Origin of the sequence: Fundicoccus ignavus (assembly GCF_009659375.1) — a bacterium.
Taxonomy (GTDB): domain Bacteria; phylum Bacillota; class Bacilli; order Lactobacillales; family Aerococcaceae; genus Fundicoccus; species Fundicoccus ignavus.
Genome location: NZ_WJQT01000020.1, coordinates 1 through 45,890 on the forward strand (window position 1 = coordinate 1; position 45,890 = coordinate 45,890).

General features: G+C 36.0%; 39 protein-coding genes, 2 pseudogenes and 2 other annotated features. Of the genes and pseudogenes, 30 read left to right on the plus strand and 11 right to left on the minus strand.

The genetic code is table 11. From position 1 onward, the window contains the following. Positions 1-132: 132 nt before the first annotated feature. Positions 133-1,776 (plus strand): DUF1002 domain-containing protein, encoded by a 1,644-nt coding sequence (locus tag GF867_RS10950; protein WP_172974016.1) that lies wholly within the window; start codon positions 133-135, stop codon positions 1,774-1,776. A 131-nt stretch (positions 1,777-1,907) separates the two neighbouring features. Here GF867_RS10950 and GF867_RS10955 read toward each other — a convergent pair whose 3' ends face one another. Then, positions 1,908-2,684 carry an HpcH/HpaI aldolase family protein gene (locus GF867_RS10955; RefSeq protein ID WP_153833153.1) on the minus strand — a complete coding sequence of 259 codons (777 nt, stop codon included), beginning with the start codon at positions 2,682-2,684 and terminating at the stop codon, positions 1,908-1,910. Positions 2,685-2,810: 126 nt separating this feature from the next. Between GF867_RS10955 and GF867_RS10960 the strand changes: the two genes are divergently transcribed. The 5 genes from GF867_RS10960 (at position 2,811) to GF867_RS10980 (ending at position 9,042) form a co-directional block, all read left to right on the plus strand. After that, entirely contained in the window at positions 2,811-3,794 is a 984-nt protein-coding gene (locus GF867_RS10960) for an aldo/keto reductase (protein ID WP_153833154.1), read from the plus strand. Between the two features lie 384 nt (positions 3,795-4,178). Next, positions 4,179-5,210 (plus strand): branched-chain amino acid aminotransferase, encoded by a 1,032-nt coding sequence (locus GF867_RS10965; protein WP_153833155.1) that lies wholly within the window; start codon positions 4,179-4,181, stop codon positions 5,208-5,210. 47 nt (positions 5,211-5,257) lie between these two features. Then, positions 5,258-6,007, plus strand: coding sequence for a 2-keto-4-pentenoate hydratase (locus tag GF867_RS10970; protein ID WP_153833156.1), 750 nt, complete (start codon positions 5,258-5,260; stop codon positions 6,005-6,007). Between the two features lie 21 nt (positions 6,008-6,028). Continuing rightward, positions 6,029-7,201 carry an ABC transporter substrate-binding protein gene (locus GF867_RS10975; RefSeq protein WP_153833157.1) on the plus strand — a complete coding sequence of 391 codons (1,173 nt, stop codon included), beginning with the start codon at positions 6,029-6,031 and terminating at the stop codon, positions 7,199-7,201. Between the two features lie 104 nt (positions 7,202-7,305). After that, positions 7,306-9,042 carry a M3 family oligoendopeptidase gene (locus tag GF867_RS10980; RefSeq protein ID WP_153833158.1) on the plus strand — a complete coding sequence of 579 codons (1,737 nt, stop codon included), beginning with the start codon at positions 7,306-7,308 and terminating at the stop codon, positions 9,040-9,042. 135 nt (positions 9,043-9,177) lie between these two features. Here the strand turns inward: GF867_RS10980 and GF867_RS10985 are convergent, their stop codons facing one another. After that, positions 9,178-10,356, minus strand: a complete 1,179-nt coding sequence (locus GF867_RS10985; protein ID WP_153833159.1) for a uroporphyrinogen decarboxylase/cobalamine-independent methonine synthase family protein — start codon at positions 10,354-10,356, stop codon at positions 9,178-9,180. Positions 10,357-10,506: 150 nt separating this feature from the next. Between GF867_RS10985 and GF867_RS10990 the strand changes: the two genes are divergently transcribed. The 8 genes and pseudogenes from GF867_RS10990 to GF867_RS13850 all read left to right on the plus strand — a co-directional run. Beyond that, positions 10,507-11,430, plus strand: coding sequence for a LysR family transcriptional regulator (locus GF867_RS10990; RefSeq protein ID WP_153833160.1), 924 nt, complete (start codon positions 10,507-10,509; stop codon positions 11,428-11,430). A 35-nt stretch (positions 11,431-11,465) separates the two neighbouring features. Continuing rightward, entirely contained in the window at positions 11,466-11,825 is a 360-nt protein-coding gene (locus GF867_RS10995; protein ID WP_153833161.1) for an ArsC/Spx/MgsR family protein, read from the plus strand. A gap of 389 nt (positions 11,826-12,214) precedes the next feature. Beyond that, positions 12,215-12,907, plus strand: coding sequence for a C39 family peptidase (locus GF867_RS11000; RefSeq protein ID WP_172974017.1), 693 nt, complete (start codon positions 12,215-12,217; stop codon positions 12,905-12,907). Positions 12,908-12,932: 25 nt separating this feature from the next. Next, complete coding sequence (locus tag GF867_RS11005; protein ID WP_153833163.1) at positions 12,933-13,640, plus strand: DUF4097 family beta strand repeat-containing protein; 708 nt, start codon at positions 12,933-12,935, stop codon at positions 13,638-13,640. 157 nt (positions 13,641-13,797) lie between these two features. Next, positions 13,798-14,799, plus strand: a complete 1,002-nt coding sequence (locus GF867_RS11010) for an MBL fold metallo-hydrolase (protein ID WP_216650292.1) — start codon at positions 13,798-13,800, stop codon at positions 14,797-14,799. 208 nt (positions 14,800-15,007) lie between these two features. After that, positions 15,008-15,856, plus strand: coding sequence for a C39 family peptidase (locus GF867_RS11015; RefSeq protein WP_153833165.1), 849 nt, complete (start codon positions 15,008-15,010; stop codon positions 15,854-15,856). A gap of 52 nt (positions 15,857-15,908) precedes the next feature. After that, complete coding sequence (locus GF867_RS13845) at positions 15,909-16,604, plus strand: MFS transporter (protein ID WP_216650293.1); 696 nt, start codon at positions 15,909-15,911, stop codon at positions 16,602-16,604. Between the two features lie 39 nt (positions 16,605-16,643). Further along, positions 16,644-17,132: pseudogene (locus tag GF867_RS13850) on the plus strand (MFS transporter); the annotation flags it as partial. Between the two features lie 435 nt (positions 17,133-17,567). Here the strand turns inward: GF867_RS13850 and GF867_RS11025 are convergent. The 3 genes from GF867_RS11025 to GF867_RS11035 form a co-directional block, all read right to left on the minus strand. After that, positions 17,568-18,281: an alpha/beta fold hydrolase gene (locus GF867_RS11025; protein WP_153833166.1), complete on the minus strand. Its 714-nt coding sequence runs from the start codon at positions 18,279-18,281 to the stop codon at positions 17,568-17,570. Between the two features lie 92 nt (positions 18,282-18,373). Continuing rightward, positions 18,374-19,555, minus strand: coding sequence for an amidohydrolase (locus GF867_RS11030; protein ID WP_153833167.1), 1,182 nt, complete (start codon positions 19,553-19,555; stop codon positions 18,374-18,376). Between the two features lie 26 nt (positions 19,556-19,581). Further along, the gene (locus tag GF867_RS11035) at positions 19,582-20,763 is read right to left on the minus strand and encodes an amidohydrolase (protein ID WP_153833168.1); all 1,182 of its coding nucleotides are present in this window, start codon (positions 20,761-20,763) and stop codon (positions 19,582-19,584) included. Between the two features lie 668 nt (positions 20,764-21,431). After that, positions 21,432-21,647 (plus strand) — a binding site (T-box leader). A 230-nt stretch (positions 21,648-21,877) separates the two neighbouring features. Next, positions 21,878-22,082, plus strand: a binding site (T-box leader). Positions 22,083-22,349: 267 nt separating this feature from the next. On the opposite strand from GF867_RS11035, the gene argB reads away from it, so the two are divergent. The 4 genes from argB to GF867_RS11055 are packed head-to-tail and all read left to right on the plus strand — an operon-like array spanning position 22,350 to position 26,732. Continuing rightward, positions 22,350-23,210, plus strand: coding sequence for an acetylglutamate kinase (argB, locus tag GF867_RS11040; protein WP_153833169.1), 861 nt, complete (start codon positions 22,350-22,352; stop codon positions 23,208-23,210). A 13-nt stretch (positions 23,211-23,223) separates the two neighbouring features. Then, positions 23,224-24,264, plus strand: a complete 1,041-nt coding sequence (gene argC, locus GF867_RS11045) for an N-acetyl-gamma-glutamyl-phosphate reductase (protein WP_153833170.1) — start codon at positions 23,224-23,226, stop codon at positions 24,262-24,264. 44 nt (positions 24,265-24,308) lie between these two features. Then, complete coding sequence (argJ, locus tag GF867_RS11050; RefSeq protein WP_153833171.1) at positions 24,309-25,517, plus strand: bifunctional glutamate N-acetyltransferase/amino-acid acetyltransferase ArgJ; 1,209 nt, start codon at positions 24,309-24,311, stop codon at positions 25,515-25,517. 18 nt (positions 25,518-25,535) lie between these two features. Then, the gene (locus tag GF867_RS11055; RefSeq protein WP_153833172.1) at positions 25,536-26,732 is read left to right on the plus strand and encodes an aspartate aminotransferase family protein; all 1,197 of its coding nucleotides are present in this window, start codon (positions 25,536-25,538) and stop codon (positions 26,730-26,732) included. 60 nt (positions 26,733-26,792) lie between these two features. Here GF867_RS11055 and GF867_RS11060 read toward each other — a convergent pair whose 3' ends face one another. From GF867_RS11060 to GF867_RS11085, 5 genes and pseudogenes are all read right to left on the minus strand, one after another. Then, positions 26,793-27,332, minus strand: a complete 540-nt coding sequence (locus GF867_RS11060) for a phosphoribosyltransferase family protein (RefSeq protein WP_138404466.1) — start codon at positions 27,330-27,332, stop codon at positions 26,793-26,795. Further along, on the minus strand, positions 27,333-28,409 hold the full coding sequence (locus tag GF867_RS11065; protein ID WP_153833173.1) for an NCS2 family permease: 1,077 nt from the start codon (positions 28,407-28,409) through the stop codon (positions 27,333-27,335). A 907-nt stretch (positions 28,410-29,316) separates the two neighbouring features. Further along, a pseudogene (locus GF867_RS13745) lies at positions 29,317-31,059 on the minus strand (ABC transporter permease/substrate binding protein). Continuing rightward, positions 31,052-32,278, minus strand: coding sequence for a quaternary amine ABC transporter ATP-binding protein (locus GF867_RS11080; RefSeq protein ID WP_366927821.1), 1,227 nt, complete (start codon positions 32,276-32,278; stop codon positions 31,052-31,054). The pseudogene GF867_RS13745 and the gene GF867_RS11080 overlap by 8 nt, the downstream one beginning before the upstream one ends. A 329-nt stretch (positions 32,279-32,607) precedes the next feature. Next, positions 32,608-33,075, minus strand: coding sequence for a PepSY domain-containing protein (locus GF867_RS11085; RefSeq protein WP_153833176.1), 468 nt, complete (start codon positions 33,073-33,075; stop codon positions 32,608-32,610). A 199-nt stretch (positions 33,076-33,274) separates the two neighbouring features. Here GF867_RS11085 and GF867_RS11090 point away from each other — a divergent pair, with 199 nt between their 5' ends. The 12 genes from GF867_RS11090 to GF867_RS11140 all read left to right on the plus strand — a co-directional run bounded on the left by GF867_RS11090 (position 33,275) and on the right by GF867_RS11140 (position 45,185). Then, positions 33,275-34,732, plus strand: a complete 1,458-nt coding sequence (locus GF867_RS11090; RefSeq protein WP_153833177.1) for a DEAD/DEAH box helicase — start codon at positions 33,275-33,277, stop codon at positions 34,730-34,732. Between the two features lie 142 nt (positions 34,733-34,874). Further along, positions 34,875-35,957 carry an alpha/beta hydrolase family protein gene (locus GF867_RS11095; protein ID WP_153833178.1) on the plus strand — a complete coding sequence of 361 codons (1,083 nt, stop codon included), beginning with the start codon at positions 34,875-34,877 and terminating at the stop codon, positions 35,955-35,957. 53 nt (positions 35,958-36,010) lie between these two features. Further along, entirely contained in the window at positions 36,011-37,126 is a 1,116-nt protein-coding gene (locus GF867_RS11100) for a plasmid pRiA4b ORF-3 family protein (protein WP_153833179.1), read from the plus strand. A 681-nt stretch (positions 37,127-37,807) separates the two neighbouring features. After that, complete coding sequence (locus GF867_RS14095) at positions 37,808-38,323, plus strand: beta-L-arabinofuranosidase domain-containing protein (protein ID WP_253940810.1); 516 nt, start codon at positions 37,808-37,810, stop codon at positions 38,321-38,323. 28 nt (positions 38,324-38,351) lie between these two features. Further along, positions 38,352-38,546, plus strand: coding sequence for a hypothetical protein (locus GF867_RS14100; protein ID WP_253940811.1), 195 nt, complete (start codon positions 38,352-38,354; stop codon positions 38,544-38,546). Then, a complete protein-coding gene (locus GF867_RS11110; RefSeq protein WP_153833180.1) occupies positions 38,518-39,198 on the plus strand; it encodes a hypothetical protein in 681 nt (226 codons plus the stop codon). The genes GF867_RS14100 and GF867_RS11110 overlap by 29 nt, the downstream gene beginning before the upstream one ends. 442 nt (positions 39,199-39,640) lie before the next feature. Then, entirely contained in the window at positions 39,641-40,366 is a 726-nt protein-coding gene (locus GF867_RS11115) for a 16S rRNA pseudouridine(516) synthase (protein WP_153833181.1), read from the plus strand. Positions 40,367-40,629: 263 nt separating this feature from the next. Further along, on the plus strand, positions 40,630-41,028 hold the full coding sequence (locus tag GF867_RS11120; RefSeq protein WP_153833182.1) for a universal stress protein: 399 nt from the start codon (positions 40,630-40,632) through the stop codon (positions 41,026-41,028). A gap of 253 nt (positions 41,029-41,281) precedes the next feature. Next, a complete protein-coding gene (gene codB, locus GF867_RS11125) occupies positions 41,282-42,553 on the plus strand; it encodes a cytosine permease (protein WP_366927822.1) in 1,272 nt (423 codons plus the stop codon). After that, the gene (gene codA, locus GF867_RS11130; protein ID WP_153833184.1) at positions 42,547-43,782 is read left to right on the plus strand and encodes a cytosine deaminase; all 1,236 of its coding nucleotides are present in this window, start codon (positions 42,547-42,549) and stop codon (positions 43,780-43,782) included. The genes codB and codA overlap by 7 nt, the downstream gene beginning before the upstream one ends. A 291-nt stretch (positions 43,783-44,073) precedes the next feature. Then, positions 44,074-44,256: a hypothetical protein gene (locus GF867_RS11135; protein ID WP_153833185.1), complete on the plus strand. Its 183-nt coding sequence runs from the start codon at positions 44,074-44,076 to the stop codon at positions 44,254-44,256. Next, positions 44,253-45,185 carry a hypothetical protein gene (locus GF867_RS11140; RefSeq protein WP_153833186.1) on the plus strand — a complete coding sequence of 311 codons (933 nt, stop codon included), beginning with the start codon at positions 44,253-44,255 and terminating at the stop codon, positions 45,183-45,185. Before GF867_RS11135 ends, GF867_RS11140 begins: the two co-directional genes overlap by 4 nt. A gap of 280 nt (positions 45,186-45,465) precedes the next feature. Here GF867_RS11140 and GF867_RS11145 read toward each other — a convergent pair. Then, the coding region (locus GF867_RS11145) for an IS30 family transposase (RefSeq protein WP_153833187.1) at positions 45,466-45,890 on the minus strand (425 nt) is incomplete at its 5' end.

Below are 45,890 nucleotides of genomic sequence, written 5' to 3' on the forward strand. Positions count from 1 at the left end.
GCTAGCCTCTCAATCCAATAAACTAATTATCTCATATCTTAGGAGATGAGGTAATCGAAAAGAGGTTCATAGGGTTATCCAGTAAAAACCGGAAGGTTAAAACCCTAAATATAATATACAAGGATGATTAAAATGACCAGACAGAAATGGCAAAATATTCTGTTAGCGACGGCATTAGCCTCTAGTCCGCTACTAGCAATTGAGCCTTTAGGTGGATTGATTTACGCTCAAGAAGTTCAAGTTGATGATGTATTAACGCAAAGTAAAGTAGCCTTGGGTGCATCGCTCAATGAAGAACAGAAACAACAGACATTGAATTTATTGCGTGCTACTGACGTAGATAATCAACAAATTATATCAGTAGATGGTAAAATGATTGAGCAGTTTCTAGCTGACGGATCTAACGAAGAAACCTTAGTTTATTCAAGTGCAATCATTGAGCCACGTGAAGCAGGCTATGGGGTTCAAGTACAGATTGTGACACCTAATAACATTACACTAGTTGCACCTCAAACTTATCAGAATGCAGCGATTACTGCTGGGGCAAAAGATGTATTAATTAAAATCGCGGCTGTCGAGCCAGTAACAGGGGAGGGAGCTTTGACGGGCGTATATGCGATTTATGAAGCGCTAGGTTATGCATTAGATCCACAAGATATTGAGGTAGCTCAAAAAGAGATAGTATTAGTCAAGAATATACAAGAAAGTTCTGAATTAACCGTCGAACAAACTAACCAATTACAAGCGCAAATTAAGTTAGCGATTAATCAAGTTTTGCAAGCAAATGGTGAGTTAACTACTGAAGATTTGAATGATTTAGTGTTATCTACAATTGAACATTATTTAGCGGAGATTGATAAAGATAAGGCGATGACCGAGGAGGTTATTGCTGAATATGTTTCTTTTGCTGAAGCATATGTACACACGCAAAGTGCTCAAAGCGAAACAACTAATGAGCAACTTAATGCATCATTCAATTTAACATGGACACTAGAAGAAGCGATTGATTTTTGGGAAGCTAGCTTTTTGTCAGGGAATGCTGATGAATTCTACATAAACGTTGAAGAATATGACCGCGAATTATGGACAGAATTCAGTGAAAATCAATCTGATTCTGAAGAATCTGCAACTGCTATCAATACAATTCGATTGAACTATGATGAAAACTTAACCATACAATTTGAAAAGACAGAAACAGAAGTCATCCTAACCTTGTATACAGAAGTAAGTCATTACCCTTATGAACCTAGTGCAACTTATTCAATCGATCGTCAAACATTTGAAGTGTTGGACCGTAATGATTTATCAGAAGCAACTGAAGCGGCAGATAATGAAGTCGTTAATTTATGGAACGATGATAAAGCTAATCAATTAGCTAGTTTTATGGCTACATGGGGAGAAGGCATGGGACAAACTTATCAAAGCTTTACGCCAGAAGCGCCCGGTGATATGTACGGTGTAAGTTTTCCTAATGATGTGCTAACTGCTTTATCCGTTAATGAAACACCTGTGAATGCATCATGGTCAACCACTGGTGAAGCAGCAGTAGAAGGAGAATATGTCATTGTAGCTGCATTTAATGATGTTGAACATTTTTTTGAAGTGAATCCGACAGCACCAGCAGGGGCACATTTTTACTTGTTTACTATCTTAGATGGTATTCCGGTAGTGCTACATAGTCAACAAAATCAAGGAACACCAGATGGCCGATACTATTTCACACCTTCAGAGAATATGGAATTACAAGCTGGTTTTGAAAATATAGTTAACCAATAATTTATAGATAAAATAAACAGACTGCTAAATCAATATGGAAGAGCAGTCTGTTTGCTTATGTATAGTTTAAGTGCTATGTATTTATATTAACATAATCTAAAGGTAACCTTAAAAGGCATGCTGAGCGTCAATTAATCAGCTTTAACCGTCTCTAACATTGCTTTAAACGCTTGAATCATCAATGTAGCATCCATACTACACGTAATCGCATCAAAACCATATTCACGATAACGTCGTGCTTGCTCAGTATCAGCACCAAAAATAAGTGTAAATTTATTGTTATCTCGACAAGCTTTATAAATGCGCGCTAAAGCCTCAGTATAAGTAGGATGATCAAATTTTGCTGGGATACCAAGGGCGATCGTCAAATCGTAAGGACCAACAAAGATGCCGTCAACTCCTTCTAAAGCACAAATTTCTTCAATCACATTCAAACATTCAACCGTTTCACATTGTGGAATAATAAGAGATTCTCGGTTACGACTTTCAAAGAATTGATCCAAATCATTCACATTATCACTAAAACCAAAATCAGTTACACGTGAATAAAAGAAACCTCTCTCGCCAATAGGTGTATATTTCCCCCATTTAATGACTTGTTTAACTTCCTCTACTGATTGAACATTGGGGATAATTAAACCTTGTACACCTACATCAAGCGGACGTAAAACATTTGAACGACTAATTTCTTTAATACGCATTAAAGTTGACATATCTCTTAGTTCGGCTGTATGAACAATTTCTAGCAATGATTCTGCTGTAAAAGTACTATGTTCGAAATCGACAATGAAAAAGTCTAAACCTGCTATTCCTAAACATTCAACAATCGACGTTCCAATCGTTTCAAAGAAAGTACCAACCACTTGTTGTCCATCTTTCATTTTCTTTAAAATCATATTTTCTTTCATTGCTCACACTCCTATTAATTAATACCTTAAGCATATCACATCAATGTTGTAAACGCATTCTCGATCATGTAAACTAAAATAAGTTGTTCCGCTATATGCAATAATAGAATAATACGAGGTGAAAAAATGAACTATTGTAAATTAGGTAAAACAGGATTAGATGTCTCACCGATTTGTTTGGGCACAATGGGCTTTGGTAATGATCAGAGTGCTTGGATGAAGCAATGGGGTTTAGATGAATTTGCAGCAAAGGAAGTTGTTCAGGCAAGCTTGGACTTAGGAATAAATTTCTTCGATACCGCTAATGTATATAATCAAGGAAACAGTGAACGAGTATTGGGCAAGGCTTTAAAAGAACTGAGTAATCGTGATGAAATAGTACTTGCTACCAAAGTTTTTAACCCAGTGTCAGATAAACCTAATCGTGCTGGTTTATCACGCAAAGCAATTTTTACTGAAATTGATAATAGTTTAGAAAGACTGCAAACAGACTATATTGACTTATATATAATTCACCGTTGGGATTACCATACGCCTATCGAGGAGACGATGCGTGCTTTAGATGATTTAATTAGAAGTGGTAAAGTCCGCTATATAGGAGCATCTGCGATGTATGCTTGGCAGTTTCAACAAGCGAATTTTGTCGCACAACAAAACGGATGGACACAATTTGTTTCAATGCAGAATCATTACAATTTATTGTATCGTGAAGAAGAAAGGGAAATGTTACCTTATTGCGAGCATGCTGGTATCGCTGTCACACCTTATAGCCCATTGGCAGCAGGACGATTAACCAGACCTTTAAATGTAGAAACACCACGTTCGAAATCTGACTTCATTGCACAAGCTAAATACGATACGACGTTAGAAACAGATTCAGAAATTATTCAACGCCTAAATCAAGTTGCGACAGAATTAAATACTAAGCCTGCAAGTTTAGCATTAGCTTGGCTATTGTCTAAACCATCAGTTGTCGCTCCAGTCGTTGGGGCTACGAAACTCACTTACTTAGAAGATGCGGTAGCAGCTTTAGATTTAACTTTAACGCCAGAAATTATCGACTATTTAGAGGCACCATATGTGCCACATAAGATAATGGGTGCTCAATAAATCATTAACAAACTATCACTTTAATTAGAAAGATGAAAAAAAGGTTAGAGAATTATATTGACTTTTAATAATTGACTTGTTAAGATACATATATCAAAGATATTTGGAGCGATTAAGATGACAAAATTACATTCAAACACAGTTAAATTTGCAACTATTATTAGCATTATTAGATAGTGTTTGTATCAGCAACATGGATACAAACACGGAAAACTTTTCAGTTTGTATCTATGCGTGCTAACAATTTGTGTTGCTCGTATAGACTAATAATCTAAACGGGCAGTGAGAAGCTCTCATTTATATACGGTTTTTTAAAGAAGCCTGTTTAGATTATTTGTTTAATCTAAATAGGCTTTTTTATATTGAAATGGAGGAAATAGAAAAATGACAGAACAATTGACACCCGCAGATTTAGATTGGAATAACTTAGGTTTTGATTACATTGAAACAGGTGTTGCATTTCGTGCTCATTATAAAAATGGTGAGTGGGGGCCAGGAGAATTAACGACAGAGAATACAGTGACCATCAGCCATGCTTCTCCAGCTTTACACTTAGGACAACAATGTTTCGAAGGTTTAAAGGCTTATCGTACGAAAGATGGTACTATTCAACTATTCCGCCCAGATCAAAATGGTCAAAGAATGATGCGCTCTGCAGAACAAGTGATGTTACCACCTTATCCTGTTGAAGATTTTATCGAAGCTGCTAAGGCTGTAGTAAGTGCTAATGAAGCCTGGGTGCCTCCTTACGGAACTGGAGCAACCTTATACTTGCGTCCTTTCTTATTTGGAGCTGGGCCAGTAGTGGGGGTAGCACCAGGACCCGAAGCTATTTTCGGCATTTATGTAACACCAGTTGGTCCGTATTTTAAAGGAGGTTTACAGCCAGCAGCCTTTATGGTCAGTGAGTATGACCGTGCAGCACCACGTGGTACAGGCGCTGCTAAAGTAGGTGGAAATTATGCCTCAAGTTTCCAAGCAGGTAACGAAGCGAAGTCTAAACAATTTGCGGATGCCATTTTCCTAGACCCTGCTACTCATACGAAAATCGAAGAAGTTGGTTCAGCTAATTTCTTTGGGATTACACATGATAATGTTTTCGTAACGCCGAAATCACCATCAATTCTACCAAGTATTACTAAATATTCACTCTTACAACTAGCTCAAGATCGTTTAGGCATGAAAGCTATAGAGGGAGATGTTTACTTGAAAGATTTAGATCAATTTAAGGAAGCAGGCGCAATGGGAACAGCAGCAGTCATCACTCCAGTAGGTAGTATTACAAATGGCGAGAAGAAGCATGTCTTCTACTCAGAAACCGAGACTGGACCACTGACGAAAGCGTTGTATGAAGAACTAGTGGGTATCCAATTTGGTGATAAACCCGCACCAGAAGGCTGGGTATATAAAATTTAAACCCTACACACTGACAAAATATGACTAAAAATCGAAAGGAAGATTTCATGACAAACCAAGCAGAACAATTATTTAAAGCCTATCAAACTAACCAACCACTAGCCAAAGGAGTATTAGAATTCTCAAGTCGTAAGGATGCTTATCAAGTTCAAGATGAAGTGTTGGCCTTCAAAGAAGCTAACGGTGAAAAACACGCCGGCTATAAAATCAGTTTAACAAGCCAAGAAACACAGGACTTATTTAAAAGCGACTCACCTTTATATGGTCAAATGACAGATGTTACCGTCAAGAATGAATTATCCCTAAGTGACTATAATGAACCTTTAGTTGAAGTTGAATTAGTGTTTTTAGTAGACGAGGATGTTAACGGTAGTGATTCAGTTGAACAAATCATGAATAAATGTCGAGTGGCTCCAGGATTAGAAGTACCAGACGGACGTTATGAAGATTGGTTCCCTAAAACAACTTTCTATGAAGTAATTGCGGATGGGGCTGTAAACGGTGCGGTTGTCATGGGTGAAGCAGCTAAATATACTTATGAAGACTTAGCAGATGTCGAAGGTGTGTTGTATTTGGATGGCGAAGAAGTGAAAAGAGGGCATTCAACAGAAGTATTAGGTCATCCCGTAAATTCAGTTAAATGGCTAGCTGAAGCATTAGAGAGTAAAGGCAAGCAATTAACTGCTGGTAGTTTTGTTTCGTCGGGTACATTTGTTTTACCAGAAAAACTTACCACAGGTACCTATACTGCAAAATATTCGAATATCGGTGAAGTTACTTTAGTCGTAAAAGCTTAATAGAACTTAGGAGGAACAATCATGAAAAAATTTAAAAACGTATTATTAACTGGATTAGTCGTTGCAGGGAGCGTTTTAGCGCCAATGTCAGTATCAGCTCAAGAGGCGACAGGAGAACCTTTAGTCTTAGGGGTTAACTTAGAATTAACAGGTCCTGCAGCACCGTACAGTGTTCCTGCTGTCGAAGCATTTGAATTGTATGTAGAACAAGTTAATGCCGCTGGTGGCGTTCTCGATGGGCGTCCGCTTGAATTAGTTGTCTTAGATAACAAGACGGATACAACTGAAGGGGTATCTCTACAAACGCGTTTAAATGACGATTCAGAAGTAGTGGCAACTTTAGGACCTAATGCTTCAGGAGTAGTCAACGCAGCTAAACCTGTCATTGAATCGTCAACAAAACCGACTGTCTTACCTGCCACTACTGGAGATGGGTTAACTTTAGCAGCTAACGGCGAAGCTGTTGCAAATCTTTTTAGAACTGCTTATGAAGATTCTTATCAAGGAACTGCAGGTGCAGTTTATGTTTACGATACACTGGGTGCACAGAATACATTATTAATTGTTGACAATGCCTTAGATTACTCTCAAGGATTAGCGGATGCATTTGTGACGAAATATGAAGAATTAGGGGGAACCGTTGTTGCAACGGAAGCTTATTCTTCAGGTGATACAGATTTTACAGCTTTAGCCACTAAGCTATTGGGTTATGAATTTGATGCAATTTATATGCCAGGTTACTACACTGAGACAGGTCTACTTGTTAAAGCGTTTCGTGAATTAGGCTTAACTCAACCAGTCGTAGGTGCTGACGGTTATGCCAGTGATACGTTTGTTGAATTAGCTGGCGCAGAGAATACGTATGACGTTCATTATACGACGCATTATGATGCGTCTTTAGAGAGTGAAGCATCGGTAGCATTCGGTGAGGCTTATACTGAAAAGTTTGGCAAAGCACCTGATACGTTTGCGGCTCTAGGTTATGATGCAATTTCATTTTTAGTAGATGGAATTGAAAGAGCAGGTTCTACAGATCCAGAAGCAATTAGTCAAGCATTAGCTGAAACTGTTGATTTTGAAGGTGTAACAGGTACGTTCTCGATTAATGATGAACATAATCCAGTGAAACCAGCAGTTATGGTAACGTTAGATAATGGAAATGTGGTAAATGCCCAGGAAGTAGTTGTCGATTAGTTATAATATTGGGGTAAACACATCTCTCTTGTGAGGGGTGTGTTTTGTATTTTATTAATTTCAAGCTTATAATAGAATTTATACTATAAAGAGGAGCGGATTAAATGTACGAATGGCAATTAAATGATTTATATGAAAGTTATGAGAGCGAAGCATTTCAGCAAGATTTGGCTTCTTTAGAAGCTTTTAAGATTGAAATGGAGTCTTTATCATTTGAGGATACAATTGAAGCAATTAAAGCTGTAATTGACGTAAAAGAAAGACTTTACATTACAGTGCGTCGTTTATCTGCATATATTTCTTTGAGCTTATCAACAAATGCGACTGATGAATTAAGCACAAACTATCAGAATGTACTGGGTAATAAACTGAATCAACTAACGAAATATCAAGCCAAAATGGATCGATTTATAGGTGAGACGCAAGTTGATATTTCAAAAGATGCTGAATTAGCAGAATATGCATTCTATTTCAAAGAAATGAAAGAGTCAGCTAACTATTTATTAAGTGATGAGGTTGAAGCAACAATTTCTAAATTAGGACGTTCAGCTGGTCATGCTTGGTCAAGTTTACAAGGATATTTGACATCGCAAGCTGAAATTGAGTTTCAAGGTGAAGCAAAAACTTTAAGTGAACTTAGAAACTTAGCATATGATGCTAATGCTGAAACGCGTAAAGCTGCTTTCGAAGCGGAAATTGCTTTATACGATCAAGTTAAAGATGCGGTAGCATTCTCATTGAATAACATCAAGTCACAAGTACTGGATGTCAGTGAGATGCGTGGATATGAGAGTCCTTTAGAGGAAACACTTATTAAATCTAGAATGAGTCAAGCAACGTTAGATGCCTTATTAACAGCTATCCAAGAATTTTTACCCACATTTCGTCGCTATTTAAAACATAAAGCAAGTGTTTTAGGCCATGAAAATGGGTTACCGTTTTACGACTTATTTGCACCAATGGGAGATGCCAATCAAACTTTCACGGTTGAAGAAACAAAAACATATTTGGTAGATAAATTTTCACAATTTGCCCCTGATTTAGCTGAAATGACCGCTACATTCTACGAAAAAGATTATATGGACTTTTACCCTCGAAAAGGTAAACGCGGGGGAGCATTCTGTTCAAATCTACCATTTATTCAACAGTCGCGTATCATGTTAAACTTCGATGGTAGTTTAAACAATGTACTGACAATTGCGCATGAATTAGGCCATGCTTATCATGGTACGAAGATTCAATCACATCGTCCTTTAAATTGGAGCTACTCAATGCCGGTAGCAGAAACAGCATCGACCTTTAATGAGGCCATTGTGATGAACCACTTGTTAGAAGAAGCAGCATCAAACGATGAAAAAGTGGCAGTGATTGAACAATATTTGCAAGATGTAACGCAAATTATTGTAGATATCTATTCACGTTATTTATTTGAAACAGAAGTTTTTGAAAACCGTAAAAGTAGCTTTATGTTCGCACCTCAATTGGCAGAAATTATGTTAAATGCGCAGAAAAAAGCTTACGGTGATGGTCTTGATGAAGAGAGTTTACACCCATTCATGTGGATCAATAAATCACATTATTATTCAACAGGCTTAAGTTTCTACAATTTCCCATATGCATTCGGAGGTTTATTCTCACGTGGTCTATATGAGCAATATTTAGCTAAACCAGATGGTTTCGTTGAAAAATATAGTAAATTATTAGAAACTACGACTGTTGCCTCAGTTGAAGATACTGCTAAAGTTATGGGATTAGATGTTTCTCAGGTTGACTTCTGGCGCACAGCATTAAGCGGTATTGAAACTTACGTAGATGAATTTATTGAATTAACCAGTAAGTAAAGTACAGAATGGCTGAAAAGCCAAAGCCTTTTGAGTGATTAGCTTTTCGGTTAAACTAGCTGTTTCTCTCTCTTAATAAATGGTAAAAAGACACTCCTTGTTTACATAAATGAGGAGTGTCTTTTTTATTAAGAATTATTCTTGCCAGAAATCGAACGCAATTTTCTGTCCTTGTTCAATTTTTGCCCACTGTTCAGCAACTGTTAATTCATTTCCACCATCGCATGATGCGAATCCACATTGATGCGATAAGTATAGTTTATCTTTAGGAATATATTTGCTAGCTTCTTCTAATTGGGCTTTAATTTTTTCTTCGTCTTCTAAAGTATTCTTTTTACTTGATAATAAACCTACAACTACTTCGACCTCAGGTTTATTCTTAAACGCTGAAAGAGCACTTAAATCACCAGCACGCTCGTCGTCCCATTCTAAATAAAAACGATCATAATTTTGTTTTTCTAAGAATAAGTCGGCAATTTGGCTATAACTGCCAGCACCCATGTTACGAGAAGAATAATTTCCACGGCAATTGTGGGTATATACTTTTAAGCCTAAATCATGTCCATAAGCAATGACTTCATTATTAATATCGATAAAAATTTGAGCAGAGTTTAAAATTTCCTCACGATTAATTTCATTACCACTAAAAGGACTGTTTGGATTATCTTCAGCGAATAACTCCCATAAACAATCATCAAATTGAATGATTTTACCACCAGCAGCCACGAACTCATCTAAGAAATCTTTATAAGCTTGAATTAAGTCTTGTTTAAATTCTGATTCTGAAGCATAGACTTTGCCACCAATAATATTATCTTTCATACTTAGCTCACCATAAATGTGTGAAGGCGACGGAATACATTGTTTTAATTGTGCATCAACAGGAGCATTTTCCTTAAGGCTTACAAAATGATCGATAAAGACATGATGATGTCCATGTAGGTGGTCAGTGATTTCAATGCCGATATCTTTACGTGTTTCAAAATGATTATGATCATCATGGTCTAAGAAAAAGTAGCCGTTGTCTGCAATGTATCGACGTACACCATTTAAACCCCATACAAAATCCAGATGCCAAAGTGATTTGGAGAATTCGCCATCTGTAATTTCCGGAAAATCACGATTTACTTGTTCGGCAATAACGTCTTTCACTGCATTGGTTTCAGTCTCTTTATAGCCTTCAAAATCACTATAGAATGGGTACTGAATATCATCACGGTTTTCAATTTCTGTTTTGTAATTTAATAAATCTTGTGGTCTCAATAGGGAACCTACTGTTAAAAAGCGTTTCGTTTTAGTCTTAATTTCTGTCATTTTTTATTAACCCCTTTTTAAATTGCTTCTCATAGTGTAAGATATAACTTAAGATATTGATAATACCTATTTTATGTCGACTTTCATAGTTATTATCTATGGAGTGTTTGGGGAAGAGTTTTTATTTAATTTAAAAATGGAGGTAGACGGTTGAGAATCAAGCAATTAGAATACTTAGTAAAAGTTGCAGAATCACCATCCATAACACAAGCAGCTAATGAACTTTATATCTCGCAACCATCATTGTCTCATGCGATAAAAGAACTTGAAGAAGAAATGAATGTGGTACTATTAAATCGAAGTCAAAAGGGCGTCGCCTTAACTTCTCAAGGTGAAGAGTTTCTTTCTTATGCACGCCAAATTTTGGAACAAATTGATTTATTAAATCGTCGTTTTAAAGAAGATGAAACACCACATCAAATCTTTAGTGTAGCTGGACAACATTACGCCTTTGTGGTGGATGCTTTTGTGCGCTTATTAAAGCGGTTTGAACATATGGACTATCAGGCTTCACTAAAGGAATTGAGAACCTATGAAGTTATTGAAGACGTTGCTAACTTAAAAAGCGAGATTGGTGTCATTTATCGAAGCAATTATAATCGACAGGTCATTAACACTGAACTAAAAAAACATCAATTAACGTTTACTTCGCTAATTAAGGTAAGGCCGCATGTTTTTATTTATAAAGAGCATCCTTTAGCAAGCTATGATAAGATATCGTTACAAGATTTAATCCCATATCCTAAATTAAGTTACGAACAAGGTCACCACAATTCATTTTACTTTTGGGAAGAGGTGCTAGCCGATCATGCATCCCCTAAGACGATTACAGTGAGTGACCGTGCAACGTTATTTAACTTAGCGATAGGATTAAATGGCTATACCATCAGTTCTGGAATTATAAACGCTGATTTAAATGGCGAGACGATTATTGCGAGGCCATTAGTTTCAAATGAAGTAATCGAATTAGGCTATATTACAAGCAATCTACATCGTTTAAGACCCATTGCAGAAGAATATTTAATTTTATTGAAAGAACGATTAGATGTTGCGTTAGCTGATAGTATAGACTAGAAATTTATTAATGAAATAAGGAGATTAGACATCAAATGTTAACGGTTTATGGTTTAAAGCAATGTTCAACAACACAGAAAGCAATTAAATTTCTGGAGTCAGGCGGGAGACAAGTCAAAGAATTAATCGATATTAGAGATACTCCACCTTCTAAAGAGACAATTAAACTGGCTTTGCTTGCGAATGATAATAAAGTAAGCAAAATAATGAATACTTCAGGTGGACTTTATCGTGAAATGGAATTGAAAGATAAATTGCCAAATATGACTTTAGAAGAAGTGATTGATTTAGTTAATAAAAATGGAATGTTAATTAAAAGACCTTTAGTGACTGACTTCAAACACGCAACTGTTAGTGCTAAAGAGGATTTATTGGCAAAAAAATGGCTATCATAATATAAATTACGTTTAAAACAGGGGAAACCCTGTTTTTTGTATTGTGTAAGGTTTAGAAGTTTTAGGTTGATTTACCAAGCATTGTACTTCGTTAAGTTAATTGTTTTCAAATGCGATGAGTACTTTCAAAATCTCACTGATTTTTCAATACAGTCGGCAAGGCTTTAGAAAAGAATTTGCTCCGCTAAAAATAAGAATAAGCTGATTGGATTTCGTTTTATGTGACTCTGAAAAGCTAGTATAATCATTCATTATAGATGATCAAGTAAGAAATCTAAAAAAATATAGAGTTTTCTAATTTAAGACCTAAGGTGGAGTTGTATAAATCAATTAAGTGTTAAAATAAAATTATAAAAAAAAGTAAGCTTGAGGCTAGAAGGGAAGGGATGATGATACAAAAAAGAAGTATAAAAAAATTTATGATATACTTGTTTGTTCTCATGTCTTTAACTGTATTCTGGCTAATTAATCATAATGGAAGCAATAATGTTTCTCCTTTAACTTGGCTAAGAACACATCAAGAAGTTGTTGCAACTGACTTTGCAAATCAGGCGAATGACTATTTGATAGAAAAAGAATTTCATATGCCATTAATTTTACAAACGGATGAGCGTTGGTACTATGAACCATATGGTGATGAAATTAAAGATAATTTTATGGGAATTAATGGTTGTGCCATTGCAAGCTTAGCTATGGTTGGTTCCTACTGGCAAAACCGATATATCGAACCAGTGGAAATTGCGAGATGGGCAGATAAAAATTATTACTTACGCGAACAAGGTACCACTTGGGATATCTTTTCAGAATATGCAAATGCAATTGGAATGCAAGCGCATGATTTGGCTAATAACTTTGAAGCAGTGAAATACTATTTGAATTTAGGGTATCCTGTTATTATTTCAGTAAAACCCGGATTTTTCACAGAAGTAGGGCATATTATGGTTCTAGCTCAATCTTTAGAGGGAGATATCGTCGTTTATGATCCAAATGATTCACCAGAGAAATTTCATTATCGTGAAATATTTTCAGAAGAGTTATTTCAGCAAGAAAGTCTAAATTATTGGGTATTTAAATATTCATAAAATAACATGAGAAAAGAGTGAGATTATGAAAATATTAACAAGAATATGGCTAGTCCTATGTCTATTTACGCTTAATTTACCAGTTGTCTCAGCAGAAAGTATAAACAATGAACTTAGTGAAGAATTACCGGCTAATTTAGTTTATCAAACCGATGAACTTGAAAGTTTTACTAAGCTGCGTTTAGATCTCGTATCTTCATATATAGAAATTCGTGAAGGAGAGGACTTTCAATTTGAAGTCTATGTTTCGAAAGATGATGTCCAATTTGAGGACGTTTTTAATTACTCTAATAAAAACGATCAATTAACAATTGATGAAAAAGATTGGCAGAACAATTTAAAATCATTCTTAACTTCTTTGACTTCTCGAATTGTTATTACAGTGCCTGATACATCAAAATTAACGACTCAAATTGATTTAGTAAATGGTGAATTTTTGGTGAAAGGGACTTTAGCTGAACTTAAATTTGATGGTGTTAATGCCTCACTAACTTTAATAGGTGATGAAACTTACCCTATTAAGATAGACATTGTAAATGGAGATACTAACTTAAGTTTTAAGCAATATAATGCAGAACTGAATTTTTCTTTTGTTAATGGAAATTTTGAAATTCTTGGTGATAAAGTTTCGGCTACTTTTTCTGAATTTGAACGCACTTTAGGTAAAGGTCGAGATGCGATTCACATTGAAGCTGTTAATGGGTCAATCGTGTTAGAAGCGTTAGGAAATTAATTAAAATGGCAACTAAGTGATTGTGCTTGGTTGCTTTTTGTTTTTGTATAAGTGTGTCTAATAGACTAAGATAGAATTTATAATGTCGCTTTGGTTTACTTTAAAGAAAAAATTCCTTAGAATTAATTGAAAGCGTATACTAATGGGAGTGAAAATATTGATACAAGAAGTTGCAAAGAATATCTATTCATTTGGTGTTACTTTACCAAATAGTCCTTTAAAATTAATCAATGCTTATGTGGTAAAAGGTGAAAATCGGACTGTTTTATTTGATACTGGTTTTAACAATCCACAATCTGAAGCAGAGCTTTTAGCTGGTCTTCAGGAATTAGGAATAGAAATAAAAAACCTTGAAGTAGTATTGACTCACCTTCATGCAGACCATACAGGATTAATTCACTTGTTTAAACATGCAGGCTGTAAAATATATATGAGTCAGATAGATGGAGAACATGCAAATGGTATGATTACGGGTAAATACTGGCATCAATTAGATGAATTACTAGCATTATTTGGCTTACAAGAAGATCAAATTGATAACAATGATAATCCTGGTTTTATCAACCAACCGTCTGAAGCATTTGATTTTATTGAATTAGTACCAGGTGAGAAGTTTGTCATTGGTGATTATGATTTTGATGTATTGAATTTAATCGGTCACACACCTGGACATATTGGATTTTTTGACGAAAAGTCTGGCGTATTAATTAGTGCAGATACTGTATTAGATCCAATCACACCGAATATTACATTCTGGGGCTTTGAATACATCGACATGCTGGGGAGTTATGTGAACACTTTAAAAGAGTTAATGCGTCTACCAATTAAAGTGATATTACCAACTCATCGCAAGATAATATATAATCCGAATGAGCGTATGGCAGAGTTAATTATGCATCATAACGAACGATTACAAGAAATTCTTGATGTGATGGAAGATGATAAAGTTTATACAGTTCGTGATATTTCAGCATCAATCAGTTGGCGCATCAAAGCAGATAGCTGGGAAGTATTCCCTAAACAGCAGAAGATTTTTGCGGCTGGTGAAACAATGGCGCACCTGGATCATTTAATTCATACAAATTGTGTTACCATGACGAAAGATGAACAAGGTATCCTACATTTTACCAAAATAGCACCTCAAATTAAGCCGTTTTAAACTTGAGACTCCTTCATTTAATGCTGAAGGAGTTATTTTTTTAATTATCAAAAGTAATTGTTTGTAATAGTTTTCTTTGTTAAGATGCTAAAGGATTAATATGTTAACTTTGTATTTTACTTTTCTAAAATGAATTGCTATTTACCAAGTATCGTTATAAAATTATCAGAATAATGCATATTTCATTTTATAAAATTAGGAGAAAAACATGGCGAAAAAGAAAAGCAATAAAATGCTAAGTTCAATCATGGTAGTTGCTTTACTACTAGTGGTTATCGTAGCATTCTGGCAATTAGTTTCGAAAGAATCCAATTCCAATATAGTGAAAGAAGAAGGTGCTTCTGATTTATTTACAAGTGAAGTAGTGAATCAAGATGAAGAGGCATTAGTTGAGACCGAAATAATTGTGAGCCAATTAAACAATTTACCTACTTACGAACCGATAAATAATCTTGAGTTTTCTCGAGGCGTCAATCAATATAAACAAACAGGCTTTATTCCGTTGTTTATCTATGATATGAAACCTTATCGTAATCAAAAAATTGCGAACGTTCAACAAATCGAGGTGCCGTTACTTAATCAACAAGATTACCGTTGGGCTTTTGATACATACGGTGATGATAGTGGTAGAATTATCGCAGCCAATGGATGTGGTATTGTATCGCTTGCCATGATTGATAGTTATTTTAAAGGATCAATCACAGACCCGGGTGAAATTGCAGCATGGGCTGGCTTAGACCATTATGTCACTTATCAAGGTTCGGCTTTCACATTGTATCCAGCTTTTGCAGAAGCATATAATTATGAAGTTAAAGAATTATATGACTTTTACGAAGCAATGGAAGAAGTACAAGCGGGTAACCCAGTTGTCGTTGCTATCAATCCTGGTTATTTTTCTTCAGTTGGCCATGTCATGGTCATTCGCGCTTATGAAGATGGTTTAGTATATATTAACGATCCAAATGATGATGGAAGTAGCTTTGCAAGTTCAATTGGTCATGATGAAGCTCTTATGATCGATGAAGGTATTGCTTATTGGGCTTTTTCAGAGCAATAAGTATAGTAGCCTAGTTGTAAATTAGAATAATTGTGTAGGAAGTAGGTAGGGTGTGGCGACATTTTTATTGATTATCATTTATATAGCATTTATTAGTTTGGGATTACCGGATGCAATTTTAGGAGCAGCATGGCCAATTATGCAAGTAGAACTTTCAGCACCTTTAGAAGCTGCTGGGCTACTTTATGGCATGGTTTGTGTTGGAACTGTTTTATCAAGCTTAATGAGCGGACCATTATTAAAGAGATTTGGAACAGGCAAAGTAACGGCTGTTAGTGTGATGTTAACTGCGATTGGTTTATTTGGTTTTAATGCTGCTGAGTCAGTCTATTGGTTACTATTATTTACACTCCCTTTAGGTTTAGGTGCTGGAGCGGTTGATGCTGGTTTGAATGATTATGTTGCTTTACACTACAAAGCACATCATATGAACTGGCTTCATGCTTTCTGGGGTATTGGTGCTACCATGGGACCTTTGGTATTAGGACGCTTTTTAACTGTCGATAAGACTTGGCGAGATGCGTATTTTACGATTGCAATTTGCCAGATTGTTTTAGTAATCGTTATTTTCGTGACTTTACCTTTATGGACTAAGGTAGCCAATAATCAGGCTAAATTTGAAGAAAATACCGAAGAAGGGGAAACTGTCGAACTATACAACGGCAATATTTTTAAGATGCCTGGTGTGAAATGGGCATTACTAACATTTATTTTCTATGTAGGCATTGAGCAAACAGTCAGCCTATAGGGGAGTAGCTTCCTTGTTAGTAGCAAACAACTAGATCCAGCACGAGCAGCTGATTGGTTATCTTTCTATTTTCTAGGAATTACCATCGGGCGATTTCTATCAGGCTTTGTTTCATTTAAATTTACAAACAAGCAATTATTAAGAATCGGGCAAATCATCATCTTATCTGGAGCAGTTATATTGTTAGTGCCATTGCCAACTATTTTCAGTTTAATTGGCTTATTAATGATTGGTTTTGGTTGTGCGCCGGTTTATCCGAGTATGTTACATGAAACCCCAGCGCGCTTTGGCACCAAACATTCACAAACAATTATGGGCTTACAGCTAGCTGCTGGGAATACTGGTGCATTGTTGTTACCACCTGTTTTTGGTTTTATCGCAGCTCATCTAAGTGTTAATTTACTACCATTATTCTTAGTTGCTTATGCTAGCTTTATGCTGTTTAGTACAGAACGCGTCAACTTATTAACGACAAAAATCAAAGGATTCGTAAAAAGGGAAGCTGCTTCAATCACAGTGAAAGATTAATATCTATTCAAACCGTCTAGGAAGGTAAAACTTTGATAGACGGTTTTTTTATATTGGAAGGTTGTATAAGTTTTATGTTGATAGATTAAACTTTGTATTACGCTCAGCTGATTGTTTTCCAAGGCGGAGGTCGCTTGCAAAGCCTCACTTACGTTCGTGCTTTTCCAGCTCAATCGGCTAGGCTCTGTCTACTTCGCTATGCTCAAAGGCAGAGCCAATTGCCCATCATATGTACTAGAACTGCCTTAGAAATCCGCGATCTGAGCGACACATAGAAGTTCAACTAATTTATGGAATCTAATCAAGATTTATCAAGAGGTGTAATAATATGTAAATGAGAAAGATCGTAAATATAAAAAGGCCTCGGAAAAATGCCCGAGGTCTCAGTAAGTTGTTTAAAGAACTAGAAAAGATTCTGTTAACTATTCTAAATGTTTATTCTGACCAAACACTTTGAATAGCTGAAATAACTTGTGCACGCTGGTCTTCGTTTGTCAAAGTAGCTTCTCCGTCGCCAGATTGAAATCCGTAATCACCAAAGCCACTGTGATTTCCTCCAAGAATTTCAACGAAACTAGTATGCGGAGGCAAGAGTGCTTTTGCACTGGCAAAGGCTTCCCAATTTAACACTTTATCATTTGAAGCAGTGATTGAAAGGACAAGGAATTGGGCATCGGCTAAATTAATACTTACATCTGGATAACTCGCTAGTAGAATTAATCCAGCGATTTCTGTGTCTTCAGATAGAGTAGCAGCATTTCGTGCAGCTATGACACCACCAAGTGAATGGCCCATAAAGATAACGTGTGTTAAATCATTTTCTTTAATGATATCTAAACCGCGATTTGTGGCAAGAACCGCTAAATTCAGTGGGGTATCTATTAAATAAACTGTAAACCCCTCATTAGCTAATGCTGAAGCAAGTGGCGCATAAGCTTCACTTTCGACAAAGCCACCCTGATAGAAAATGATGTTTTTTCCGTTAGCATTCTGTGGATGGAATATTAAGGTATCTTCTTGTAATTCAGCGACAGTGGCACTTTCTAGAGCAGTTTCACTAGCAGAATATGTTAATGACCGAATGGCAACAACACAGATAATTGTAAAAGTTCCTAATATTGTTAATAATACTTTTAACCATTTTTTCACACAGTATGCCCCCTATAATCTTATGATAATAGATTATAACATAATAAAAAGCTCACTTAATCTTTTTTACAGCGATTAAGTGAGCTTTATTTTTAGAATTCGTCTTGATTTAGGTAAGCAAGTGCGTATTGTGCATATAGTTCAGCACCGACTTTCAGGCTTTCCTCATCAACATTAAAGCGCGCATGATGGTGAGGGAAGTCAGAACCTTTGGCTTCGTTACGCGTACCAACGGTCGCGAAAGCACCTGGAATATAATTATTATATTCGCCAAAATCTTCGCCACCCATAGTAGGAGGTAAGTGGCCAACAGAAGTTTCGCCAAAAGCGGCTTTTGAAATACTTTGAACTAATTCAGCGCTACATTTTTCGTTAATGACTGGATCTAACAGACGCTCATACTCAAAGTTGACCTTTCCACCATACATTGCTGCTGTTCTTTCAGCATAACGTTTCATTTCTGTCTCAACGATATCACGTGTTGCTGCATCAAATGTTCGAACTGTTCCTTCAATTTTAGCGTTCTCAGCAATAATATTGAAACGGTCACCAGCATCAACTTTTCCGATGGTTAAAACTGCTGCTTCCATTGGATCAGTGGCGCGCGAAATAATAGTTTGAACATGTGCAATGTATTGAGAAACCATTACGACTGCATCTTTTGTCATGTGTGGTTGAGCTGCGTGACCACCTGAACCTTGGAAATGGACTTGGAAACGGTCGGTAGCAGCAAAACTTGGCCCAGGTTCGCAATTGACTAAACCGGCTTCATCAACCGCCCAAATATGGATACCAAAAGCATTATCTACACCTTCAAGTACGCCTTGTTGAACCATTAATTTAGCACCTTTTGCAATTTCTTCTGCAGGTTGGAATATAAAGCGAACGGTTCCTCTAATTTGGTCTTTTTCTGCTAATAAAGCACGTAGAGCCATCATTAACATTGAAACGTGCGCGTCGTGACCGCAAGCATGCATCTTACCTTCTATAGTCGATTTATACTCTAAATGATCATTTAACTCATTGATGGATAAGGCATCCATATCCGCACGCAATAAGACTGTTTTTCCAGGTTGAGGACCTTTAATTTCAGTCATTACGCCTGTAGGATCCATTAGTCGATACTCTAAACCTAACTCATCTAATTTGCTTGCAATATAGCGCGTGGTTTCAAATTCTTCTAAGGATAATTCGGGGTGTTGATGAAGATAACGACGCATTTCAATCATTTCAGCTTCGTGTTCTTCAATAAATTGTTTAATTGTCTGATTCATAGTTGTATCCTTTCTAAGGTAATTGATTAAAATTTATCTTGTTCTAGATAGCTAAGGGCATACTGTGCATATAATTCTGCTCCGTATTTCAAAGCTTCTTCGTCAACATTAAAGCGATCGTGATGATGGGGGAAATCGGTTTCCTTAACAGTATTACGACAGCCAACAGTGGCAAAGGCACCCGGAATATCTTTCATATAATAACCGAAATCTTCTGCGCCCATTGTAGGAGCATCATGGTAAATAAACTCTTTACCAAAAGCTTTTTCAGTCACTTCTTGTACAAGTTTAGCACTACCTTCGTGATTATCTACGGCTTCAGTCATATAAATATACTCAAAATCAACAGTACCATGATACATTGCAGCAACTTGTTCCGCAAAATGTTTCATTTGTTTCTCAACTATAGAACGAGTTTCGTTATTAAATGTCCGTACAGTTCCTTCTAAGAATGCATTCTCAGCAATAATGTTAAAACGGTCACCTGACTCAAATTTTCCAATTGTTAATACGGCAGGTGAAAGAGGATCAACTGATCGGGATACAATCGATTGGACATTATTAACATATTCGGCAGCCATCACGACAGAATCATGTGTCATATGCGGTTGGGCAGCGTGTCCACCTTTGCCTTTAAAGTGAACTTTAAAGATGTCAGCACTTGCGAATGAAGGACCTGGATCACAAGCGACTAAACCAGTCTCATTTACCGTCCAAATATGAATACCAAACACATTATCTACGCCTTCTAAGATGCCTTGTTCAACCATTTTTTTAGCGCCAGATGCGATTTCTTCGGCTGGTTGGAAGATAAAACGTACGGTCCCTTTGATTTGTTCTTGAACACTTAATAATGCTTTTAAAGCTGTTAAAAGCATGGATGTATGTGCATCATGTCCGCAAGCATGCATTTTACCGGAATTAATTGAACAGTAATCTAGATGGTCGTTTAATTCTTCAATCGATAAGGCGTCCATATCTGCTCTCAATAAAACTGTTTTACCAGGTTTAGCTCCCACAATTTCAGCGAGTACGCCAGTAGGTTCCATTAAACGATAGTTAACGTCAAGTTTATCTAACTGATCGGCGATATATTTGGTTGTTTCAAATTCTTCAAATGATAACTCAGGATGTTGATGGAAATAACGACGCGTTTCGATTAGATCATTTTCATGTTCCAAAATATAATTTTTAATCAATGTATTCATAAAATCCTCCTTATGATAGAAAAAACTTATCAATAATTTAAAAAAATGACTTAATGATAAGACTAATAGTAGTATAAATGAAAATTATATGAAAAAAAACAAACTGTATGATAAAATAATTAGAAATAAGAGTATGATGACAGATCTTTATACTTTTGCTATCGTCATATTTGCCTTTACTTTTGCGAATTTGTTAGAGCTTAACTCTAAAAGTGTTATTTCAATGTTGTTTCGGAATCAGTCATCTATTTAATAGCTTTTGGTTAGGTTTACCGTTTGCTATCTTTGGAGATTTAACTTTATTAGCTATGGACGGTATGTTTATTCCTATTCTTATTGCCCATGGCGGTACAATGCTAAATATTAAGGAATTAATTCAACAAAGGCACACTATTGTGATTGTTTTATCGGCATAACCCATTTAAATCGTTAATAAAGGAGAGTTTGTTAATTATGGTAATGGGCTGTTAGTTTAATTTATTAATTTTAAATTGCTTAGCATAGCTTTATTAGGTTATTTGTTAGCTAATCAGAGTGTTTTTAAGACGGTAGTGAATTTACAGAATTCAAAGAAGGAACTCTCATAAAAAAGCAATAATTTTAACTATTTTTTAATTTAATTATTGACATTGAATAATCTAGATGTTAAGCTTCTAATTAACTTTATAAGAAAAGCATAGAGTAAGAGAGTAAAAGTTTAGAAATGTTACAGCGAGGTAGGGATGATGGAAGCCTACTACAAAGCAAACTTTGAACCGCACTTACGAGTAAATTAGTGAAAGACAATAGCTAATTTCGCTGAACAAGCAGCGTTAACAAATTAAAGTGAATCTAGAAACTGGATTAATTTGAGTGGTACCGCGGATATCAAGTCCGTCTCTTATGTTCTTTGAACATGGAGACGGCTTTTTTTGTTATCAGTGGTTATCTCTTTAACCTTTGTTTATTCACATGTGTGCTGCATTTGATTTCAAAATGGATACGCTGTTTGGTTAAATCAGTCATGTCAGTTGCTAATTGAAGTTTAAATCAAAGGAACAATCTATGATAAAACAGAAGAAGCTATACAAATCTTAAACGAATGTCAATTTAGTTATTTATAAATTAAATAGTATAAAAATCTATGAAAAAGCTAGTAAGTTATGGATATCTTTAGCGAGGTAGAGAAGGTGAAAGTCTACTGTTGGAAATAACTGAATCGTACTTTGGAGATGTTTCGACGGAAATCGAAGCCGCTAAATCAGCGTTACGATTGAGAGTGAACGGACTTATTGTCTCGTTAAATAGAGTGGTACCGCGGAAAAAAATCCGTCTCTGTGTTTGTTAAGTCAAGCATAGAGACGGATTTTTTGTAATATAAGGGATTATAAGTTTTATGTTGATTGACCAAGTTTTGTACTTCGTTCCGCTTGGTGATCCCCAATGCATTGGTCACCAGCAAAGTATTCACAATCATTCGGGCAACAATCATAACATTTATTTTCTTTAGTAGTAGTCGCTCGCAGTTTAAGTTAATTTCAGCACTAACGCTTTGACTTTATGTATAAGGTTAGAGGTTAAATAAATTAAAAAAAGGTGGAATCATGATGGTAAACGATATTAAGAAGGCAGAAGTTTTAATTGAAAGTTTAGGTTATATCAAACGATTTCATAATAAAGTCGTTGTGATTAAATACGGTGGTCATGCGATGATTAGCCCCGAACTCAGAGAACAAGTGATCAGTGATATTGTGTGGTTGAAGTATGTTGGAATGAAGCCAGTCATCGTTCATGGTGGTGGACCCGAAATAAATCGCTTATTAGAGATAAAAGGCATTGATACACATTTTATTGACGGTTTACGCGTGACGACACCCGAAATAATGGAAAATATTGAGATGGTACTTACAGGTAGTGTTTCACCAGCATTGGCGACTCTTTTTAATACAAATGACGTCCCTACAGTAAGTGTGAGTGGAAAAGATAATAAGATTATCGAAGCGACGATTCGTTCCGAATCATTAGGTTTAGTAGGACAAGTAACGCAAGTCAACACAGCTTATTTAAAACATGTGATTGAGGGAGGGTTTCTACCAGTTATTTCACCCATTGCTTACGGACCAGATGGACAAAGTTTGAATATTAATTCAGATGAAGCAGCCTGTCATATAGCCCGCGCCTTGGGAGCAGAGAAAATGATTTTATTAACGGATGTTTCGGGCGTTTATCAAGATTTCCATGATCCACACACACTGATTAGCCATTTAACCCCATCCTCTATTAAAGATGCCATAAAAACCGGCTTTATTTCGGGTGGTATGATTCCTAAACTAGAGTGTTGTTTATCAGCCCTAGAGGGAGGCGTAGAGGCTTGCCATATTATTAATGGCACTCAAAAGCATTCCTTAATTTTAGAATTATTCACCAAACATGGAATCGGCACGATGATAACCGAAGAATTACAATAAGAGGAGAAGACATATGATAAAAGTAAGTATATTAGGTGCGACTGGCTATACAGGGAGTGAACTACTACGTTTGCTTATTTTGAGATCAGATATTGAATTCAAATATTTAACTTCAACCCGATTGGTTGGACAAGCAGTTTCGAACTATTACCCTCATTTAAAGAATTTATGTAGCTTGGTTTTTACAGAATATGTAGCTGAGAAAGTTTTAGGAGAAAGTGATGTAGTATTTGTCTGTTTGCCTCATGGACACGCTATGACAATTGCCAAACAAGCCAAACAATACCCGGTAAAAGTGATCGATTTAAGTCCAGACTTCCGCTTAGATGATGTAGCAGTATACGAAGAATACTACGAGGTCAATCAAACAGCAAGTGATCTATTGCCATCAGCAGTTTATGGTCTGACTGAATACAACCGTAAACAGATTCAGTCTGCTGACTTATTAGCGAACCCCGGTTGTTTTGTTACGAGTGCTCTGTTAGGTTTACTGCCTGTAATGGGAAGGTCTTATATCAATCCTAAAAGCATTATCATTGATGCGAAATCAGGTGTGAGTGGGGCCGGAAAAAGTGCAACGGTAGCGAATCTATTTGCAGAGTTACAAGGAAACTTTAAAGCATATAACGTACTGAGGCACCGTCATATTCCTGAGATTGAACAAGAATTACAAAAATTCTCACTTGATCCAGTGCAAGTACAATTCACACCGCATTTATTACCAATCGAAAGAGGCATTTTTACCACAATTTATATTGACTTGAAAGAAGATGTTTCGGAAGCTGAATTACGAGAACTTTTTCAGCAACAATACGTTAATGAAAAATTTGTGCATCTATTAGATAAAGGCCAGTTACCCGAAATGAAAATGATTCGCGGAACAAACAATTGTTTGGTTCAGGTACAAGTCGATAAAAGAACTCATCGCTTAATCATTTTGGTCGTTTTAGATAACTTAATCAAGGGTGCATCTGGTCAAGCTATACAGAATATGAATTTGATGTTTGGCTTGGATGAACAAACAGGATTAAACTTAATGCCTTTAACCCCTTAATAAACAGACAAAATACTTGAAAAATCAAAGAAAGAGGACGTTCAATGAAAAAATTAAACGGTGGCGTTTGCGCTTTAGAAGATGTATTAGCTTCTGGATTACATGCAGGCTTCAAACAACAGAAAAAAGACTTAGGGCTATTGTACTTTCCTAAAGGAGTCAAAGTAGCAGGAGTATTCACTAAGAATGCGATTCAATCACATCATATCAAGTATGATCAAGCCTTGTTAAGACAAAATCATTCCTTCAAAGCGATTCTGACGAATAGTGGGAATGCGAACACATGTAATGGTGTTGTCGGAGATGAAACAGTCCTTCAAATGGTGAATACTTTAGCTAGAACGCTTAAAATTCAAGCAGATGAGGTGCTTGTTTGCTCAACAGGTGTTATTGGAGTACCGATGAATTTGAATGACTTTGATAAGAAATGCGCTCGCTTAGTATGCCAATTAACGAAGGAAGATTCACTATCTGCAGTGGAAGCTATGATGACGACAGATACTTTTGCGAAACAATTAGCGTATGAATTTAAAGTAGGAAATAAAACCGTTAAAATAGCAGGAATGACAAAAGGTGCTGGGATGATTCACCCTAACTTAGGCACTATGTTAGCTTATCTTGTAACGGATGCTGATTTAGAACAAGCTCAATTACACAGTCTATTGAAAGATGTTGTAGGCGACAGTTTTAACTGTTTAACGGTAGATGGCGATACAAGTCCCAATGATACAGTTTTTCTAGCGTCAACCGGTAAAGTGAAGATTACTTGGAATGATGAGACGTTGGCTGATTTTTACAAGGGTTTATTAGAACTCAGCCAAGAGCTGACCCGTTTAATGGCTAAAGATGGAGAAGGTGCAACGAAATTTGTAGAAGTTATCGTTAAATGCGCTCAAACTCATGCTGATGCACTTAAGATTGCGAAGGGAGTTGCAACTTCCAATTTGGTTAAAACGGCGCTATATGGTCAAGATGCTAATTGGGGGCGAATTATTTCCGCAATCGGGCAAAGTCAGCCAGAATACTTACAAGCAGATAAGATTGCGATTGCTTTTGAGTCCGAAGCAGGCTATGTGCAAGTGTGTAAGCATGGTGTAGGTTTACCGTTCGATGAAACACAAGCATTAGCTGTAATGAGTGAACAGAGTGTGACGATTATTATTGATTTAGGTTTAGGAGTTAGCAATAGTAAAGTATGGACCTGTGATATGTCCTTAGATTACATAAAAATAAATGCAGATTATCGTAGTTAAGCGAAAGGAGAGAACAATATGTCAGAGCAATCAGAATGGACAAAGCGAGGGCAGCAAGTTTTGATGAATACTTACCAGCGTGGTGAAAGAGTGTTCACCCACGGTAAAGGTGCTTGGATTACCAACGCTGAGGGGCAAGAATTTTTAGATTTTGTTTCGGGGATTGCAACGAATGTACTAGGACACGCTGATTCAGGATTAGCACAAGCAATTTCTCAGCAAGCACAAACTTTAATTCATACATCGAATTTATATTGGAATCAACCCGCAATTGAGCTAGCAGAAGCACTTGTCAAATTATCAAATTTAGACAAAACTTTCTTTGCTAATTCAGGCACAGAAGCGAATGAAGGCGCGATAAAACTAGCGAGAAAATGGGGACAAGCAACTAAAGGAGAAGCGGCCACAGATATTATTACAATGGAACATTCTTTTCATGGACGAACCTTTGCGGCCTTAACCGCAACAGGACAACCCGAAATGCACCAGAATATTGGCCCGATGTTGAGTGGATTTAAATATGTTCCGTTTAATGATGTGACCGCCCTAAAGTCAACTATTAACCAGAATACTTGTGCTATCTTGGTAGAAATTATCCAAGGAGAAGGTGGTATTAATATCATCGCGCCTGATTTCATTAATGCGCTCATAGAAATCCAACAGAAACACAATGTATTGATTATTATTGATGAAATTCAAACAGGAATGGGCCGCACCGGCACCCTATTTGCTTACCAAAACACGGTCTTAAAACCAGATATCATCACATTAGCTAAAGGTTTAGGCGGTGGATTTCCAATTGGTGCAATCTTAGCCAAAGAAAGTATTGCTCAATATTTTGATATTGGTTCGCATGGAACGACTTTTGGAGGTAATCCTTTAGCAACAGCTGCTGGAAAATATATAGTTGAAGAAATTCAAGAAAAAGATTTACTAGCAAATGTCCAGCAAAAACACGATTATTTAATGCAACAGCTCAAGCTATTACAAACACAAACTAATATCATCAAGGACATTCGAGGTTGGGGGCTTTTGCTTGGACTTGAACTGGATGTGCCTGTAGCCGATGTAATCCAATCAGCTTATACCAATGGCTTGCTAGTCACAAGCTCTAAACACAATGTCCTAAGGCTATTACCCCCTTTAAATGTTAATACGACAGAGATAGATGTATTTATTGAGCGTCTTGCAAAAACATTGAGCCAATTAAATTAATAGGCCAAATATTAACCCCCACAAATTACTCTAAAAAGAGCTTTTGTGGGGGTTAAGCGATTAATCAAACAAAGGTAGTTCTTCTAAAAATTGAATATCTGTTCGTTTAGCTGCATCACCTTCAGCGAGTAGAGCGAGCTGATCTACAACAATGGCACCAGCTTCTTCAGCTAATTGTTTTAAGGCAGCAAGCGAATCGCCAGTGCTGATGACATCATCAATTAAAATAACTTTTTTGCCTTTTAATTCTGCTGCATCTTTACCGTCCAATACTAATTGTTGAGATGCTTGCGTTGTAATACTCAACACTTCGGTAATGAGTGGATTATCCATATAAGCTTTAACTGATTTTCTTGCGACATAAAACTTAGGATGGTTAAATTCTTGGGCAATACATTGAACGAGTGGAATACCTTTTGCTTCTGCGGTTAAAAAGTAATCAAACTCCGTATTAATTTTGTCTGCTAATGCTTCAGCACCTAAAACTGCTAATTCAGTGTCACCTAGTAGCACAAATGATGCGATGGCTAAATTTTCAGACAAGCGAACAATCGGTAGAGAACGCTTTAGACCTGCAATCGTTAAGTCGAATGTTTTCATTTATAAACTCACTCCTAATAATGGTAATAAAAATTTCACGACAACGCCAGCTAACATTCCGAAAAATGGATCAAAGAAATAGCTAACAATCATTGTAATACCGGTTGTCATAGGGTCAATATCTGATCCAGAAGAAAAGTTTGACGGAACCGTTACGATTGCACCTAAAACAAATAAGAAGCCTGCGATTGATTCCATAGGGACGAATTTACCTAATTTAGGTAAAACACCGAAGAATAGTAGTAAAGCCATCAAAGTCATCATCAAGACACCAGAGAACACTGGATTAGGGGCACTACCTGTTGCTGAAATAATCGACTCTAAAGGTGCGCCTCCAAATAAACTTGTAATAAAATCAGCGACTGAACTAACGACAGTCAATACATCCACATCTACAGGGTTTGTATCGGAACCGGTCATGCTCCCAGTAATCATTCCGAAAGAAATATTTGAACCGATATTTAAACATGCTAGCGCTAAAGCGCCACGTAGAATTTTCCAATTAAGTCCAAGCGGTTTAACAAAGCTCAATTTGTTTTCTGCAACATCTCCTACTAAGTCAAATGTTTGCTTTTTATAAAACGAAGAATAGAAGGTTGCTAGCCCAACAGAAGCAACGATTGTATAAACTAAATCATGGGTAAAGATATAGACAATAAGGGCGGTGAAAAACGAAATAATTCCAACATCGCGATTGCTTCGAGCCATATCAATCGCCGCTTTAGCTAAAATAAGCCCCACACCTGCCATCATACCAGAAGTGATTTCTACTCCGATAAAGCCAACAAGTTTATCCATTAAACCGAAAAGACCAATAATAGTCATAATAATTGCTGCATAAAAAATTAAGGAAACTCGTTCTCTTTTATTATCACCCATTGTGCCGGCTACAGTAATTGTTTCGACTTGAAAAGAAACGGGTGCAACCGATCCAGTTACAGCATTTGCAATGGCTGAGAAGGCAAAACCTAAACCAGTTGGAAAAGCTGCAAACCCGAACGATAAGGCAAGGATTCCTTGTGGGATTCCGTTAATAACTACTCCGATTGCTGCCAATATATCTTGAATATAATCCAATGTATCCACTCCAATTTAAAATATTTTATATAAATACTATAAAGTAAAAGAGTGCTATAAACAAAACGGAAAGTAAACATTAATTGTCAATGTTAAGTTAATGTTCGTTTTTTTGTGAGCGTAAAATTTTTATATAGATTTACCAAGCTTTATATTTCGATCTGCTTGCTATTTTACAAGGTGATGATTGCTTTCAAAGCCTCACCTAAGTTCGTGCTTTTCAAGTTTAACCGGATAGACTCTAAGAATGAAATTGCGTTTCTCATAGTCAGATCAAACTATTTTATTAGTAGCGATGGATTGCCTTTTTACTGCTTTGGAAAGCTCTTATAGTTAACTACGTGAGGTAGTTCTACTAAAAGTCATAAGTTGCTTTTAATGTGTCGACTGTTAAATTGAGTTGACACATTAAGTCACCCAATGTGTCGACTCAGATTCTGAGTTAGCATGTTAGAGTCTTATAAATCAATATAATGATAAAAATTACAAATAAAACGATGGACCTGGTTATGAATCTCCAGTTCAGTTTAATTTAGACAAGTGAAATTTGTCCGAAATCTTCCTAAAAGGTGATTTATGTTTGAGGCAGAATAATCAGACTGTGTTCAAAAATGTTTTATATTTATTTAGTGTCCTTACGTTATAATGTGGCATATTTTTCAATTTAACTATAATACGTATCGTACTCGAAAGACTTTTTGAAGAAGGGTAAAGGGCAATTCAACTATGCTAATTGAGCTTACAATGAATTATTGTGAGATTTTGAAAGCTATATTAACCAAATTGCTGAGTGAAGCATTTTAGTTGGTAAATAAGAATGTTAACATGAATTCCCTTGTAATATGAAAAAATCCCCACCAACTTTACTTTGCGTAAAGAAAGAGGGGATTTACATAACTTATTTTGTTTAATTATTTAACCATTCATCTACTTTGTCACGGTTTTGGTCAATCCAATCTTGTGCAGCTTGTTTTTCTGTTATTCCATTCTCCATTGCTAAGGTTACACTCTCCATATCCTCAACTGTCCAATGGAAATTATCAAGAATACGGTAAGCTTCTGGCATTTCCTCAGCTAAACCAAGTCGTGCCAATGTATGAATTTGTTCTGATTCTCCGTAAACATTCTCTGGATCTTCTAAGAACTTTAAATCATAGCGTTGGAACTTCCAATGCGGAGTCCATCCCGTGATGACAATTTCTTCTTCGTTAGTGATTGCCTCATCTAATAAAGCTAACATCGCACCAGTTGAAGGTGTATCAAGTTTCCAATTACTAATATTAGAGTAAACGTCTTGAGCAAGCTCTGTTTGGATTATAATACCTGCACCAGGTTCAATACCGACAATTGTTTGCCCAGCTTGATTAGTTAAATCTTCGATCGAATCGATATCCATATAAGTTGGAACAACAAGACCACTTTTGGCACCCTCTAAATTAGGTCCTAAATCTTCAACCTGATGTTCATATTCACTAAGAATAGAACCATGAGTGATTGGTAACCAGGCTGCCGTCATTGCATCAGACTCACCGGATGCGAGTGATTCATACATAATCGCATTATCTACAGAAACTAGATTGACATTAAAACCAGCTTCTTCTAATACTAAGGAAATAACAGTTGTTGAAGCTACTTCGGTATCCCAAGGATTATGAACTAATTGAACTGTCTCACCTTGATTCGCTTCGGAGAATTCAGTTTGGCTAATGCTATAAATTAATTCACTGACTAAAACCACTATTAGAATAAGAGGCAAAATCATATTTAAATATTTCTTTTTCATAAATACTCCCTCCTACTTGTTAGTGTCTTTATTAACGCTTTGTAAGATACGGTCAATAATAATGGCCATAATTACTAAAGCGAAACCAGAAACAAATCCAGAGCCTACATTACCTCTTTGCAGAGCCGTTAGAACATCTGTACCTAAACCTGGCGCACCAATCATAGAGGCAGTTACAACCATAGATAGGGCAAGTAAAACTGTTTGATTAGTTCCAGCCATAATCGTTGATTTAGCATTAGGCAATTCAACTTTTACCAGTTTTTGCCAACCAGTACTACCAAATGCATCTGCTGCTTCAACTAAATCTTCAGGCACTTGACGGATTCCTAAGTTTGTAAAACGAACGATAGGTGGTAGGGCGAAAATAACAGAAGCAAATACTCCAGGCACCATACCTGTACCGAAAAATGAAACAGCCGGAATTAGGTATACAAAAGCGGGCATCGTTTGCATGAAATCAAGTGCAGGTTGAAGTATTTTTTCAACTAAAGAACTCTTAGCCATTGTTATACCTAATGGAATACCAATTACAATTGAAATAATACTCGCCGCAATAATTAGTGTTAAGGTATTAAGCATATTGTTCCATAAACCTTGGTTATGAATGTACATTAAACCGACACCTGAGAAAAAGGCTAAACCAAATCGTCTGTCAGTTACCCAGTATGCGATTAATACAATTAATATAATGAAGACTAGTGGTGGAATATACTGCAGTAAAGCAGTAGTACCTTCCATTAATTGAGTTCCGAAATTTTTAAGATTATCAAAAATAAAACTTAAGTTAACAGTTAACCACTCAATTAATTGTGACATCCATTGTGAGACTGGTAAGTTGGGTAGAAAATCCAATAGACTACTCATTGTTATCAGACTCCTTTCCATTGTTAGTATCATTGCCATCATAATCACTGGTCATTGCACCAATCACATTGCTTCTTACAATTACCCCTTCGATTTTACCGTCTTTATCAGTAACAGCTACAGGCGTCTCTGATTCGTGAATCACATCGAATAAATCATCGATAAGTACACCCGAAGAAACCTCTGGCACATCACTTTGAATGGCACTTGAAATAGTATCATGGTCATTGTCATGAAGTTTTTCTACCTCTTCATGAGTCACATAACCGACTAACTGTTGTTGGTCATCGACAACTAGAATATTACTCATGCCTTCATCTTCCATCATCTGTAGAGCCACTGAAGGTTTTTCCATAACTTGAGTGACAGCAGTTGGCTCTTCCATAATATGTTCAGCTGTGTATACTTTTGTGCGGTCGATATCCTCAACAAAGCGAGTCACATATTCATTTGCTGGGTTAGATAGGATTTCTTCACCAGTACCAATTTGGACAACTTCTCCATCTTTCATGATAGCGATACGGCCACCTAGTCGGAGCGATTCATTCAAATCATGTGTAATGAAGATAATCGTTTTATTCATCGTTTTCTGCATCTCTAATAGTTCATCCTGCATATCTCGACGAATTAATGGATCAAGCGCAGAGAAAGCCTCATCCATCAATAAGATATCAGGATCGTTAGCAAGTGCTCTTGCTAAACCTACACGTTGTTGCATACCACCTGATAACTGATCAGGATATTGATCCTTATAAGCGATTAAGCCAGCATTCTCTAATGCTTGTTCAGCTTTTGCGCGTCGTTCATTCGGTGTAACTCCTTGTACTTCTAAACCGTACTCTGTATTTTCAAGAATTGTACGATGTGGGAAAAGGGCAAAGTTTTGAAAGACCATACTAATTTTCTTACGTCTAACATCACGTAAAGCTTTTGGTTTCATATCAGTTATATTGACACCATCTATATAAATATCACCACTACTTGGTTCTACTAAACGATTTAACATTCTGACTAATGAAGATTTACCACTTCCTGAAAGACCCATGATAACAAAGATTTCGCCTTCATTCACTTCAAAACTGGCTTGGTTTACACCAATCGTAGAGCCAGTAAGTTCCAATACTTCCTCTTTGCTCTTTCCAGCACTCATTAGCTCTAATGCTTTAGATTCATTTTTTCCATAAATTTTTGTTAATTTTTCGACTTTTAATTTAGTCACGTTTTACCTCATTTCTTGTGATTGACTAACCACAATTTATGTATGCTACCTTAACACACCTAGAAACCACTGTAAAACCAAATATATCTATTTTTCACAAAGTTTTCTATTGTTGACGTTTCCAATCAGCTAGCTAATAAAATTTTAAGAAATTGATAAGAATTTGATTAATGACACTCATAAAATAGTAAAATTGCTTTTTAACTAAAATAATAAGTTTTTTAAAGTGAAAATATTTATTCAATTAGATCGCTATTTTGAAGAGAATATTATGAAATATTTAGTAAAAAAAAACCTCCAACAATCTTTCGAGAGCAGGAGGTTACAGATTAATGTTTCAATTTTAATTGAACTAGAGTGCCTTTGTGTGCATCAAGTTTCACTTCGGTAATTTGGTCGCCTATTTCATTTGCAAGTTCAACTTTCCAGACCGTACGTTCGCGTACTCGATCTAGTTCCCACTGAAAAGGGTGCTGTAGCTCAGAGTGTTGCAAGGCTAGTTGATTGATATCTGTAAGTGGTAAAAGATTCGTAATATTCAATGCTTTTTTATTGAGTTTTTCTGACTCATTTGGTTTTAAAAATTTCTGACGTTCTTTTAGGATAGCGCCATTTGCAGCATTGATTTCAAAGGTATAGCGATTGGTATCATCAAAACCAACAAATTCGTACTTCAAGAAAGGACCTTCAAATTCTAATTGTAATTTTAATAACTGCGAATTAGGATATTTAGTAAAGTATTGATCTAATACTTCGGCTAACGGTAAGATATTACGTTCTTGTTCAAAGGTTAGCATTGGGCTCACTCCTTTCTATCTTATTCTCAAGTATATTATAGCATAATAAGCAAGCATTTACAATGCAAATTGAACAGTAAATATAATGATAAAATGTACTAAATTGGGTAATAATTAATAAATTATTTATAAATAATAGAAGTATTCATCTAAAGCTTCTGATATAATGAATCGGCTTAGAAAAAGAAAGTAGGAAATTATGAATTATATATCATTTGACTCATTTAAGTTGAGTCCAGAAATCAGTCAAGCTTTGACGAGTTTACGTTATTTTAAACCAACTAAGGTTCAGGAAGAAGTTATACCATTAGCTTTAGAAAATCAGGATATTATCGTAGAATCACAAACAGGTAGTGGTAAGACGATTGCTTTTGGTGTGCCATTATGCGAAGCGGTTCAATGGGAAGAAAATAAGCCGCAAGCTTTAATTCTTGTACCTACACGCGAATTAGCCTTGCAAATCAAAACTGAAATTATGAATGTCGGTAGATTAAAAAGAATAAAAGTAACGGCTGTTTTTGGAAAGTCTTCTTTTAAAACTCAAAAATCTGAATTGAAACAGAAAAGTCATATTGTAGTCGGAACGCCTGGTCGTATTCTAGATCATTTAAAAGAGGGAACGCTTGATGTTAGTAAAGTTTCTAGCTTAATTTTAGATGAAGCGGATGAGATGTTAAATATGGGATTTATCGAGCAAGTTGAAGCGATAATTGACGAATTACCTAAAAATCGTCAGACGATGCTATTCTCAGCTACAATGCCTTCTGAAGTAGAACGTTTAGCAACCTTTTATATGAAGTCAGACCGTCACTCTGTTAGAATTGCTCAAACTGCTGCCAACACTCCTAAAATCATGCATTCACATTTAAATGTACGCGATGCAAATAAAGAACAATTATTATTAGATTTATTAACCGTCGAAAATCCTGATGCGTGTATCATTTTCTGTAATACTAAAGATGAAGTGAACAAGATCGACGAGTACTTAGCAAAAGCCGGTCTACCAATAGATAAATTACATGGTGGCATGAATCAAGATGACCGTTTGGCTGTGTTGTCAGATTTCCGTTCGGGCAAAATTCGTTATTTGGTTGCGACTGATGTTGCAGCTCGCGGGATCGATATTGACAATGTGACACATGTGATTAACTATGATGTGCCTTATGAAAAAGAAAACTTTACGCATCGTATTGGCCGTACTGGTAGAGCTGGTAAAACGGGTTTTGCTCTAACTTTAATTAGCGAAAACGATCAAAGACGTTGGAGTGAAGTTCAAGAATATGCTTTTAGTGGAGAAAAAGATACGAATGAAATTTATTCACCAAATGAACGTTCAGTAAAACGCGCAAAAGAAGCTTTTGATAAGAAAAATCAAACGCGCATTGTTCGTAAGAACACTCGTGCTAAAGAATTAGATAAAGATATTACCAAAATATACTTTAATGGCGGCAAGAAGAAAAAATTAAGAGCTGTTGATTTTGTTGGAACACTTACTAATATCCCTAATATTAATGCAGAAGACATTGGAATCATCACAATCCAAGAAAATGTAACTTATGTTGAAGTATTAAATGGTAAAGGAGCCTATATTATCCAACAAATGCAAAACAGAACGATAAAAGGTAAAGCTTTAAAAGTCCATAAAGCCAGAAAATAGTAAATAAACAGACTCCTTATGACGTATCATTAGCTCTGCGTTTTAAGGAGTATTTTGGCATAGGGTAATTGATGACAGATGTAAATAGAACTAATTTTGTTTATCAGTTATAGTTAAGTTAATTACTATTTTGGAGGTAATTATGAGAACATTTATCTTACTGGGTTTACTTTTGATTCTATTTCTACTGCTTATATTCGTGCTAATACGCAAAATACGTCCTTGGTGGAAAAAACTATTGAGTCTCGTAATTCTTTTGATAGGAATATTCTTTACCGGTTTTATGTATGTATTCCCAGTTTATACAGCTGTTGAATCGACAGGTAATTATTCAGTGATTACGGATAGTGTTTATGTTGTGAATGAAACGCAAATAACCGCTTTAACAACTTCAGGTAACGAACGCGAAATCCCTGTAAAATTATGGTTTCCAGAAGCTAATACATCAGCCAAAATACCGCTTATAATTTTCTCTCATGGGTCATTTGGTATCGCAGATTCGAATGAATCTCTATTTCTAGAACTAGCGTCACACGGCTATGCGGTTGCTAGTTTGGACCACCCGTATCATTCTTTTGTGACCACCTTATCGGATGGAACTTCAGTTCAGGTCGACATGGCTTTCATGCAGTCAGTATTGGGTGCACAAGGATCGGATGATTTAGAAACTTCGCTAGAATTATTCATTGAATGGCAAGCAATAAGAGTGGAAGATCTCAACGCATTTGTGGACCATTTATTGGCAGATAATATTGAAGGTTTAAACGTAGATAATATTGATACTGAGCAGTTAATTCTAGCTGGTCATTCGCTGGGTGGGTCAGCAGTTTTAGATTTGGGACGAATGAGATCAGATGATTTTGTTGCGGTGATTGCTTTAGAAGCACCATTCTTCGGAGATATAGTCGGAATAGAAGACGAGGAATTTGTTTTCGAAAACGAGGAATATCCTTTACCTATTTTGCACATTTATTCGGATGCTTTATGGGGTAAATTAGATGCGATTACTACTTATGAAATGAACTCTCGACATTTAGACAATTCTGCTAAATTTGTGAATGTTCATATTGAAGGAAGTGGTCATATTGGTTTAACTGATTTATCACTCGTTTCACCAATTTTAACGAATTTGTTAGATGGAGGCCTTAATACAAAAGATCCCACTCAAAAATTAAAGGAAATTAATGTATATACCTTAGGATTCTTAAACGATGTGTTAAACTAAATCAAAAGATTTCGTAAGTTAAACATTACCATAAGAAAAATAGGAGGGATTAAATGCAAATCGCTTTAACGCAAAAATTAGCGACCGGAAGTGGCAAAACATTGTCGCCTGCTCAAGAAAATGTTCATCCATTATTCGACTGGACTGCTAATTGGGTGAAAGTATGGGCCAACAGTCGTACGGAGGATATGTTGATTGTATTGAATAATTCAACACGCTTTGTTGTGGCGATATATCCGATAAAAAAGAAAGAATTGAAGCAGATGGACAGCATTATAAAAGATGCGATTGCAAACACATTATTACGTATTAATGTAAATCCAGAATTGGTAACTGCTTATATGGAACAAATCGATTCCTTTACTTATGTAAAAAATTCTAATCGTAAAATTAGTGGTTACTTGACACAGGCAGCTAATGAAGTAGTTTATGAAGTTTATGATGTATTTGATGGAATTAAGGCAAGTGGTCATGTGATTGATGATACAGTTGGTTACCGTTTCAACTATTTAGTCGTCAATGGACCTGGCGGATCAAGTAATCCTGTTTGTCCTTATGAAACATTTCTAGCGGCCTTATCAAGTCATTATGGAATTCAAGCTTACAACTATCAAGCTTTAGAGCTATTGGTCACATTAGATTTAGGCATTTACCAGGCTGTTAGACGATTAATAGTGCCAGCACAATACACGTTTGCTCAATTACATGATGTATTACAATCTGCTTTTAGTTGGAAAAATTCACACCTACATGACTTTTCGTTTTATTTAAAAAAATCAGCTAAAAATAAATATAAACGACCTGATTTATCCTTAGTTATGCCTGCCATTTATGAAGGTTATGGAGAGGTAATCGATAAGCAGCAGGTTTCAGATTATCTGTCTAAATACAAACAAGTTTATTACACGTATGATTTTGGTGACAATTGGCAACACGAAATTAAGCTAGTCAGAACAATTGAAAATTATCACCAAGAATCACCTTACCTATTAGAAGCCATTGGGCAAACACCGCCTGAAGATGTAGGAGGAGTTCCAGGTTTTATTGAATTTTCTCAAATACTTGCAGATTCAAATCATCCTGAATATCAATCTACAGAAAAATGGGCTGGCTATTGGCGTCCAGTATTAAATGACTGGGAAAAAAGACCGCGCATGATTAGACTGTAATGAACGAATGATACTAAACTTGTATAACCCTCCTTGCAAAAATAGCAAGGAGGGTTATTGTTTTATACTGTAAGAAATTATAGGTTTTATGCTGATTTACTCTAGGGATTTTAACGATAATCTAGGGTCTTCTACTTTTTATCGTGTTCGAAATCTCCAAACTGGAACACGACTCGCTGTCTATCATGCTCCAGTTTTGGAAACTGAGACGTGATTCCGAGCTTTTTCATAATATAATGAATTATAAATTTAACGATAGTTTAATAGCGAAGAGCAAGCGGTATGTCAATTGGTGTGCCCGACAGACAAGATTTCAAAGGTTTGCGGTGCTTATATAATCATCGTGAATGACACCGCAAAAGTAAGTGACCTCAGCAATTAAATGATTAAATATTTATACTTAAATGATCGACAAATATTTTGAGATAAATTTACTAAATATAATGTCAATCTAGAGGAACCTTTGGTAAACTTGTGTTGGTTGCGTTTTCAAATTTGGGTTGTGAACTTTACGGTTGATAGTTTCGCAATGCAGTCTATCACAATAATCAATCAACTAATTACTAAGAGGTTTAGGTCATGAAGCACCTAACTATGAATGATATCACCATTACAAGTAAATTTTGACAGAATTATCGACACTTAATTTCAGATACAGTTTTACCTTATCAATGGTCAGTTATGAATGATGAAGCAGATGTTAAATTGGCAGGAGCAATGGGAACATTGGCACATTCTAAAAACAGTCATGTTATCGAAAATTTGAAAATTGCAGCAGGTTTAAGTGAAGGGAACTTTTCAGGTTATCCTTTCCAAGACACTGATGCTTATAAATGGTTAGAAGCTGCAGCATATACTTTAAATTATCAAGATAACGATGAATTACGTTTGATTACAGATGAACTGATCAATTTAATTTCAGAGGCTCAAGAAGACGACGGATATTTGGTTTCTTATTTCCAAATTGAAGCACCTGAAAGAAGATTTATGAGACTGCAACAATCTCATGAACATTATACGATGGGGCACTATATCGAAGCAGGCGTTGCCTATTATCAAGTAACCGGTAACCAGAAGGCGTTAGATATCGCGATTAGAATGGCTGACTGTATAGCGAATAATTTTGGCGAAGCAGAAGGAAAGATTGATGGCTATGATGGTAATCCTGAGATTGAAATTGCATTAGCGCGATTATGAAGTAACACAAAAAGAAAGTTATAAAGAATTGCTAGAGTATTTTGTCTATAGAAGAGGGCATCTCCCTACGTTCTTCGATGACCAAATTCAAGCGGATGGTTTTGAACGAGACATGATAAATGGGATGAACACATTTCCGGCTTCATATTTCCAAGCTGACGTGCCTTTGTTGGAACGTGAAACATTAGAGGGTCATGCGGTTCGAGTCGTCTATAGTCATTGAACAAGCTTTACCAGAAGAGTTACGCGACCGTATTCCAGTCGTAAAAATTGGCGGACCTATTATTGCGAAAGAATTAGCACATAGTATGTATACTGAAGCTGTATTTGCTTCGAAAAATGATCGAGCTACCAAGATTGCCAAGAAGGCCTTTGACTCACCGACATTTAAAGGTAATATTACTTCTGATATTGATGGTGTTGATTTATGTGCCGCTTTCAAGAATTCTTATGCGATCGGCATGGGCATTATGAGCGGTGTTGAAGTGGATACGAACAATTCTAAAGCTGCTCTAATGGCTCGTGGAACGGTTGAAATGTCTGTTATTGTTGAAGCTTATGGTGGCTGTTTACGAACCGCATCAGGTATTGCCGGAATTGGTGATTATTATGTGACCTCGCAAGGTGGTCGCAATGGAATTTTCGGTAAATATATTGGTGAAGGTTTATCACATGAAGAAGCCTTTGAAAAGATGGGCACACGAACCATTGAAGGCTTAGCTGCTACGAGAAACGGTTATCGTTTATTAGAAAAATTGGAACATGATGGTCGTATTGAAATTGCGAAGGATGTGCCATTTTTCAATGAAATTTATCAGATTTTGTTTGAAGGAAAGAATGCTAAAGAAGCTATGCGAAACTATTGGAGCCAATAATTATCAGCTTATAACCTTATTCTCATCAGTGTGAGTAAGGTTTTTTTGTAGTATAAGGTTTTATAAGTTTTATGTTGATTTATCAAGCTCTGTACTTCGCTCAGCTTATTGTTTATCCAAGGCGGTGGTCGCTTTCAAAGCCTCACTGATGTTCGTACTTTTCCAGCTCAATCGGCTAGGCTCTGATTAATTCGCTATGCTCAAAGTCAGAGCAAGCTACGCCGATTGCCCTTTATACCGCTTTAGAAAACAAGTCGCTGAGCTATACTTAGTACTTCAATAAAAGTAACACTGAGTTATCATGTTAAGACTGCTAAGCAGAATTTAAGTCATCGGACTCATCCGAGGTTTTCTGACCCATAAAAGGTTTACAAGTAATTTCTCAGTATAGTACAATAAACAACATCAAACTTACAAAATATTAAACAAAACGAGGAAACACATGCGAGTTGATCAAGTACTAGCCGAGCACGCATTCGGCTCTAAAAAAACGATAAAACGTCTTTTTCAAAGACGGGTAGTTGAAGTAGATGGCAAAGTTATATCTGAAGGTAGCTTTAATGTAGAACGTCAGTTGCATCGATTGACTGTCGAAGGAAAAACAGTCTCGATTCCAAAACATTACTATTTTTTATTCAATAAACCAGCCGGTGTAGTAACGGCTAGAAAAGATAACAAATGCCAAACCATTTTAGATTTATTGTCAAGTAAAGATAAACATGATGGTTTATATCCAGTTGGTAGATTGGACCGTGATACTGAGGGGTTGTTGCTTGTAACGGATAATGGTCAGTTGGGGTATCAATTATTGATTCCCAACAAAAAGGTTAGTAAAACATACCAGGCAATCGTAAACGAACGAGTGACAAAAGAAGATGTTATGGCTTTTTCAAAAGGAATTGAGTTTATCGGTGGCGAGGTTTGCCTTCCGGCTGAATTGAAAATTATTTCAACTTCAGAAAAAAGTAGTCTTGTTGAATTGACAATTCATGAAGGTAAGTTTCATCAAGTAAAGAAAATGTTTTTAGCTAGAGGTAAAAAAGTAACGTATTTAAAACGTGTTGCGATGGGACCACTTGAACTGGATGCAATACTTAAACCAGGTGATTATCGAGAATTGACATTGACGGAATTACAACAATTAAAGCCTTATTTCCGTGAAAAATAAGGTTTAATTATAGAATAAAGTATTACAATTTTTATGTAGATTTACCATGTTTTGTATCTCACTTAGCTTTCCAACAAAAGTATCACTGTATAATCAAATTAAAGGTTCTTAAAGCACTTAAAAGCCCCAAACTCATTCAGTTTTTTCTGATTAGATTGAATCAAATCTTTTTATAACTAACCTTGATAATTAAGCGATTTATCTTTTATAATAAGGATAAGAAATGATGGTTGCGTTTTCAAAAAAGGAAGGGTGTTTTAGATATGTCTACAGTTTACAGAAATATCTTATTACCGGTTGATGGGTCACAACAGTCAATTGACGCCTTTAAAAGCGGGATACTCTTAGCAAAGAAGTTAGAAAGCAATGTCTATTTGGTTTTAGTTCTTGATGAAAACTCTGATGAAATCGTGGTGAACAAAAGAGAGGCTTTTCTGGGGTCTTTAGCAGATTTTGCAAGTAAAGAAGGCGTTAAACTGCACAAAGAAATAATATACGGTGAGCCACGTAGTCAGATAGCCCATGACTTAATTGATCGCTGGTCGATTAACTTGATTGTCATGGGTGCAACTGGTAAAGGAAGAATTGCTAAAATGACAATTGGTTCGGTTACAGAATATGTCCTTCGTAATGCGAAATGTGCTGTCCTAATCAGTCGTTAATTTAGTCTCTTTTATTAATAATCCCACCTAGAGATTACAGAAATAAAAATACAAATTAAATTTGTTAAAAAAAAGATTAATAAATTTGCTTGCAATTTTAAGTAAATAAACGTAGAATACTTTTTGACCAATCTTTAAACTCATCCGAGAGATGAGAAAGATAGTAGACAAATTTTAGCTGAATTAAGGATCACTATGCCTTCTTTTCACCTGTCGCTATCCAATGACAGGTCAGAAAGGAAGGTTTTTTGTTGTGGAAAAAAATAGTTTAGTGTTAGATAAAGTTGCTCAGGCCAATGTAACCGAAGTAGATACAGAGTTTGCTGAAACAAAGGTTACAGGAAATTATCAATCATTTTGGCAGTTAATGATGGTGTTAGTTGGTTTTACGTTCTTTTCACCGAGTATGCTTGCTGGAGGGCAGTTAGGCGTCAGTTTAACGGCTAAAAACTTTATAATTGCTATTTTGTTAGGGAATTTATTCTTAGCAGTTTATACTGGTGTTTTGGCTTATATCGGTCAAAGAACAGGGTTGAACTTGGAACTATTAAATCGTAAAGCCTTTGGAACTCGCGGTGCTGCTATTCCATCCTTATTAATGGGTGTGACTCAAACCGGTTGGTTTGGTGTTGGGATTGCAATGATTGCGATTCCCTTGTCCAAATTAATGGGAATCAATAGTTATGTATTAGTCATTATCTTTGGTGTAATGATGACGATTACAGCAATTAAAGGAATGGAAGCTCTTAAGATATTTAGTAGTTTTGCGGTGCCTTTAATATTGATCTTAGGTTTTTATTCAGTCTATTTAAGTGTTAATGAAGTGAATGGTTTAGGAAATGTATTCTCTGACACCCCGATGAACAGCTTAACAATAACACAGGCCTTAAGTATTGTAATTGGGAATTTCATCAGTGGTGGTACAACGACACCTAACTTCACTCGCTTCGGTAAAACTGCTCAACAAGCAATTTGGGCGACCGTGGTTGCTTTCTTTATCGGTAATATTGTGATGTTTGCATTCGGAGCAGTCGGAGCTAGTGTGTATGGTGTTGCGGATATCTTCGATGTTTTAGTGATTCAAAACCTGACATTTCTAGCGATTATCACGTTGACTTTAAATGTTTGGTCAACGAATAATAATGCTTTATATACATCAGGCATAGCAATCACGAGTTTGACAAGAGTTCCCTTAAAATTAAGCACAATTCTATCAGGAACTATCGGTACAATTTTTGCCATTGCGCTCTATGATCATTTTGTAAGCTATTTAAACATACTCGGTGTCATCATCCCTCCAGTAGGTATGGTTTTAATGATTGATTACTTTTTCAATAAACAAGCTTATCAAACGGACGTAAATATAAAATCATGGAATATGCCCGCATTAGTAGCTGTAGCAACTGGTGTGATTGTCAGTCTATTGCTTCCGGTAGGTATTTCCGCGGTAAACAGTTTAGTAGTATCAGGTTTAGTATATGGTGTGTTACAAGTGTTAAACAAGAGAGGAAATAATGAATGTTAATTACAAATGCTTATATTGAAAACTCAACAGAACTTACAAATATCCGTATAGAAAATGGTTTTTTTACGGAAATCGCTGCAAATTTAACACCTTTAGCTGGAGAAGAAGTTATCGATGCTGGAAGCAAACTAGTATTACCCCCATTTATTGAGCCGCATATTCATTTGGATTCTTGTTTAACGGCTGGAGAGCCTAAGTGGAACGAATCAGGTACTCTATTTGAAGGAATTGAAACGTGGGCTTTACGTAAACAGTCATTAACTGTTGAAGATATAAAAGAGCGAGTTAATCGTGTAATCCGTATGCAAGCAGCAAATGGCATTCAATTTGTTAGAACTCACGCAGATACGACTGACCCCAATCTGACAACTGTTAAAGCTTTATTAGAGTTAAGAGAGGACTTTAAAGACACGGTTGAAATTCAAGTAGTCGCTTTCCCTCAAGATGGTATCTTTAGCTCACCAAATGGAAAAGAGTTATTAGAAGAAGCAGTAAAAATGGGTGTAGATGTTGTTGGCGCAATCCCGCATTATGAATTTACACGTGAATATGCGGTTGAATCTTTACGCTTTGCAGTTGATTTAGCGGTTAAATATGATAAGTTAGTCGATGTGCATTGTGATGAAATTGACGATGAACAATCACGCGGATTAGAAGTTTTAGCAGCATTAGCTTTAGAAACAGGTTTAAAGAATAAAGTAACAGCTTCGCATACAACCGCAATGGGTAGCTATAACAATGCGTACGTGCTTAAACTGATGCGTCTCCTAAAACTTTCAGATATTAATTTTGTTGCGAATCCTCTAGTTAATATTCATTTACAAGGAAGAGCAGATACTTATCCAAAACGTCGTGGCTTAACGCGTGTTGAAGAATTAATGGACAATCATAATAACGTTGCCTTTGGGCATGATGATGTATTTGATCCTTGGTACCCATTAGGAGACGGTAACATGATGGAAGTCGTTCATATGGGCTTGCATGTTGCGCAAATGATGGGCTACCAACAAATCATGGATAGCTACAAATTTATTACACATAACGCTGCGCGCACGTTACACATCGAAGACCGTTACGGCATCGAAGTTGGCAAACCAGCAAACTTAATTATTCTAAATGAAACAAACTGGTACAACGCCTTAAACAAACGCAGTGAAGTTCTTTATTCAATTAATCGAGGAAATATCATCGCAAGTACTCAACCAAAAGTTAAAGAAGTATTCTTCTAACCAAATACGATTTAATAACATTTGGCCTCCCAATAAGTTTATAGAGAATCAAATGCTCTGTAAGCTTATGTGGAGGCTATTTATATGTCTAAAATATATATCAATGCATTTAACGTACGCATTAAATGCATGTAACACAAGTGATAGGCAGGTCGTTATGTGTCCAGTAGGGGATATAAAAAAGACTAACTCTTGAACAGAAAGTGGTCAATTAATATAATTCTGTATACTTTAAATTCTACTAGATTCTTGTTATAATAAACTTAACATAGAAAAGGGGAGGGAAGTCAGATGGAATCAACGAAAAACATCATTAAACAAGTTCGCAAAAAAAGACAGACAAACGTAGTGTATGAGAAAAAATTGATTTTAGAAGTTACTAAAGAGTTAGCTAAAAAATATGACTTCTCATCTGAAAATAAGCGACCTAGAACAGATGCCGAGAAAAAAATATTGGACATCTTAGATAAATGAAGACAACAAAAGATTACATCAATTTATTAGATAAAGTAAAATCCCTGCACAGATTGGAAAGAGCAATCGAAGTTGTAGGGATAATTTTTGATTTCTATCAACAAAAATGCAACGAAAAATTGAATTATACCGATGATTATTTTGTGGTTGTTGGTGGTTTAAGTTTGGAATTTTGGACAGATAGTGATTATATGACAAAAGATATTGATATCATTATTACTGAAAATCAAATAATGAATGAAGTACTGGGTTTATTAAAGTTTGTAAAAGTAGATGCGCGCCATTGGTATCATGAAGAACTTGATTTAGCAATTGAGTTTCCAACAGGTCCTTATGCTGGAAACTATGAGTCTGTCAAAAATTTTGAAACAGAGCTTGGCTTTACGTTTAGAGTAAACTCTGTAGAGGAGATTTTTATTGATCGAGTCAGAAGTATTTTGTATTTTAATACGGATGATGTTCCGTGGTTGATTCAATTAGCCATAAACTTTGAAATGGATATAGATTATTTAGTTAGTGCGTGTGAGACTTCAAAAGAAAAGGAATTTATCGCTGACTTTTTCAATAAGTTACAGAATATGCAGCAAGAAGATCTTCAGTCAAAAATAAATACTTATCGTGAATTGTATGTATCGATTTCAGCGGATGATTCTTCAATTGACTCACAAAAATATGAACATAGTGATTATTATCCAATACCACTTAGCAATGTGACCATATCGATACCGAATAACATTCATGATGAAGATAAAAAGGTTAGATTGCTAGGTAGTTTAATGGATGACGAAATTGAATTTCAAACAACAGCAAAGAACTATTATGAAAGTAAGGATTCGGACACTGGCTTTTACAGAGAAAATATTTATACTATCAATCATAACTTAGTGACGATCGAAGACTTTGAAAGATACTTAGGCATGTTCAGTTAAAAAGAGAGAAGAGAGCGAATTAAGTTATGAACTTTCGTAAACTTAATTCGCTAATTTAATTTACAAACTTGGGTTTACATAATATATAGTAGCTTTTTCACAAACTCAAGTTAGTTATATATGAGTTAAATAACATGATAGTTAATTGATATATGATTAGTATTTATATTACAGACCTACTAACCGAAAATGGTTAGTAGGTCTTTTTGTATTTCCCAAAAAATAAAAAGGACGTGTATTAATATGACGAATTGCAATAATTATTGCGACATTTTTTTCTTTACTCAATTAATGAAGTTTCGTGCATGAATTTTTCTAAAGGTGTTTGATAATTCAGACATTTTCTTGGTCGATTATTCATTAGCCATAAAGCCGTGAATAATTCAGTTTCACTCACTTTAGCTAAATCAGTTTTCTTCGGAAAGAATTCGCGCATTAAGCCATTCGAATTTTCGTTTGTCCCTCTTTGCCAAGCGCTGTAGGCATCCGCAAAGTAGAAATCAATGCCTAATGCCTCTACTTCTGGATAGCAAGCGAATTCTTTCCCGCGATCGGAAGTAAATGATTTTAAGGCGTGCTCAGGCAGATTACTTGTTAACTGCTCAATTGCATTGTGCATAGCGTCTTTAGTGCGGTTAGGTATCAGAAAAGCAAGGTATAAACGACTTTTACGCTCTGCGAAGGTCGCTAAACAACCTTTACTCC

Bases quoted from the DNA above. Each gene is read 5' to 3' on its own strand.
- GF867_RS11060 (WP_138404466.1), bottom strand. From the start codon at position 27,332: ATGAAAACATTCGACTTAACGATTGCAGGTCTAAAGCGTTCTCTACCG.
- GF867_RS11135 (WP_153833185.1), top strand. From the start codon at position 44,074: ATGGAATCAACGAAAAACATCATTAAACAAGTTCGCAAAAAAAGACAG.
- argC (WP_153833170.1), top strand. From the start codon at position 23,224: ATGATAAAAGTAAGTATATTAGGTGCGACTGGCTATACAGGGAGTGAA.
- GF867_RS11095 (WP_153833178.1), top strand. From the start codon at position 34,875: ATGAGAACATTTATCTTACTGGGTTTACTTTTGATTCTATTTCTACTG.
- GF867_RS11005 (WP_153833163.1), top strand. From the start codon at position 12,933: ATGAAAATATTAACAAGAATATGGCTAGTCCTATGTCTATTTACGCTT.
- GF867_RS10985 (WP_153833159.1), bottom strand. From the start codon at position 10,356: ATGACAGAAATTAAGACTAAAACGAAACGCTTTTTAACAGTAGGTTCC.
- GF867_RS10975 (WP_153833157.1), top strand. From the start codon at position 6,029: ATGAAAAAATTTAAAAACGTATTATTAACTGGATTAGTCGTTGCAGGG.
- argB (WP_153833169.1), top strand. From the start codon at position 22,350: ATGGTAAACGATATTAAGAAGGCAGAAGTTTTAATTGAAAGTTTAGGT.
- GF867_RS11100 (WP_153833179.1), top strand. From the start codon at position 36,011: ATGCAAATCGCTTTAACGCAAAAATTAGCGACCGGAAGTGGCAAAACA.
- GF867_RS10995 (WP_153833161.1), top strand. From the start codon at position 11,466: ATGTTAACGGTTTATGGTTTAAAGCAATGTTCAACAACACAGAAAGCA.
- GF867_RS10970 (WP_153833156.1), top strand. From the start codon at position 5,258: ATGACAAACCAAGCAGAACAATTATTTAAAGCCTATCAAACTAACCAA.
- GF867_RS11115 (WP_153833181.1), top strand. From the start codon at position 39,641: ATGCGAGTTGATCAAGTACTAGCCGAGCACGCATTCGGCTCTAAAAAA.
- GF867_RS10980 (WP_153833158.1), top strand. From the start codon at position 7,306: ATGTACGAATGGCAATTAAATGATTTATATGAAAGTTATGAGAGCGAA.
- GF867_RS10960 (WP_153833154.1), top strand. From the start codon at position 2,811: ATGAACTATTGTAAATTAGGTAAAACAGGATTAGATGTCTCACCGATT.
- GF867_RS10955 (WP_153833153.1), bottom strand. From the start codon at position 2,684: ATGAAAGAAAATATGATTTTAAAGAAAATGAAAGATGGACAACAAGTG.
- GF867_RS11120 (WP_153833182.1), top strand. From the start codon at position 40,630: ATGTCTACAGTTTACAGAAATATCTTATTACCGGTTGATGGGTCACAA.
- GF867_RS14095 (WP_253940810.1), top strand. From the start codon at position 37,808: ATGAATGATGAAGCAGATGTTAAATTGGCAGGAGCAATGGGAACATTG.
- GF867_RS11090 (WP_153833177.1), top strand. From the start codon at position 33,275: ATGAATTATATATCATTTGACTCATTTAAGTTGAGTCCAGAAATCAGT.
- GF867_RS11140 (WP_153833186.1), top strand. From the start codon at position 44,253: ATGAAGACAACAAAAGATTACATCAATTTATTAGATAAAGTAAAATCC.
- GF867_RS11000 (WP_172974017.1), top strand. From the start codon at position 12,215: ATGATACAAAAAAGAAGTATAAAAAAATTTATGATATACTTGTTTGTT.
- GF867_RS11015 (WP_153833165.1), top strand. From the start codon at position 15,008: ATGGCGAAAAAGAAAAGCAATAAAATGCTAAGTTCAATCATGGTAGTT.
- GF867_RS11055 (WP_153833172.1), top strand. From the start codon at position 25,536: ATGTCAGAGCAATCAGAATGGACAAAGCGAGGGCAGCAAGTTTTGATG.
- codA (WP_153833184.1), top strand. From the start codon at position 42,547: ATGTTAATTACAAATGCTTATATTGAAAACTCAACAGAACTTACAAAT.
- GF867_RS11110 (WP_153833180.1), top strand. From the start codon at position 38,518: ATGCGGTTCGAGTCGTCTATAGTCATTGAACAAGCTTTACCAGAAGAG.
- GF867_RS10965 (WP_153833155.1), top strand. From the start codon at position 4,179: ATGACAGAACAATTGACACCCGCAGATTTAGATTGGAATAACTTAGGT.
- argJ (WP_153833171.1), top strand. From the start codon at position 24,309: ATGAAAAAATTAAACGGTGGCGTTTGCGCTTTAGAAGATGTATTAGCT.
- GF867_RS11030 (WP_153833167.1), bottom strand. From the start codon at position 19,555: ATGAATCAGACAATTAAACAATTTATTGAAGAACACGAAGCTGAAATG.
- GF867_RS11085 (WP_153833176.1), bottom strand. From the start codon at position 33,075: ATGCTAACCTTTGAACAAGAACGTAATATCTTACCGTTAGCCGAAGTA.
- GF867_RS10950 (WP_172974016.1), top strand. From the start codon at position 133: ATGACCAGACAGAAATGGCAAAATATTCTGTTAGCGACGGCATTAGCC.
- GF867_RS11035 (WP_153833168.1), bottom strand. From the start codon at position 20,763: ATGAATACATTGATTAAAAATTATATTTTGGAACATGAAAATGATCTA.